36 protein-coding genes and 1 pseudogene are annotated in these 54,655 nt (G+C 71.4%); 27 read left to right on the top strand and 10 right to left on the bottom strand.

The window, feature by feature from the left end:
- Positions 1-19 precede the first annotated feature (19 nt).
- Positions 20-253 carry a hypothetical protein gene (locus D7X12_RS05130; RefSeq protein WP_120624146.1) on the top strand — a complete coding sequence of 78 codons (234 nt, stop codon included), beginning with the start codon at positions 20-22 and terminating at the stop codon, positions 251-253.
- 6 nt (positions 254-259) lie between these two features.
- Here the strand turns inward: D7X12_RS05130 and D7X12_RS05125 are convergent, their stop codons facing one another.
- Positions 260-724, bottom strand: coding sequence for a nuclear transport factor 2 family protein (locus D7X12_RS05125; RefSeq protein WP_120624145.1), 465 nt, complete (start codon positions 722-724; stop codon positions 260-262).
- The gene (locus D7X12_RS05120; protein ID WP_120624144.1) at positions 711-9,386 is read right to left on the bottom strand and encodes a non-ribosomal peptide synthetase/type I polyketide synthase; all 8,676 of its coding nucleotides are present in this window, start codon (positions 9,384-9,386) and stop codon (positions 711-713) included. The genes D7X12_RS05125 and D7X12_RS05120 overlap by 14 nt, the downstream gene beginning before the upstream one ends.
- Before the next feature lie 126 nt (positions 9,387-9,512).
- Here D7X12_RS05120 and D7X12_RS05115 point away from each other — a divergent pair, with 126 nt between their 5' ends.
- A complete protein-coding gene (locus D7X12_RS05115; protein WP_120624143.1) occupies positions 9,513-10,049 on the top strand; it encodes a metal-dependent hydrolase in 537 nt (178 codons plus the stop codon).
- A gap of 3 nt (positions 10,050-10,052) precedes the next feature.
- Here D7X12_RS05115 and D7X12_RS05110 read toward each other — a convergent pair whose 3' ends face one another.
- Positions 10,053-10,856 (bottom strand): glutaminyl-peptide cyclotransferase, encoded by an 804-nt coding sequence (locus D7X12_RS05110; protein ID WP_120624142.1) that lies wholly within the window; start codon positions 10,854-10,856, stop codon positions 10,053-10,055.
- Positions 10,857-10,898: 42 nt separating this feature from the next.
- On the bottom strand, positions 10,899-11,351 hold the full coding sequence (locus tag D7X12_RS05105) for a response regulator (protein ID WP_120624141.1): 453 nt from the start codon (positions 11,349-11,351) through the stop codon (positions 10,899-10,901).
- Positions 11,352-11,786: 435 nt separating this feature from the next.
- Between D7X12_RS05105 and D7X12_RS05100 the strand changes: the two genes are divergently transcribed.
- Positions 11,787-13,334, top strand: a complete 1,548-nt coding sequence (locus tag D7X12_RS05100; protein WP_120624140.1) for a Do family serine endopeptidase — start codon at positions 11,787-11,789, stop codon at positions 13,332-13,334.
- A 307-nt stretch (positions 13,335-13,641) separates the two neighbouring features.
- Positions 13,642-17,559, top strand: a complete 3,918-nt coding sequence (locus tag D7X12_RS05095) for a serine/threonine-protein kinase (protein ID WP_244224355.1) — start codon at positions 13,642-13,644, stop codon at positions 17,557-17,559.
- Positions 17,560-17,568: 9 nt separating this feature from the next.
- Here D7X12_RS05095 and D7X12_RS05090 read toward each other — a convergent pair whose 3' ends face one another.
- Both D7X12_RS05090 and D7X12_RS05085 read right to left on the bottom strand, forming a co-directional pair.
- A complete protein-coding gene (locus D7X12_RS05090) occupies positions 17,569-19,374 on the bottom strand; it encodes an OPT/YSL family transporter (protein WP_120624139.1) in 1,806 nt (601 codons plus the stop codon).
- Positions 19,371-21,635: a serine histidine kinase EspA gene (locus D7X12_RS05085; protein WP_120624148.1), complete on the bottom strand. Its 2,265-nt coding sequence runs from the start codon at positions 21,633-21,635 to the stop codon at positions 19,371-19,373. Before D7X12_RS05085 ends, D7X12_RS05090 begins: the two co-directional genes overlap by 4 nt.
- 261 nt (positions 21,636-21,896) lie before the next feature.
- On the opposite strand from D7X12_RS05085, the gene D7X12_RS05080 reads away from it, so the two are divergent.
- The 10 genes from D7X12_RS05080 (at position 21,897) to D7X12_RS05035 (ending at position 37,004) form a co-directional block, all read left to right on the top strand.
- Complete coding sequence (locus D7X12_RS05080; RefSeq protein ID WP_120624138.1) at positions 21,897-23,285, top strand: serine/threonine-protein kinase; 1,389 nt, start codon at positions 21,897-21,899, stop codon at positions 23,283-23,285.
- Between the two features lie 354 nt (positions 23,286-23,639).
- Complete coding sequence (locus tag D7X12_RS05075; protein ID WP_439329351.1) at positions 23,640-24,536, top strand: hypothetical protein; 897 nt, start codon at positions 23,640-23,642, stop codon at positions 24,534-24,536.
- Between the two features lie 270 nt (positions 24,537-24,806).
- Positions 24,807-25,808 (top strand): sensor histidine kinase, encoded by a 1,002-nt coding sequence (locus D7X12_RS05070; RefSeq protein ID WP_120624136.1) that lies wholly within the window; start codon positions 24,807-24,809, stop codon positions 25,806-25,808.
- A gap of 25 nt (positions 25,809-25,833) precedes the next feature.
- Entirely contained in the window at positions 25,834-26,682 is an 849-nt protein-coding gene (locus tag D7X12_RS05065) for a sterol desaturase family protein (protein ID WP_120624135.1), read from the top strand.
- Between the two features lie 151 nt (positions 26,683-26,833).
- Complete coding sequence (locus D7X12_RS05060) at positions 26,834-28,357, top strand: FAD/NAD(P)-binding protein (RefSeq protein WP_244224353.1); 1,524 nt, start codon at positions 26,834-26,836, stop codon at positions 28,355-28,357.
- Between the two features lie 132 nt (positions 28,358-28,489).
- Positions 28,490-29,776, top strand: a complete 1,287-nt coding sequence (locus D7X12_RS05055; protein ID WP_120624133.1) for a hypothetical protein — start codon at positions 28,490-28,492, stop codon at positions 29,774-29,776.
- A 241-nt stretch (positions 29,777-30,017) separates the two neighbouring features.
- Positions 30,018-32,834: an alpha/beta hydrolase gene (locus D7X12_RS05050; protein ID WP_120624132.1), complete on the top strand. Its 2,817-nt coding sequence runs from the start codon at positions 30,018-30,020 to the stop codon at positions 32,832-32,834.
- Positions 32,806-33,327, top strand: coding sequence for a hypothetical protein (locus D7X12_RS05045; protein ID WP_147443531.1), 522 nt, complete (start codon positions 32,806-32,808; stop codon positions 33,325-33,327). Before D7X12_RS05050 ends, D7X12_RS05045 begins: the two co-directional genes overlap by 29 nt.
- A gap of 143 nt (positions 33,328-33,470) precedes the next feature.
- Positions 33,471-35,702: a hypothetical protein gene (locus D7X12_RS05040; protein WP_120624130.1), complete on the top strand. Its 2,232-nt coding sequence runs from the start codon at positions 33,471-33,473 to the stop codon at positions 35,700-35,702.
- A gap of 150 nt (positions 35,703-35,852) precedes the next feature.
- Positions 35,853-37,004 (top strand): bestrophin family protein, encoded by a 1,152-nt coding sequence (locus tag D7X12_RS05035; protein ID WP_120624129.1) that lies wholly within the window; start codon positions 35,853-35,855, stop codon positions 37,002-37,004.
- 8 nt (positions 37,005-37,012) lie between these two features.
- Here D7X12_RS05035 and D7X12_RS05030 read toward each other — a convergent pair whose 3' ends face one another.
- Complete coding sequence (locus D7X12_RS05030; RefSeq protein WP_120624128.1) at positions 37,013-37,801, bottom strand: 2-keto-4-pentenoate hydratase; 789 nt, start codon at positions 37,799-37,801, stop codon at positions 37,013-37,015.
- Positions 37,802-37,994: 193 nt separating this feature from the next.
- Between D7X12_RS05030 and D7X12_RS05025 the strand changes: the two genes are divergently transcribed.
- From D7X12_RS05025 to D7X12_RS04985, 9 genes are read left to right on the top strand one after another with little or no spacing between them, the layout of a single operon-like run.
- The gene (locus D7X12_RS05025; protein WP_120624127.1) at positions 37,995-39,437 is read left to right on the top strand and encodes an aldehyde dehydrogenase; all 1,443 of its coding nucleotides are present in this window, start codon (positions 37,995-37,997) and stop codon (positions 39,435-39,437) included.
- Between the two features lie 16 nt (positions 39,438-39,453).
- Positions 39,454-39,882, top strand: coding sequence for a RidA family protein (locus D7X12_RS05020; RefSeq protein ID WP_120608581.1), 429 nt, complete (start codon positions 39,454-39,456; stop codon positions 39,880-39,882).
- Between the two features lies 1 nt (position 39,883).
- Positions 39,884-40,408: a 3-hydroxyanthranilate 3,4-dioxygenase gene (gene nbaC / locus D7X12_RS05015; protein ID WP_120624126.1), complete on the top strand. Its 525-nt coding sequence runs from the start codon at positions 39,884-39,886 to the stop codon at positions 40,406-40,408.
- A complete protein-coding gene (locus tag D7X12_RS05010; RefSeq protein ID WP_120624125.1) occupies positions 40,405-41,421 on the top strand; it encodes an amidohydrolase family protein in 1,017 nt (338 codons plus the stop codon). Before nbaC ends, D7X12_RS05010 begins: the two co-directional genes overlap by 4 nt.
- On the top strand, positions 41,418-42,695 hold the full coding sequence (gene kynU / locus D7X12_RS05005; protein WP_120624124.1) for a kynureninase: 1,278 nt from the start codon (positions 41,418-41,420) through the stop codon (positions 42,693-42,695). Before D7X12_RS05010 ends, kynU begins: the two co-directional genes overlap by 4 nt.
- The gene (locus D7X12_RS05000; protein ID WP_120624123.1) at positions 42,682-44,079 is read left to right on the top strand and encodes an FAD-dependent oxidoreductase; all 1,398 of its coding nucleotides are present in this window, start codon (positions 42,682-42,684) and stop codon (positions 44,077-44,079) included. Before kynU ends, D7X12_RS05000 begins: the two co-directional genes overlap by 14 nt.
- Entirely contained in the window at positions 44,057-44,794 is a 738-nt protein-coding gene (locus tag D7X12_RS04995) for an SDR family oxidoreductase (RefSeq protein WP_120624122.1), read from the top strand. Before D7X12_RS05000 ends, D7X12_RS04995 begins: the two co-directional genes overlap by 23 nt.
- 32 nt (positions 44,795-44,826) lie before the next feature.
- Positions 44,827-45,306 carry a hypothetical protein gene (locus D7X12_RS04990; protein ID WP_120624121.1) on the top strand — a complete coding sequence of 160 codons (480 nt, stop codon included), beginning with the start codon at positions 44,827-44,829 and terminating at the stop codon, positions 45,304-45,306.
- Positions 45,303-45,881, top strand: a complete 579-nt coding sequence (locus D7X12_RS04985; RefSeq protein WP_120624120.1) for a hypothetical protein — start codon at positions 45,303-45,305, stop codon at positions 45,879-45,881. Before D7X12_RS04990 ends, D7X12_RS04985 begins: the two co-directional genes overlap by 4 nt.
- Positions 45,882-45,943: 62 nt before the next feature.
- Here D7X12_RS04985 and D7X12_RS04980 read toward each other — a convergent pair whose 3' ends face one another.
- Entirely contained in the window at positions 45,944-46,294 is a 351-nt protein-coding gene (locus D7X12_RS04980) for a hypothetical protein (protein WP_120624119.1), read from the bottom strand.
- Between the two features lie 203 nt (positions 46,295-46,497).
- Between D7X12_RS04980 and D7X12_RS04975 the strand changes: the two genes are divergently transcribed.
- Both D7X12_RS04975 and D7X12_RS04970 read left to right on the top strand, forming a co-directional pair.
- Entirely contained in the window at positions 46,498-49,698 is a 3,201-nt protein-coding gene (locus D7X12_RS04975) for a TonB-dependent receptor domain-containing protein (protein ID WP_120624118.1), read from the top strand.
- A 45-nt stretch (positions 49,699-49,743) separates the two neighbouring features.
- Entirely contained in the window at positions 49,744-50,493 is a 750-nt protein-coding gene (locus D7X12_RS04970; RefSeq protein WP_244224352.1) for a hypothetical protein, read from the top strand.
- Here D7X12_RS04970 and D7X12_RS04965 read toward each other — a convergent pair.
- Complete coding sequence (locus D7X12_RS04965) at positions 50,465-51,178, bottom strand: HAD family hydrolase (RefSeq protein ID WP_120624147.1); 714 nt, start codon at positions 51,176-51,178, stop codon at positions 50,465-50,467. The two genes, D7X12_RS04970 and D7X12_RS04965, sit on opposite strands and share 29 nt — an antisense overlap.
- Before the next feature lie 247 nt (positions 51,179-51,425).
- On the opposite strand from D7X12_RS04965, the gene D7X12_RS04960 reads away from it, so the two are divergent.
- Positions 51,426-53,066: a sigma 54-interacting transcriptional regulator gene (locus D7X12_RS04960; RefSeq protein ID WP_120624116.1), complete on the top strand. Its 1,641-nt coding sequence runs from the start codon at positions 51,426-51,428 to the stop codon at positions 53,064-53,066.
- A gap of 138 nt (positions 53,067-53,204) precedes the next feature.
- Entirely contained in the window at positions 53,205-53,561 is a 357-nt protein-coding gene (locus D7X12_RS04955; protein ID WP_120624115.1) for a hypothetical protein, read from the top strand.
- Between the two features lie 16 nt (positions 53,562-53,577).
- Here D7X12_RS04955 and D7X12_RS04950 read toward each other — a convergent pair.
- Positions 53,578-54,655 (bottom strand): annotated as a pseudogene (locus D7X12_RS04950) (serine/threonine protein kinase); the annotation flags it as partial.

The following is a 54,655-nucleotide window of genomic DNA, read 5'->3' as shown; positions in this document are numbered from 1 at the left end:
GGGTTGGGAAGCAGGAGGGATGGACGTGAAGGATGCCACCGTGCAGGCGGCGCTGCGCCAGGCCTGCGAGGACGCCGGGCTGCCGGAGTCCCTTCGGGGGTGCGTGTACCCGCTGCTGCGGGACCCGGAGGGCGACTGGCCCTCGTGCTGTGGTGGAGGCTGCATGCCGTGCTCCTCCACGCTGGCGGACGTGGCGGTGCGCACGCTGGAGCTGCTGGGCACGCCGCGACGCTCGCCCGTGCCACCGGGTTGAGCACGCCTACGGCGCCCCGTGGTCGACCAACACCTCCACGCGTGGCAGCGACCAGTGCATCTGGACCATGCGCCAGGCGGTTCCCCGGCGCTCGAATGCGCAGGTCACGCGGATCCCGGTGAAGGTGGTGGGCTTGCCGTCCGCCGTCACCGTGAGGTCCATCGCGGGCACCGTGAGACACGCCATCGTGGAGGGCGGCGCGCCCCCGTGCCAGCGCGGCTCGGAGCGCAGCGTCACGCGGAGGTCGCGCAGGTGTTCGAACTGTCTGTGGAAGGAGTGCTCGACCTGCGCCCAGCCGACGAAGTGGAGGTTGGAGTGGGTGCCCACCACGACGATGTCCTCGTCATGCCAGAACAGCTCTCCCAGGGCCTCCAGGCTCCTGCGTTCGTAGGCGTCGATGAACGCGGCGAAGCGCTGCCCCAGCTCCACCTTCCAGTCGCCTCCGTCCTTCGCACGCTCATCCGAACTCATCGCGCCGCGCTCCCTTCCCTGCCGTCAGGCAGTCCTCGATGATCCGCGCCACCTCCGTCACGAAGGGCGGCTCCATGACGGAGAAGTGATTGCCGGGCACCTCGTGGAACTGGAAGCTGCCGGTCGTCAGCGCCCGCCACCACGCCTCCGCATGCACGTCCAGGACCGTGTCCCGCTCCTGGCCCCGCAGATACACCAGGGGGACCGCGTGTCGTCCCGGCAGGTACGAGGCGAGGGCCTCATTGGTGGCGAGCACCACATCGCGCAGCCGCGGGTCGGTCTCCATCGCGGCCCGCAGGCCTTCCGCCACGAGCGGCGAGATGCGCCGGAAGGCGTCGATCAATTGGAGCACATCCCCCACGGTCTTGATTCCCAGCCGGCGTGAGTCGTCCACCGTCACCGTGTCGATCTGGATGACGCCCGCCACGCGATGTCCCCGCTCCAGCAGGACGGCCCCCATCTCATAGGCGACCACGCCTCCCGACGAGTGCCCTCCCAGCCAGTAGGGCCCCTGGGGTTGGAACTCCAGCAGCTCGTCCACGTACCGGCGCGCCATCGACGGCACGTCCCGGTAGAGCACCTCTCCAGGCTCCAACCCCGACGCGCGGAACGCATGGACGGGCCTGGAAGGCCCCAGCTGTCGCGTCAGCGGCAGGTACGTGTAGACCGTTCCGCCAATGGGCTGCACGAGGAAGAGGGGCGTCTGATCAGGCCGCCCGTCCTGGAGCTGCATCCGCAGCGCGGGAGGCTTCCGCGGGGGCCGGCCCAGCTGCTCCAGCGCGTCCTGGACGGCCTGCACGAACGTCCCCAGGGTCGGGTGCTCCAACACCGCGTGCAGCGACAGGCGCACGGAGAGCCGCGCCTTCAGCTCGCGGTTGAGCTGCACGACCAGGAGGGAGGTTCCCCCCGACCCGAAGAAGTGGCTGTCGGGCGTCAGCACATCCACCCCGAGCAGCTCCTTCCAGAGGTCTTCCACCAACACCCGCACCTCCTCGCTCCCGAGGTCCCGGCGCTCCGTCGCGGGCCGGGGCACGGGCTCCCGCGAGGCCCGGGACGGCTGCTCCTCCAGGGAGTAGCGCTGGCGCTCGAAGGGGTACGTCGGCAGTGGGACCCGCCGCCTCGGCGCCTCATCCCGCATCGCGCTCCAGTCCACGGGGACACCCGCGGTCCAGAGCTGTCCCACGGCGCCGAGCAGGGCCTGCTCATCGGTCTCGGGAGGATCCCGCCGGCCCTGCGACACCCCGAGCGTGGACAGGACCTGGCGCTCCTGGCCCACCTGGGGATGCAGCAGGGTCAGCGTGGAGAGGGTCCTTCCCGGGCCGACCTCCACGAAGATCCGCTCGCGGTCTTCCAGCAGCAGCTCCAGCCCGGAGGAGAACCGGACGGTCTGCCGCAGGTGCCGTGCCCAGTATCCGGGGTCGCGCGCGTCGTCCGCGCCCAGCCAGGTTCCCGTGACGTTGGAGACGATGGGAATCACCGGGGCCCTGGGGTCCATCGTCGCGGCCAGCGCCGTGAGCGGCTTCATCACCGGCTCCACGAGCACGGAATGGAACCCGCCGGGGAGCGGCAGTCGCTTCGACCGCACACCCCTCGCATCCAGCCGCGCCGCGAAGGTGTCCAGTGCATCCAGCGTCCCCGACACCACGCACTGTGCCGGCCCGTTCACGGCGGCCAGCGACAGTCCGGCAGCGAGCGCCTGCGCGAGCACGCCGGGCGACATCGGAACAGCCAGCATCCCGGAAGGTGGCAAGGCGTCGCAGAGCCGGCCACGCAGGCCGACCAGGGCCACCGCCTCTTCCAGCGACAGGACGCCGGCCAGACACGCGGCGGTGTACTCGCCCAGGCTGTGCCCCATCAGGGCCGCTGGACGGATGCCCCAGGAGCCCAACAGCCGCGACAGCGCGTACTCCGTGGAGAAGATGGCGGCCATGCCCAGTGAGGGGGCTCGGAGGGCCTCTTCCGCGTGCGCCCGTCCCGCCTCCTCCGCGAACAGCGCGCCGCGCAACTCACGCTCCAGGTCCCGGCCGAAGAGCGCGAGGCATTGATCCAGGGCCTCGCGGTACACCGGCGCGCGCCTGTACCACGCCACGCCCATGCCCACCTCCTGCGTGCCCCCGCCAGGGAACAGGAAGACCACCTCCGGGGCACGGGGCGCCACGCGCCGCGCGGGAACGCGCAACCGGAGCTTCACGGTGGCCTCCGCGAGGTCCTGGCACACGACGGCCCGGCGGTACTCGAAGGCCGCCCTCCCCTCCTGCAGCGTGTACGCGAGATCCGCCAGGGCCTGGGGCGGGTGTTGCTCCAGGTGGTCCGCGAGCCGCTCGGTCGCCGTCTCCAGCGCATCCTCGCTCCGGGCCGACACCACCAGCACCGTCGCTTCCTCTCGCGCTTCGGAGGCCGCTGGCGCGGGTGGCGCTTCTTCGACGACCACGTGGGCATTGGTTCCCCCAATGCCAAACGCGCTGACGCCAGCGAGGCGCGGGAGCCCCGCGGGCGGTGTCCACGGGCGCCCTTCCCGGCTCACCACGAAGGGCCCGCGCTCCAGCCCCAGCTCCGGATGCGCGTGTTCGAAGTGGACGGTCCCGGGCAGGAACCGGTGTTTCAAGGCCAGCGTCGCCTTGATGAGCCCCGCCACTCCGGCCGCTGAATCCAGGTGGCCCACGTTGCTCTTGAGCGACCCCAGGACACAGGGAGGCGCCGTGTCTCCACGGTCTCCGAAGGCCAGCCGCAGCGCCTGGAGTTCCAGCGGATCCCCCAGCGGCGTCGCCGTCCCGTGGGCTTCGACGAAGGTGATGTGTCGCGGATCCACTCCGGCGGCCGCGTGCGCCTGGTGGATGACTTCACGCTGTCCTTCCACGCTCGGGGCGGTGAAGCCGACCTTGTCGCTTCCGTCGTTGTTGATGGCCGAGCCCCGGATGACAGCGTGGATGGAGTCCCCGTCGCGCAGCGCGTGCTCCAGGCGCTTCAACACCACGAGGCCCACGCCGCTGGAGGGCACCGTGCCCTGCCCCTTCACGTCGAAGGGACGGCAATGCCCATCCGGAGACGCGATGCCGCCTTCCTCGTAGAGATAGCCGGAGGGGCGGGAGGCGAAGAGGGAGACACCGCCCGCCAGCGCCAGCTCGCACTCGCCCAAGCGCAGGCTCTGGCAGGCCTGGTGGACCGCTACCAGCGACGTGGAGCAGGCCGTCTGCACCGTGAGCGCGGGCCCGCGCAGGCCCAGTTGATACGCCGTCACCGTGGCGAGGAACTGCCACGGATTGCCCAGGATGGACCGATACGAATCGGAGGCCACGGCGGACATGGTGCGGGAGTGAGGAACGACCTGATCCAGCCAGTAGCGAGGCAGCCCTGCCCCCGCGAAGACGCCTGCCCTCCCAGGCAACCGCTTCGGGTCGTAGCCCGCGGCTTCAAGTGCCTCCCAGGCGCACTCCAGGAACACGCGGAGCTGCGGATCCATCAGCCGGGCATCCTGGGGGCTGTAGCCGAAGAAGCCCGCGTCGAAGGACTCCGTCTCTTCGAGGAGCCCCACCGCGTGCACGTAGGCGGGATCCTCCAGGAGCCGGGGCTCCACGCCCGCCGCCAGCAGCTCCTCCGGGCTGAACCGCGACAGGCCTTCGCGGCCCTCCACCAGCAGCGTCCACAGGGAGGGGACGTCGGGCGCGCCCGGGAACCGGCCCGCCATGCCGATGATGGCGATGCGGTCGGGACGCTCGGAGTTCCTGCTCCGGGGTGCGCTCGGCATCCGGGCCGGCTGCTCCACCGACGCGTCGTCCAACCGCCGCGCCAGGGATTCGATGGTGGGGAACTGGAACAGCGTGGCCATGCTCAAGCGGATCCCCAGCTCCGACTCAAGCGCCGACTGAACGCGCGCGAGCAGCAGGGAGTTCCCTCCCGCCTCGAAGAAGCCCTCCTGCCGGCCCACCCGCTCCACGCCGAGGAGCCGGCACCAGATCCGCTCCACCCCCTTCTCGCGCTCCGTGCCAGGCGGTGCTTCAGGGGCCTGTGCTCGTGAAGGAGGCGGAGGAAGAGCGCGCCGGTCGAGCTTCCCGGTGGCGCCCAGCGGGAACGCCTCCAGCACCACCCACTCCCTTGGGACCATGTGGGGTGGAAGCGTGTCGACCAGCAAGTCCTTGAGTCCGCGCGACAGCCGTGGATCCGCCGCGTTGGCATCCCGGGGGATGACGTAGGCCACGAGGTGCCGCTCTCCCGCGAGCCATTGAGGTTCGACCACGGCATCCCGGACATCCGGATGCGCCCTCAGCACGGCCTCGATCTCTCCCAGCTCGATGCGAAAGCCGCGCAGCTTGAGCTGTCGATCCGCGCGTCCGTGGAACTCCAGACTCCCATCCGGGCGATGGCTGGCGACATCCCCGCTCTTGTAGAGCCGTGCCCCCGGCTCCGCGCTGAACGGATGGGGAACGAACCGCTCCGCATCAAGCTCGGGACGGCGCAGGTAGCCGCGCGCCAATCCCATCCCACCGATGTAGAGCGTTCCCCGCACGCCCACGGGAACCGGCTCCAGGGCCTCATCCAGGACGTAGACCTCGTAGCCCGGCAGCGGCTTCCCGATGGACGGCGTCCCTCCGCCCGCCACGCAGTCCGCCAGGGTCGCGAAGACGGTGGTCTCCGTGGGGCCATAGCCATTGATGAGGCGCCGGCCCGGAGCCCAGGTGTCCACGAGCCGCTCCGGCACCTCCTCGCCCCCGAGCACGATGAGCCTCAAGTCCGGGAGCGCCCGAAGGGCCATGGAGCCCAGCGCCGCGGGCGTGAACATCGCGACGTGGATGCGCTGTGACTCCAGGAAGTCCGCGAGCTCCTCGCCGGCTGTCACCTCCGCCTGCGCGAGCAGGTACAGCGTGGCGCCGGAGAACAGCGTCGGGAAGATCTCCGCGACGGAGAAGTCGAACCCGAACCGCGAGAACTGCAACACGCGGTCGCCCGGCGCGAAGCCAAAGCGAGACGCCACGGTCTCGCAGAGGTGGACCGCGCCCCGGTGTTCCAGCAGCACGCCCTTGGGCTGGCCCGTCGAACCGGAGGTGTAGATGACATACGCCAGGTCGCTCCCGGTGACGGGGATGCGTGGGTCCTCCACGGAGGCGGCCGCGAGCGCGTCCCGCACCTGCTCCAGCACGACCACCCGCACGCCCGTATCGGTCACGAGCGGATGCGTCGCCTCCTGCGCGAGGATGAGCGTCAACCCCGCGTCGCGCGCCGTGAACTCCAGCCGTGCCTGCGGATAGGTCGGATCCAGGGGCACGTAGGCCGCGCCTGTCTTCAGCGTCGCCAGCAGGCTGACGATCAGCTCGAAGGAGCGCTGGAGGCACAGGCCCACGAAGTCCCCGGGCCCGACGCCCAGCGAACGCAGGTGGTGGGCCCGCCGGTTCGCCTCCGCGTTCAGCGTCCGGTAGCTCATGGACTGGCCCTGGAAGATCAGCGCGGGCGCATCAGGGGTGCGCGCGGCTTGCGCCTCGAACGGGTGGTGCAGACAGGCAGCGCCGGCCCCGTCCTCCACCGGCCCCTGGGCCCACGTGAGCAGCCTCGCCTTCTCCTGCTCCGAAAGCAGCGGCAGCGTCTGCACAGGCGCCTCTGGATTCCGCACGGCCTCGCGGAGCACCGCCACGAAGTGCTCGGCGAGTTGGGAGATCATCCCGGGGTCGAACAGGTCGAGCGCGTACTCCAGCCGCGCGGACATGCCCTCCGGCCGCTCATCCAGTTCAAGGGAGAGGTCCAGCTTCGACGTCCCCGTGTCGACGTCGTGCGGCTCCACCCTCCACCCCGAGCCCGGCACCGAGATGGGCGGCTCCAGCGTGCACGACACCTGGAGGAGCGGATTGGCGCCGGGAAGGCGCGCCGGGTTCACCGCCTCCACGATGCGCAGGAGCGGCGCGTCCTGGTGTTCGAGCGCCTCCAGACACGCCTTCCTCACGCGCGCCAGCAGCGCCCGGAAGCTCAGCCCTTCGGAGAACCGCAGCCGCAGGGGCAACAGGTTCACGAAGTGCCCGGAGATGGCGCGCAGCTCCTCACGGCTCCGTCCCGAGAAGGCCGCGCCGATGACGAAGTCGTCGCTCCCCGAATAGCGATGCAGCAGCGCTCCGAACGCCGACAGCAACGTCATGAAGAGCGTCGAGTCCTCCCGGCGCCCCAACGTCTTCACCGCGTCCAGCAGCTCCCGGGGGATCCGCACCACGTGCTTGCCACCCTGGAAGCTCTGGACCGGAGGGCGGGGACGCTGCGTGGGGAGCGCCAGGAATGGAGCCCCCGCGAGCGACTGCTTCCAGTACGCGAGGTGCGGCGCGATGGCTTCCTGGTAGCGCGGACCCTGCTGCCAGACAGCGGCGTCTCCGTACTGGAGCGGCAGGGGCGCCAGCACGGGGAGCCCGCCCACGAGGGCCGCCTGGTAGAACCGGTGCAACTCCTGGAGGAACGTCGCCATCGTGAAGCCATCCACGGTCAGGTGATGCATCACCAGCGCAAGGCGACACTCCGAAGCGCTCAGTTGCAGCAACGTCGCCCGCAGCAACGGCCCCTGCTCCAGGTCGAAGGGCCTGCGCGCTTCCTGCGTGGCCACCTGCAACGCCTTCGCGCTCCGAAGCCCCTCGGGAATCGCTCGCAGGTCCACGCGCCGCAGGTGGAACGGCACGCCAGGGCGCACCCGTTGGACAGGCCCTCCCGGCGTGATTTCAAACGTCGTGCGAAGGACTTCATGCCGGGCGATGAGGGATTGGAAGGCCTGCTCCAAGGCCTCTGCATGAAGGACGCCCGGCAGGTACAGCGTGAAGGGCTCGTTGTAGAAGGCGCTCCGGGGCGCCACCTGGCTCAAGAGCCAGAGCTGCGTCTGCGCGTCGGACAGCGGCAGGGGCCGGCTGCGCTCCACGGGGACCACCGGGGGCAGGTCCACGCCCCGGGCTTCATCCCTCGCATGTTCCACGAGTCGCGCCAGCTCCACGATGTTCGGGCTGTCGAAGAGCGCCCGCACCGGGAGCCGGACGGACAGGGCTCGTTCGAGCCGCTCGATGAGCCGGATCGCGAGCAGCGAGTCCCCTCCCGACTCCATGAAGCGGTCCTGCGTCCCGGCCTGGGCCGTCCCCAACACCTCCGACCAGATGCGCGCGACGTCCTGCTCCAACGTCGTGCGCGGCGCCTCACCCTCCCCCGAGCCGAAGCGCGGAGCCGGCAGCTGATGCACGTCCACCTTGCCACTGGGATTGAGCGGCAAGCGGTCCAGGACGATGACCGCATGGGGGAGCATGAAGTCCGGGAGCTTCGAGCGCAGGGACTCCCGAAGCTCCGCCGGATCCGGTGACGCCCCCTCGCGAGGAGCGACATAGGCGACGAGTCGCTTGTCTCCCCGTGACACCTCATGCACCCGCACGACCGCGTCGCCCACCTGGGCCAGGGAGCGCAGGACGCTCTCAATCTCCCCCAGCTCCACCCGGGCGCCGCGGATCTTCACCTGATGATCCATCCGCCCCAGGAACTCCAGGTTGCCATCCTCCAGCCACCGCGCGCGGTCCCCGGTTCGATACAGCCGTGCGCCCGGCGAACCGGGGAAGGGATCCGGAACGAACCGCTCGCCCGTGAGGTCGGGGCGGTTCAGGTAGCCCCGCGCGAGCCCCTCTCCTCCCAGGTACAGCGCTCCCGCCTCACCCACGGGGAGGAGCGCCAGCGCTTCATCCAGCACATACACCTGGAGGTTCGCGAGCGGCCTGCCGATGGGGACGTTGCTGCCCGGAGCAGGCACCGCGCGGAGCTCATGGGCCGTCGCGGAGGTGGTGCACTCGGTGGGGCCATAGCTGTTGAGCAGGCGTTGGGGCTTCCCGTGCGCCATCACGTGGCCCACCCACTTGGGGTCCAGCACGTCGCCCCCGACCATCAGCACGCGGAGCGCGCCGAACGCGTCCGGGATGGCCTCCGCCAGTTGATGGAACAGCGACGTGCTCAGGACCGCGGCCGACACCGCGTCGCTCCGGAGCTTCGCCGCGAGGAGCGGAGGCGACAGCAGGGTCTCCCGTGAGACGAGACACAGCGAGGCCCCGTTCAGCAGCGCGCCCCAGACCTCCAGCGTCGAGGCATCGAACGAGAAGGACGCGGCCTGGAGGACGCGGTCCTCACGCCGGAACCCCATGAAGCCCTCGTCGAGCACCAGCCGGGCCACGCCCGCATGGGGAATGCACACGCCCTTGGGCCGGCCGGTGGAGCCCGACGTGAACAACACATACGCCAGCGAGTCGGGCCCCGCGCCTCCCTTCACGTTCAGCGCGTCGTCTTCTCCGGAAGGCGCGTCCGGCAGGGAGGGTTCAATGACGTCCCCCTGGAAGCGCAGCGCCTGGAGGTCGCCGTGCCGGCCCACCAGCACTCGCAGACCCGCATCCTCCATCATCCACGCGAGCCGCTCCGCCGGATGACTGGGATCCAAAGGCAGATAGGCACCCCCTGCCTTCAGGATGCCCAACAGCCCCACGAGGGTTTCCGGGGTGCGGTCGGTGAGGATGCCCACCGGCTGCTCCAGCCCCACACCCCGCGCCTGGAGCCGCCTGGCCAACCGGTTCGCGCGCCGGTTGAGCAGGTCATAGCTAAGCACTCCTCCGTCGAAACGCACGGCAATGGCACTCGGAGTGTCGCGGACGTGGGCTTCGAAATAATCGCAGATGGATTTCATGAAGAGTGAGCCCCCACTTTTTCAACGCGGAGGGCGGAGAACCTTCACCCATGGCATGCCCCTCCCCTGGGACAGGTGACGTCCGTGCGTGGACGCCGTACCCTTGCGCATCCCCATGAGTCCCCCATGAGCCCCATCGTCCACGCCGAACTGTCCTGGCTGCTGGCGCAAGGCCTGCGTGAACGGCGCGACCGCATCCTTGTCACCTGCGCGGGGCTCGCACCGGACCTGGATGGATTGTCATTGCTCGCGGGAGAAGAGTTCTATTCGCGCTACCACCACGTCATCTTTCACGGCTACGTGGGGGCGCTCGTCACGATGGCCGTCTGTACCGCGCTGGCACGACAGCGCGCGGCCGTGGCGCTGCTGTCGGTGGCGGCATTCCACGGACACCTGCTGTGTGACCTGGTCGGCAGCGGCCCCGGGTGGCCCATCCACTACTTCTGGCCGCGGAGCCTGGCGGAGTGGTCCTGGTCCGGGCAGTGGGACCTGGCCTCCTGGCAGAACAGCCTCATCGGGCTGGCCGCGACGCTGGCATGTCTGGCCTGTGCCCTGCCCTTCCACCGGACCGTGCTGGAAGTGCTGTCACCCCGCTGGGACGCGGAGGTCACCCGCACGGTGCGGCGGCGCTTCTTGCGACAGCGCGCACCGGACGCCTCCTGAAGCCTACGGGGTCGCGGGCTCCAGCTTCACCTCGAAGAGGTCCGGCCACAGCTTGCCGGTGAAGAACAGCCGGCCGGTGCCGGGCTCCTTCGCGATGCCGTTGAGCACCGCGCTGTTGTTCTGGATGCGGCCGCGCACCGCCCGCACCAGCTCCGACGCGTCGATGACGGCCAGCACGCGGCCCGTCGCGTAGTCGATCTTCAGCACGCGGTCGGAGTACCAGACGTTGGCGTAGACGCCGTCCTCCGCGCACTCCAGTTCGTTGAGCCGCTCCTGCGGCGTGCCCTCCAACGTCACCTGCACCTGGGACTTCACGCGGAAGTCCTTCGGGTCGTGGAAGCGCAGCGTGGCCGTGCCGTCGCTCCTCACGAGCTGCCCCTGCCAGAAGCACAGGCCCCAGCCCTCGCCCGCGTAGGCCACCTGCTTCTCCCGCGCGGGCGGCGTGCCGTTCCACACGTACAGCGTCTCGTCCTGCCAGGTGAGCTGGTACAGCCGCGTGCCGTCGCTGGCGAGCCCTTCCGGGAACACGTCCGGCAGGGGCTGGACCCACAGCGGCGCGGCCTGCTCCAGGGAGATGCGCCGCAGGTCGCCCACTCCACCGGTGCTCTCGTAGAGCTGGCCCTGGTGGAACTGGAGGCCCTGCGTGAAGGCGGTCGGGTCGTGCGGATACGTGTGGACGATGCGCGCCACCAGTCGCTGCGGCACGACCTCCGGGGGCCCGGCGTCCGGGTCCAGCGCCTGGCGTTGCGTGGGCGCGCACCCCAGGCACAGCAGGGACAACGACAGGGACCAGGGGATGCGGCGCATGGGTTTCCTTGCGAGGGCGACGGCTTCGCGAGCAGCGCCACCTTAGCGCGCCAGCGCGGCCTCCACCTCGCCGCGCAGCTCCTCCAGTTCGAACGGCTTGTTAAGGACACAGGCGGCTCCCAGGCGCAGGGCGTCCCGGTGCAGCTGCGCGTCGCCAAAGGCGGTGATGAGGATGACGGGCGTGGTCCACTGCTCGCGGCGCAGGCGGGCGAGCACCTCCAGCCCCGTGAAGCCCGGCATGCGCACGTCGGTGATGATGAGGTCGGGCGCGCGCGACTCTTCCGCGGTCAGCCCTTCAATGAGGATGCGCACCAGGCCGGGTCCGTCCTCCGCCTCCACCACCTCACAGCCCCGCCGCACCAGCATCTTGCGGATGAGCGTGCGCATCTCCGGCTGATCATCCGCGAGGAGGATGCGAGGCGCCCGCCCTGGCTGGGGCCTGGGGTTCTTCCAGGCCGCGCCACGCGCGCTCCCTTCTGATTGCTCGTGCACCATGGGAGTGACCTCCGGGGGACAGGGTGCGCCGGGCACCCGGGTGGTAGGACTGGAGGCGCCTGGAGCATCCGCCGTGCCACCGGCGCCCCTCTGGATCTGGCGGAAGTGCTCCCTGGGACATGGGGCACGTTGCCCCCGGGCGAAATGCCCCGGCTGGGGCACTTTGCCCCGCGCGCGAGGGGCCGCTGGGGCGTGGCTCCCCTGGAGGCACGGGTGGAGGGGTCCTGGCCCGCGGGCTGCAATGGAGTCCGGGTGTCGAATCGGATGCGGGGCTTCCTCCTCGGAGCTCCCTTCCTGGCAGCTGGGCCGCTGGCGACCTCCCGGTGTCGTCGGTGGAACGGGACCGCTGCCTCCTTCCCAGGGTGCCCACCGCATCCGGTTCGACGCTTTTTCGCCCGGAACGTCGTTTCCGGCCGCACACAAGGAGAACGCACGATGGTTCGCATGCTTCCGTCCCGCCGCCGCCTTGCCGGAGCGCTCGCACTCACGCCCCTGATGGTCCTGGGGGCCTGCAAGCCCGCGCCGGACGCGGCCCCCGCCGCCCGCCCCACGCTGCCCCTGAGAACGCCGCAGACACCGAAGGCCGAGCAGGCGGCGCAGCCCAACACCACGCCCTCCGGCGCCAGGGTGGAGCCCGCGGTCTACTCCGCCGCGCCGGGCACTCCGGGCGCCATCATGTCGCTGGCGCCGCTGGTGGACACGGTGAAGGGCGCGGTGGTGAACGTGGAGGTGCAGGCGCGGGCCCGTCCCGCGATGGGCATGCGCGGCCTGCCTCCGGGGCTCGCGGAGCGCTTCGGCCTTCCGGGCGGACAGAACCCCTTCGGTGAGGGGGGCGGCGCGCCGTCCAAGCAGGGGGTGGGTTCGGGCTTCGTCATCGACCCCGCGGGCCTGGTGCTCACCAACAACCATGTCGTCGAGGGCGCGGACCTGGTCCGCGTGAAGCTGGAGGACGGGCGCGCGTTCGACGCGGAGGTGCTGGGCCGCGACGCGCTCACGGACGTGGCGTTGATCCAGCTCAAGGGCGTGTCCGGCGCGCTGCCCTACGTGAAGCTGGGGGACTCCGACGGCCTGCGCGTGGGCGACCCGGTGATGGCCATTGGCAACCCGTTCGGGCTCGCGTCCAGCGTGAGCGCGGGCATCCTCTCCGCCCGGGCGCGCGACATCCACGCGGGCCCCTATGACGACTTCCTGCAGACGGACGCCGCCATCAACCCGGGCAACTCCGGCGGCCCGCTCTTCAACATGAAGGGCGAGGTGGTGGGGATGAACACGGCCATCATCGGCGGCGCCACGGGCATCGGCTTCGCAGTGCCGGCCAACCTCATCCAGGCGCTGCTGCCGCAGCTCCAGGAGACCGGCGTGGTGCGCCGGGGCTGGGTGGGGCTGGCGGTGCAGGACCTCACGCCGGAGCTGGCGAAGGCGCTGCGCGTGGAGGCCGCGAAGGGCGCGGTGGTGGCCAGCGTCAGCGCGGGCGGCCCGGGCGACAAGGCGGGCCTGCGCGAGGAGGACGTCATCACGTCGGTGGGCGAGCGCGCGGTGGAGTCCGCCGGGTCGCTGACGCGCGCGGTGGCGCTGCTCAAGCCGGGCAGCGAGGTGAAGGTGAGCGTCGTGCGCGGAGGAAAGGCGATGGAGGTGCCCGTGAAGCTGGGCACCCGGCCCACGCAGCGGGGCGAGGAGGAGATGACGCCCCGGGACTCGACGCCCGCGCCGCTGTCCAAGCGGCTGGGCCTGCGGCTGTCCGAGGCGCAGGACGGCAGCGGCGGCGCGCAGGTGGTGGCGGTGGAGTCCGGCAGCGCCGCGGAGCGCGCGGGGCTTTCGCCCGGCATGGTGCTCACGCAGGTGGGCGACATGAAGGTGTCCGGCGTCGCCGACGCCGCCCAGGCGCTGACCGCCGCCGAGCCGGGGACGGCGCTGCTGCTGCGCGCGCGGGTGCCCGGTCAGGACGGCGCGCTGATGCGTGCCATTGAAGTGCCGGCGCGGTAGGGCGCTCGCCGTTTGCTCGGGGCTGGCAGGGAGTCCTGACCTTCGCGGCGCGACGCGGTGCGAAATGACGCGGCGGGTGCAGCTGCGACCCGCTGCACTCCGGACGGCTCGTGCTGTCGGGTGTCGCGCGTTTTCCGGAGGTAGGGCGCCCGGGCGGCCCCGGGTTCGGAAATCGAAGGCGCGCTGGCGTAGAGTATTGCCCGTGCCGCGCTGCCTCACATGCGGGCGACGTTGGGAAGGCACTCACACGCCGTGCCCGCCCGGCGTACCGCCGTCCACCGCCCTGCCGTCCGATGTCTCGAACCTGTTGCCCGAGGTTCCGGGCTACCGGTGCGAGCAGGTCATCGCGCGCGGTGGCTTCGGCGTCCTCCTGGCCGCGCACAAGCGCGCGGGCGACGGCACCGAGGGCGAACGCGTCGCGTTGAAGCTGGCCCGTCCCGGCGTCGCGCTCGCGGAGGCCCAGCTCACCCGCGAGGCCGCGGCGCTGCGCACCATCGGGCCGCCCACCGTGCCCACGTTGTATGAGACGGGCACGTTGCCGGGCGGTCAGCGCTTCGTCGCGATGGAGTTCGTGCCCCTGCCCACCCTGGCGGACTGGCTCGCCCAGGCGTCCGGGCCGCTGTCGCCCCAGGAGTTCGGCCCGCGCGCCAACGCGCTCCTGGAGGCGGTGGCCCACGTGCACGCGCACGGGCTGGTGCACTGCGACCTCAAGCCCGAGCACGTCTTCCTGGACGACGCGCAGGGCCGGGCCCGCGTCTTCGACTTCGGCCTGGTGCAGCGTCCCGCGCCCGGCGAGCCCGCCGAGGACGGCACGCCCGGCGACACCACCTCCTTCGCCGGCACCGCCGAGTACATGGCGCCCGAGCAGTGCGCGGGCCACGCGGCGCTCGACGCGCGCACGGACGTGTACGCGCTGGGCGTCATCCTCTACGAGCTCATCACCGGCCGGCCGCCGTTCTTCGGCGCGCTCACGGAGGTGCTCCAGGCGCACCTGTCGCTGCGGCCGCCGCCGCCTTCGGAGTACGCCCCGGTGGCGCCGTCGGTGGAGGAGGTCGTGCTGCGGTGTCTGGCCAAGGAGCCCGCGCGCCGTCCCCGCGACGCGGCCGCCGTGGCCCAGGCGCTGCGCGCGGCGCTGGAGCACGCGGGGCAGGCCGCGGTGCAGCCCGCGCCCCGCCTCACCGTCCTGCCTGACCCGCGCCCCGCCCAGACGCGCCGCTCGGTGGCGGTGCTGTTCCTCGCCTCGCGCGCGAACCCGGTGGCGGTGCAGAAGGCGCTCGCCGCGTACGGAGGCCACATGGCCTTCACCGACGGCGCGCGCTTCGCGGGCGTGTTCGATCCGGACGTGGGAGAGAACCCCGTGCGCCGCGCCCTGCGCGCCGCGGAAGGATTGGCCGACCGGGGACTCGCGCCGGCCGCGCTGGTGGACGTGGCCACCGTCACGGTGCAGCGCCGGCTGGATGGCGCGCCCCGCTACCTGAGCGCCATCTTCGCGCGCGAGGACCGCTATCCCAGCGTCCCGGAGACGCGCGGCCTGATGCTGTCGCCCGCCGCGGCGGAGGCCGTGCCGGAGGTGCCGTGCCTGCCGGTGCCGGGACGCTCCAGCCTGATGCGCCCCGCGCCTTCGGGTGCCGCGCCCCGGCCGGATGTCACCGTGTTGCAGCTGGGCAGCGCGGTGCTGCTGGGCCGCGATGCGGAGCTGGAGAACCTGCTGGAGAGCGCCCGGGGCGCGGTGTCGGAAGCGGCGCCCACCGTCGTCACCGTGAAGGGCGACCGGGGCCATGGCAAGAGCCACCTGGCCGCCACGCTCGCGCTGCGCCTGCGGGCCGCGCTGCCCCACGCCCGCGTCTACTCCATGCGCGCCCGCGAGCCCGTGCAGGGCGACCCGGAAGGCACGCTGCGCACGCTGCTGCGCGTCGCGCTGCACGGCTTCGACCACGACGACACGGACACGCAGGAGGATGGCCGCACCGCCATCCTCGACCGGCTGGGGAACCGGCTGGGCATGGAGCTGTGGCCGGGCGTGGCCGCGACGCTCGGGTGGTACGCGCCCGGCGGGCCGGAGCTGCACAGCTGGGCCGCGGCCCCGGGCGCGCTGCGCTCGCTGGCCCTGCGCGCCACGGGTGAGCTGCTGGCGGCGAGCGCCCGCGAGCGACCCCTGTGCCTCGTCGTGGACGACGCGCACTTCGCGGAGGAGACGGCGCTGGACGCGCTGGAGTACGCGGCCCTCGCGGAGACGCGCGTGCCCTTGTGGGTCTGCGTGCTCGTGCGCCCGGGCTTCGAGCAGAGCCGCCCGTCCTGGGGCGCCCGCGCCGCGCGGCAGCTGGAGCTGCCCCTGTCCGGCCTCACGTCGGGCGACGCGCAGGCGCTGTGCCGCGCGCTGCTCAAGCCGGTGGAGAACGTGCCCGCGCAGGCGGTGGAGCGCATCGTCGAGCGCGCGCAGCGCGTGCCCCTGTTCCTCGTGGAGCTGGTGCGCGGCCTCAAGCGCCAGGGGCTCGTGCGCCAGCGCTCGCCCGGCGGCAACTGGTACCTCGTCACCGACGAACTGGACCGCGTCCCGGAGCTGCGGCTGGTGGAGTGGCTCGCGGATCGCGAACTGGGCGCGCTGCCCCCGGCGCTCGCCGCGCACGCCCGCCTGTGCGCGCTGCTGGGCGCGGCCTTCACCGCCACCGCCGCGGACGGCGTGGTGCGCGAGCTGGAGCGCGACGGCGCCGCGGCGCAGTTCCCGCTGGACGTGGGCCACGCGACGCGGCGGCTGCTGGACTCGGGGCTGCTCGTGGAGCACCGGCTGGAGGGCCTGAGCTTCCGCAACGAGCTGGTGCGCGAGGCCGTGGTCGCGGGCCTGCCCGCCGAGGAGAAGGCGCGCATCCACCGCGCCGCCTACCGCCACTACCTGAGCCCGGCGGGTTCGCAGGAGCGCCAGCGGCTGGCCCGACTGGCGCTGCACGCGGCGGCGGCCGGTCTGCGCGACGAGGCGGCGGCGCTCACCATCGACCTGGCGGAGTCCGCGCGGGGCCGTCACGCCTTCCTCGACGCGGAGGCCATGTACACGCGGGCCCTGGAGCTGTTGGAGCCCGAGGACGAGCTGCGCTGCCTCACCGCGCTGAGAGGCCGGGGCCTGATGCGCTACCGCATCGGCCGGTACGAGGACTCGCTCACGGACTTCGCCATCGCGAGGGACCGGGCGCAGGGCGTGGGCGATTCGCGCGCGGTGGTGGAGCTGCTGCTCGACGAGGCCATGGCGCTCGACTGGGTGAACGACTACGCGCGCAGCGAGGAGCGGGCCCAGGAGGCGCAGCACCTGTCGGAGACGGTGACGTCGCCGTACGTGCAGGCGCGGCTGCTGCTGGCGCTGGGCCGCGCGCAGTTCCGCAAGGGTGAGTGGCTGGACGCGCTGATGCCGCTGGAGGCCGCCGCGGAGCGCGCCCGGAAGCTGGGAGACGCGGGCTACGAGACGCTGGTGGTGGCGCTGCTGCTGATGGCCGTCATCCTCCCCAACCTGGGCGACATCGACGGCGCCGAGCGCGTGATGGACGAGGTCATCAGCGCATGCACGGAGCGCGGAGACCGGTTCCACCTGGGTTCGGCCATCAACAACCGCCGCAACCTGTGGGTGGCGCGGAGGGATTTGACGCACGCGCTGAAGGACCAGGAGCGCTTCATGCAACTGGGGCGCGAGCTGGGCGTCGTGGGCTGGGAGTACTTCGCCGAGCACAACATGGGCGAGCTGTACTACCAGGCCGGCGACGTGGAGGCCGCGGCGCCGCACATCGCCCGCGCCATCGTGCTGGAGCGCCGGCACCCGGAGGTGGCGCACCGCCCGTGGGCCCTCTTGCTCCAGGCCCGCGCCATGGCGTGGACGGGGCGGCATGACCGGGCGCGGGAGCTGCTCGCGCAGGTGCGGCAGACGATGGCGAACAGCCGGCACGGCGTGAACCTGAGCCCGTCGGAGGAGGTGCTCTTCTCCATGGTGGAACTGACCGCCCGCGACGCGACGGCGGAGGAGTGGCACGCGCTGCGCGAGCGCTCCGCGCAGGTGTCCGTGGAGCAGGAGCCGCTCGAGGTGCTGGAGATGATGGGCCTCGCGGCGTGGCGCCGGGGCGACTTCGCCGAGGCGATGCTCGCCCTGGGCGAGGCGCTGGCGCGCGCGGCGCACGTGCCCAACTTGATGGAAGACCGCATCCGCCGCTCGCTGGAGCGCGTGCGCGACCTCACGCCCGCCGCGTAGCAGCCCGCGCTACACCGACCGCTGGAGCGCTGTCGTCGCGGCGATGATGAGCCCCATCAGCGACTCGCCCACCAGCGCGCCCGACCCCACCGCGGGCACATGGTCGTTGGTGACCTTCGCAGACCACCGCCGTGCGAGCGCCGCCAGCCCCGCGCCCAGGAACAGCGTCACCGCGTAGAAGGCCGGCGTGATGAAGCCGATGCCCATCGCCACCGGCGACGGCAGCCACCGCGCGGCCTTGCCCCGCGATGCCAGCGTCAACACCGCGCCCACCAGACACCCCACCAGCGCGCCCACGCCCGCGTGCGGCGGCAGCCCGGCCAGCCCGCGCACGGACACCTCCGCCACCGCGCGGAACTGCGCCGCCGCGGGCACCGGCAGCGAGGCCGAGCCCAGCCCATACGCCTCCACCAGCAGCAGGTAGGCCGGCACCGTCACCACCGCGCCCACCACGACGCCCACCAACTGCGCGGCGAGCTGCCGCGGCACCGAAGCCCCCAACAGGTGCCCGGCCTTGAGCGACCACAGGCTCACGCCCGTCTGCGCCGCCGCGCCCGCCACCACCGAACCCGCCGCCACGTTGGGCGCCAGCGCCCCGGGATGCACGCCGCCGAAGACGACCTGCGTGAGGTTGCCCACCTGGGTCACCGGCGAAACATCCGTCTGCCCCGCCCCCCGGGCGCACACCGCGCACAGGGGCACCAGCAGCACGAGCGCCAACACCATGGACGGCACGCTCAAGTCGAACAGCACCCCACCCAGCCCCACCGCCAGCACGCACGCGACCGCCGCCACGCCCAGCGTCCACCGGGGCATCCCGCTCCGGTTCGCGCCCACCGAACGCAAATCCCTCGCCGCGCTCAGGAAGTCCCGCGCCTGCGCGCCGAGCGACACCACCGCCGCGCCCACCATCAACCCCACGCCGGGCCAGGTCAGCCACGCGGACAGCGACTCGTAGCCCGCCCCTGTCACGACGCCCACGCGGAGCAGCACGGGCGCGAGCACGCCCCAGGCCACGCCCGCGCCCAGCAGCATGCTCAGCGCGAGCTGCAACCCCGTCATCATCCCCACCGCCAACAACATGGGGCTCACGCCCACGCCCCACGTCAGCGATGCCAGCGGCGCACCGCCCACGCTGCCCGGCAGGCCCACCATCGCGGGCAGCGCCGCACGCGCGTCCCGCAGCCACGTCACGCCCATGGCCAGCAGGCCCACGCCCACCATGGTCCGGCCCCGCCCCGCGGGCGTGTCCCGCGCTTCCGTGGGCGTGGCCGCGTGCAGCGTGGAGATGAGCTCCGCGGTCGCGATGCCCGTGGGGAACGGCAGCGCCTCCTGCTCCAGGAGGCGCCGACGCAGGAGCCCCGCCACCAGCACGCCCATCGTGCCCAGCACCAACCCCCAGGCCGCGATGCCCCAACCCGGCACCGACACGCCCAAGAGCGCCAGCGCCGGCAGCGCGCCCAGCAGGCCCGCCGCCGCGGGCATCGCGCCCACCGACGACGCGGCCGTCTGCGTGAGGTTGTTCTCCAGCGGCGTGTACGGCACGCCCCGCCTGCGCCCGTAGGCCGCCAGGCCACTGAACCCCAGCACCGTCGCGGTGATGGAGCCGCTGTCCCACCAGCCCGTCTTCATCCCCATGTAGAGGTTGGTGACGGCCAGCAGCGCGCCGATGAGCAGCCCCATCCCCAGCGACCGCGCCGTCCACTCGCGGCCCTCGGACGCCGGAGCGCCTGGCGGCGTCACCACGGGCCCCGGGCTCCCCGGCCCCACCGCGGCCTCGGGAGGAGCCGCGGGGTGACCGGCGGGGGAGCTCATCGACCGGCCTCCGCCGAGCGCCCTACCAATTCCCGCAGCTGCGTCAGGTCCAGGGGCTTGCTCAGCTTGAGGTTGGGCACGTCACGCAGGAAGGACACCGTGCGCGGCGTGAAGGCCCCGCCCGTCATGAACACCATGCGCCCGGCCTGCTCCGGCACGGAGCGCCCCAGCTCGAAGTACAGGTCCATGCCCGTCATCCCCGGCATCATCACGTCGCAGAGGATGAGGTCGAAGCGGCCGCCCTCGTTCACGAGCCGCAGCGCCGCCTGCGCGCTGTTGGCCGTGGCCACCTCGTGCTCCGTCGCCAGCGAGCGCTGCAGGGCCACCGTCACGTTGGGCTCGTCATCCACCACCAGGATGCGCGCCCGCGCCCCCGGCTGCGCCGTCGCCGACAGGCGCGGGTAGATGTCCGCCTCGTGCTGCGCCGAACGCAGCACCACGCGGAAGGTGCTGCCCTGCCCCGGCGTGCTCTCCGCGTGGATGGAGCCGCCCATGGATTCGATGATGCCGTGGCAGATGGACAGCCCCAGCCCCGTGCCCACGCCCACCGCCTTGGTGGTGAAGAACGGGTCGAAGATGCGCCCCAGCACCTCGGGCGTCATGCCCACGCCGGTGTCGCGCACCTCCACCACCACCCGGCCGGGCTCGCCATGGCGGATGATGGCGCGGATCTCGTGCTCCGTGACGGAGGTGGGGTCCTCCGGAATGGCCTGCGCCGCGTTGAGCAGCAGGTTGAGGAACACCTGGCACAGCCGCGCCTCGCTCGCCTCCACCGCGGGCACCGGTTCAAATTCTGTAACAAGCCGCGCGCGGTGACGGATGACGTTGTCCGCCATCTTGCATGCCAGCTCCACGGAGCGCCGGACGTCCACCGGCATCGGCCGCGACTCCTGCTCGCCGCGCGCGAAGACCTTCAAGTCCCGCACGATGGTGGCGATGCGCTCCGCGCCCTCGGTCGTCTCGCGCACGAGCTGCTGGATGGCCGCCACCGGCTCCGCGGGCGCGCCCTGCGTCTCCAGCTTGTCCAGCCCCTCCCGGATGAGGTGCAGGTTCACCAGCATGTAGGCCAGCGGGTTGTTGATTTCATGCGCCACGCCCGCGCCCAGCGTGCCCACGCTGGCCAGCCGGTCCGCCACCACCAGCCGCGCCTGGAGCTGCCGGCGCTCGGAGAGGTCGCGGTGCACCATGATGTTGGCGATGATGCGCCCTTCGGCGTCGCGCAGCGGCACCACCACCGACTCGCAGACGCACGCCATGCCGTCGTCGCGCCGGAACTCCAGCTCTCCGGACCAGCGCCCGTGCACCTCCAGCGCGGTGAGGATGGCGCCCGTCAGCCGGTCCGGCTCGCCCGGGTGCAGCACGCTGAAGAGCGTCTGTCCCATGGCCTCCTTGCGGCTGCGGCCGAACATCCGCTCCGCGCTGGTGTTCCAGTCGATGACACCGCCCGCCAGGTCCGTGATGACGACGCCGTCGGAGATGCTCTCGAAGATGAGCGCCTGCCGGTGCAGCTCCTGCTCCGCCTGCTTGCGCGCGGTGATGTCCATCACCGTGCCCGTCACCCGCGCGGGCTGCCCCGACGCGTCGAGCAGCACGTCGCCCTTGCACGAAATCCAGCGGTAGCCGCTGCCCGCGGGCTCGATGCGGTACTCCACGTCCACCTGCGAGCGCTGCTGGAGCGCCGTGGCCAGCCCCGCGCGAAGCCTGGGCAGGTCCGCCGGGTGCACCACCTCCTCCAGGTCCATGGCGCGGCCGGACAGCTTGCCCACGGCGAGCCCGAGGAGCCGGTCCACGTGCTCGCTCCACGTCACCTGCCCGCTCTTCGCGTTCCAGTCCCAGATGCCCACGCGCGCCGCGGACAGCGCCTGGCGCAGCTGCTCCTCGCGCTGCTCCAGCACCTCGCGCCGGGAGAAGCGGAACACCGTGACGGTGCCCACCTGGAGCCGGTCGCCCTCCTGAAGCTCCGCGGTGGACACGGGCAGGCCGTTGAGGAACGTGCCGTTGGTGGATTCCAGGTCGGTGACGTGACAGGTGCCGTCGGCGGCGCGGCGGATGCGCGCGTGCTTGCGCGACACGCCGTGGTCGTCGATGCGCACCTCCGCCTCGGAGCCCCGGCCGATGACGTGCTCGCCCGGCTCCAGCCGGTACGCCTTGCCGATGGCCGCTGGCGTCGTGGTGCTGATGAGGATGAGGCACGCCCCGGTCGAGGACGGGGCCGTCACCGACTGGCCCGCGCAGGTCGTGAGCTCGTCCAACAACGTCATCATGTATGCCAGCCCCCTGGCGTTCCCCTGCGCTCGGGCCGGCAACATCCTCGCCGCCTGTCGTGCATGACGCCGCGCTCCGTGAGGGCCTGTAGCCTCGGCCCGGTTCGCAACCATACCCCAACGGCCTCCAATGAACGCCCCTTCCACCCGGAGGGTGGGAGGGCTGACTCCTGGTGAACGGGCAAACGAGCAGGCAGGGGAGCATCCGGGGGGGCCCCCCCGCGACCCACCCGGTGGATGGTAGGGTGCGGCCCATTCATGGCGGCGGACTCCGAGAGCACCTTCCGCATCCAGGCGCGCGCAGCAGCGAACGCCACGGACAAGGGGCTCGATACACCCATCCGTTCCGAGCGCGGCCCGGGCACGCTCGCGGGCGAGTACGTTCTCAAGTCGATGCTGGCCGCTGGCGGCCACGGCAGCGTCTATGAGGCGGAGCACCGCATCCTGGGGCGGCTGGCCGCGGTGAAGGTGCTGCACGCGCACCTGGCCGACCAGGGGGAGATGCTCCAGCGCTTCGTGCGCGAGGCGCGCGTGGTGAATCAGATCCACCACCCCAACATCGTGGACGTGTACGACTTCGGCCTGATGCCGGACGGCAGCCCCTACTACGTCATGGAGCTGCTGTCGGGGCGCACCCTGAGCCAGGTGGTGCAGGAGCGCGGGCGGCTGTCCGCGTCCCGCGCGCTCGCGTACCTGGAGCCCATCTGCGGCGCGCTGGAGGCAGCGCACCGCGCGGGCGTCGTCCACCGCGACCTGAAGTCCAGCAACATCCTCGTCGTGGAGGAGGGGGAGAAGCCCCGGCTGAAGCTGCTCGACTTCGGCATCGCCAAGCTCATCCAGCAGGAGCCCGGCCAGGAGGGGCTCACCACCGCCGGCCAGCGCCTGGGCACCGCGCACGCCATGGCGCCGGAGCAGTTCCGCGGAGGCCGCATCGGGCCGCCCACGGACGTGTACGCGCTGGGCGTCCTCTTGCACCAGCTGCTCACCGGCCGCTACCCGTTCCAGTCCGAGGACCGGCTGGAGCTGGAGCGGATGCACCTGGAGGCCCCGCCCCCACGCCCCAGCGTCCGCGCCCCGGTGTCACCCGGCATGGACGCGGTGGTGCTGCGCTGCCTGGACAAGGACGCCAGCCGCCGCTACCCCAGCGTGAGCGCCTTCCTCACCGCGCTGCGCGAGGCCGCCGAAGAGCCCGGGCAGGTGGAGGGCCAGACGCGCGACGTGCTCGCCGTCCACGCGGAGGTGGTGCTGCCCGCCACCGACCAGGACGACGACACCGTCTACGCCGCGCTCGCCGTGGTGCTGGACACGCTGGAGCAGGGCCTGCGCACGAACGGCTTCCTCCTGGCGCTCCAGACCGGCACCGCGCTGCTGGGCGTGCGGCCCCTCTCCTCCGACACCGCCCCCGCCGCCACGCTGGAGGCCCTGCGCGACCTGCACGCGGAAGCCCAGCGGCTGGCGGAGGCCGCCCACGCCCGCGTCCACCTCTGCATCCATCAGGGTGAGGCGGAGACACGCGGCGAGGCCGACGAGGCCGAGGTGGTAGGCGGCCCGGTGACGCATGTGGCAACCTGGAACGTAAGAGACCCGGGTGGCTTCGCCGTCACCCGCCCCGCCTCGTTGTTGCTCGACAGCCCTCCCCCGCATTGAGTTGTCTTTCCCGCTGTGCCTTCCCCTCCCCCCGCGTCCGCACTCCCGCATTCCCTGTAAGTCCAAGCCCTTCACAGGCCTACCTCGCCTTGCGAAAAAATTGGACTCACATCATAATTTTTTGAAGGTGACGTATTTCTTTCTGATCGTGAATCCGTCACGATTCCCCTGTCTGACAGTTCCGGCACCTTTCTAGGTAAATCCCGGGACTACCTGACATTCTGGAGGTCGGTCGTCCGACTTCCCTTGAGCGGGAGCCCCTACATGCGCCTCACCCCTGCTTTTCAGCCTGGAAGTGGATGCAGCAAGTGGTGGAACCGGAGTGCGTCACGCCCACCCCTGAGGGCGGTGTTGCTGACGGGGGCGTTGTTGGCCCTGGTGGGTTGCGGTGGCGCGGCCCCGGAAGAGGCTGACGCCGAGGCTGATGCTCCCGGCGCGACGCTGGTGGCGGTGGATCAGGCGCAGCGGGCGGACAACGGGCTGTCCACGAACGGGCTGTCCACGAATGGCCTGTCCACGAACGGGCTGTCCACGAATGGCCTGTCCACGAACGGGCTGTCCACGAACGGCTTCAACGACTGGTTCAACACGAACTCCGCCACGGCGCCCACGCTGATGGCGTACATCGTGAAGTGCGCGGTGCCCGCCGGGCAGACGCGCACCTTCCTGCACACGGCCACCGGGACGAACTACACGTGGCAGGGCAACCTGGGGCTCGCGCCGAACTGGGCGGGCGGACAGCCCGCGACGGAGGCGGAGCAGCAGGCGGTGAGCGCGTGCCTCGCGGCGCACGCGAACAAGTTCGGCCTGCACGTCTCGCTGTCGGTGCTGGGCCGCACCTCCGCGGGCACGCCGCTGCCCTACTCCGCGCAGGAGCTGTCGACGTTCAGCGTCCGGGAGGCGTGCTTCTTCGGCAACCTCTTCACGGCCGAGGGCGTCTTCGCGGCCCGGGACCGCGACTTCTCCGCGGCGGAGAGCACGACGCGCGCGTGTGGCCTGACGCTGAAGGCGGACTCCTGCGCGCCCATCACCAACGTGGGCAGCTGCTCGCAGTTCTGCACCAAGGCGGACCCCAGCCAGCCCTACTTCACGCAGTGCACGTACAACGGGAAGACCTACCCGGCCCTCACCACGCGTGTGCAGCCCCAGGAGCTGTACCGCTGCGGCGACGGCACCTGCCAGTTCACCGAGCACTGCGGCACCGGCCTCACCGCGGACAGCTGCCAGGCCGACTGCGGCACCTGCGGCTGATGCATCCCTGAGTCCTCTTGCAGGCACCGGGCACCCACGGCCTTCCCCCGGAGGTCCGTGCCCGAGCATCCGGGCGTGCGGCGTTTCCCACCGCGCGCCCGAATTCCGATCCCGCTGAAGCCCCTGGCGCCAGGGCTCGCACCGAGCGTTGGCGAATCAACAGCGGCGCGACTCCGCGCACCTTGCCCGTCGGGGGGGAGCGGTGTTGGATGCCCTTCGCGCCCCCGCCACGAGGAGCGGTGACGGGCGCGGGTGGTGGAGCGGGCCGCGATGACGTTACGAGCGAAAGTCGAGCGGTTGACGGCGCTGACGCGTCGGCGAGGCATGCTGCGTGAGGCGTTCGCCGGGCTCGACGGAAGGCCCGGCTCCGGCATCCACGGCGGCTTCCGTCCCGGACGGGGCGCGCCCCACGCGGACAACCTCCTGCTGGAAGAGACGGTGCGCGAGCGGACCGCGGCGCTGGAGGCGGCGAACGCGAAGCTGTCCAGCAGCCTGGAGCAGCTGCACGCCACGCAGGCCCAGCTGCTCTTCGCCGACCGGCTCATCGCGCTGGGGCGCATCGCGGCGGGCGTGGGCCATGAAATCAACAACCCGCTGGCCTTCATCCTGAGCAACCTGGAGTACATCCACCAGGAGCTGCAGCAGAAGGAGCGGCTGTCGGAGCAGGACCGGCAGGAGATTCTGGAGGCGCTGGCGGAGACGCGCGACGGCGCGGAGCGCATCCGGCTCATCGTGAGGGATTTGCAGACGCTGTCGCGCGCGGAGGACGTGGGCAGCGGCCCCGCGGAGCTGGCCTCGGTGGTGCGCACGGCGGCGAAGATGGCCATGCACGAATTGCGGCACCGCGCGCGCCTGGTGGTGGAGTGCGACGGCGTGCCGCCGGTGCAGGGCAACGGCTCCCGGCTGGGCCAGGTGTTCCTCAACCTGCTGCTCAACGCGGCGCAGTCCATCCCGCCGGGCAACGCGGAGGGCAACGAGGTGCGCGTGGTGGCCCGCCCCGGAGAGCCCGGACACGTGCTGGTGGAGGTGCGCGACACCGGCTGCGGCATCGCGCCCGAGCACCGCGAGCGCATCTTCGACCCCTTCTTCACCACCAAGCCGCTGGGCGTGGGCACCGGCCTGGGGCTCGCGGTGTGCCACGGCATCGTCACCTCGCTGGGCGGGACGCTGACGATGGAGAGTTCCCCCGGCCAGGGCAGCATCTTCCGCGTCTGCCTGCCGGTGGCGGGCGCCTTCGTGCAGTCCCCGCGCGCGCAGGCCGACTGGACCTGACGGAGCACCTGAAGGAGCCCCTGGCATGCCGTGGAACCCCTCCCTCCCGGTGCTGGCCCTGACGGTCCTCGTCATCTCCGGGACGGTGAAGCTCTTGACCGTGGCCCTGGGCTGGGTGGCGTGGCGCACGCGGGTGGCGGAGCGCCTGCGGGTGTACCGGCGGGAGTGGGCGCAAGGACAGCTGCGCAGCGAGGCGTGGGCCGCGGCGGGCGTGGTGCTGACGGACGCGGTGCTCATCACAGGACTGCGCTACTACACCGGGCCCCTGCTGGCGCCGTTCCGCCTGTCCACGGCGCTCTGGACGTACGCGTGGATGTTCGTGGGCTTCGAGGTCTGGTTCTACGCGACGCACCGGCTCTTGCACCTGCCGCGCTTCTACCGCTTCCATGCGCAGCACCACGTGGCGCGGGTGACGGAGCCGCTCACCGCGCTGTCGTTCTCCGTGGTGGAGCGGCTGGTGCTGATGGGCGGAGGGCTGGGCCTGCACCTCGCGGCGCTCCACCTGATGCCGGGCACGCAGGTCGGAATCCTGGCCTACATGGTGACCAACTACGTCCTCAACGCGCTGGGGCACGGCAACACGGAGTGGCTGCCCCAGCGCTTCGTGGCGTCCCGGTGGGGCCGCGTCTTCTTCACCCCCACGTTCCACGCGATGCACCACGCGCGCTACCAGGGGCACTACGGCCTCTTCACGGTCGTGTTGGACCGGTGGCTGGGCACCGCGTTCGAAGACTACCCGCGCGTGCACGCCCGGGCCCGCGACGGCGAGGGCCTCACGCGCATGGGTGAGCGGCTGACCGTGGCGCCCGAGCCCGCTCCCGTCCCGGCCCTTGCCACCGCTCAAGCCGGGCCTGGGGTGTCCCGGACGCCGTGAAGTCCCCGGCGCCCCCGACTCCAAGTCCTACGGCGGGCACGGGGGCGTGCATGCGTCGGCTGACGAGCAGGAGTGCAGGTCGCTCGTACCCGGAAGGGATGGCATCCGCAGGGCCCGGCCCTACAATCGTGCGGTGCACTCCCAGCAGGATGTGATCATCATCGGTGCGGGTGCCAGCGGGACGCTGCTGGCGGCCTGTCTCTTGCGCGGCGCCCGTTCGCCCCTGCGCGTCACCCTGGTGGAGAGGGGAGCGCGCGTTGGACGCGGGGTCGCGTACTCCACCACCAGCGCACGCCACCTGCTCAACGTGCCGGCCGGCCGCATGAGCGCATGGGTGGAGGACCCAGAGCACTTCCTGCGCTGGCTGCGCGCCACGGCGCCGGACACGCTCCCGTCCGCGTTCGCCGAGCGCCGCCGCTATGGCCAGTACCTGGAGGCCGTGCTGAAGGAGGCTGCGGAGCGGGCGGCCCCGGGCGTCCAACTCCAGACACTGCACGACGACGTGACGGCGGCGGTGGACACGGCCGACGGCGTGAAGCTGTCGCTCGCGAGCGGCGGGAGCCTGGAGGCGCGCGGCGTGGTGCTGGCGCTGGGCAACGCGCTGCCCGCGGACCTGCGCGTCCCCGACGGCGGGCTGTACGCGAGCCCCCGCTACCACCGCTCGCCGTGGGCGCCGGGAGCGCTCGAGGGCATCGGGCCCGAGGAGGCGGTGCTGCTCATCGGCACGGGCCTCACCATGGTGGACACGGTGCTGTCGCTGGGCGAGCGCGGCCACCGGGGACAGGTGCATGCGCTGTCCCGGCATGGCCTGCTGCCGCACGTGCACCGCGCGTCCGGAGCAAAGGCCCCCGCCGCCGCGGAGCCGCTGCGGATCCGCGAACTGTTGCGCTCGGTGCGCCGGGAGATGGACCGCTGCCGCGACGCGGAGACGGCGACGAGCGCCGCGTCCCCGACCGACGAGGGCGCGGTGCCCTTCAGCACGCTGCGCATCCGCGACGTGCTGCGCGCGATGCGCCAGGAGGTCGACGCGCAGGTGGCCGCGGGCGCGGACTGGCGCGCGGCGGTGGATGCGCTGCGGCCGGTGACGACGCTGCTGTGGCAGCGCTTCACGGACGCGGAGCGCCAGCGCTTCCTGCGCCACCTGCGCGCGCACTGGGAGGTGCACCGCCACCGCATGGCGCCGGAGATTGGCGAGACGCTGGACGTCTGGCGACGCGAAGGGCGGCTGGTGCTCCACGCCGGCCGCGTGCTCGGCTTCGAGCTGGAGCCAGAGGCGGTGGCGGTCCGCCTGCGTCCCCGGGGCCAGCGCGAGGCCCAGGTGCTGCGCGTGGGCCACATCATCAACTGCACCGGTCCGGAGTCGAGCCTCTCGCCCCGCAGCCAGCCGCTCCTGCGCGGCCTGCTGGAGGCGGGACAGGCCCGCGCGGATTCGCTCGGCATGGGGCTGTCCACGGCCGGGGACGGCGCGGTGCTGGACGCGCGCGGCAAGCCCTCCGCGCACCTCTTCACCCTGGGCCCGCCGCGCCGGGGCGACCTCTGGGAGACCACCGCCGTGCCGGAGATCCGCGCCCAGGCGAGGGACCTGGCGGACCACCTGCTGCGCCACCTGGGCACCGTGCGGGCCGCGGCCGAAGCCTCGCCCGCCGTGTCCTCCCAGTCCTCCCCCGCCCGGTAGCGGACCTGACAGGCGCCATGACCTGGAGCCCGGGCTCCCACGCTGGACGGGCAGTGGGGCTCCGTCGCCGGAGGGTGTGGGGCCTGGGGTTTCGTGCGACATTTCGAGCCCCCCTCCCGGAGTCACCTCCTGATGGCCCTGAAGCGCCCCGTCCGCACCCTCATGGGAGGCGTGTTCCTCATCCTCCTCGCGGGCCTCGGGGCGCTCGCGTACCGGCACCTGCGCACCGACGCGCTCGAAGCGCGCCTCACGCGCGAGGTGAACACGCTGACCCACGCGGAGCACCCGCGTCCGTCGCACGTCACCCCGCCGCGGCCCGGCACCTTTGGCACCGCCGTGGCGTCGCTGCTGCCCGCCCTGCTGCGACAGACGGGCAGCCGGCCTCCTCTCTCAGAGGCGGACGCCGCGCGCTGCGAGGCCGTGACGGAGGGGCGCTCGCTCGTGACGGACCTGCCCGCCGCGTGCCTTGAGGCGCTGGAGCAGGGCCGGCCCCTGATGCGGCAGGTGCTCGCCGCCACCCACGCGGAGTCGGGCGGGCTGCCGGAGGAGCTGCGGCCGCTGTCCGGGCCGGACGTGGCGGGACGCGACGCGGTGGGCAAGGCCCTGCGCCAGGTGGTGGAGCTGGCGGCGCTGGAGACGCGGCTGCTCGTGGCCCGAGGTGAGCCGGACGCTGGGGTGGACACCTGCGTGGACGCGCTCGCGCTCAGCCGGGAGCTGGCCCTGGGGGGAGGACTCGCCGGACAGCGGCTGTCCGCGCACGGCTACGCGCGGACCTGGAGGGCCTGCGCGGACGCGCTCGACGCGGCCTCCGTGTCCCGCAAGCGCAAGGCGGCCACGCAGCTCACCCGCCTGCACGAAGGCTTCCCGCCCGTGTCCCTCACGCTGCACGAGGAGTCCGTCGCCGCGCAGCTCATCACCTTCCGCGACCTGCTCTCCGAAGACGCCCGGGCCGCGCTGCCCCCCGAGTGGCTGGACGCGCCCGCGCTTCCGGGCGCCCTGTCCCGGCGGCGCCAGTGGCGGCAGTGGGTGACGGACGCGGACCGCCTGCGCGCCGTGGTGGATCAACCGCAGGAGTCGCGCCGCCGCGCGCTGGAGGCCCTGGTGGCCTGGCAGCGCTCGGAGCGCTTGCGCCAGGACGACGCCCCGTGGATGCGCCAGGTCTCCGAGGACGTGGACCTGCTCGACCTGCGCGCGCTGCGCTCCGAGGCCCTCATCGCCCTGGCGGAGGTCGACGCGGCCCGGGCGGAGAAGGGCCAGTGGCCTCGGGCACTCGCGACGAAGACGTCCTCGCTCGTGCTGGAGCCGGTGGACACGTCCCAGGCCGTCCTCCGCTCGTGCGTGCGGGGCCTCACCCCCGAGGCCCTCCGCATCACCGCGGACACCCAGGACGACCCCGGACAGGCCCGCGAACAGCCCTGAGTCCGCGCCGCCATAATATTACAGCTTTGCGCTGAATGTGGCTTTTGCGTGGATGACTAGGAATTGCGGCGTTACCCGCTACAATCCCCACTCCGCCCCGACACGTCTCTCTTCGTCCCTCTCCCCCCAGCGGACTCCTCCCGTCCTCGCGAAGACATCGCGAGTGCCGCGGAGGCGTGGCCACTCCATGAATGGGACCGGCGGCGTTCGCAGCCGGTTCCTTCCCCGCATCGGAGGTTCCGTGAAGCGTCTCGCATGGCCCTTCGTGCTGCTCACCGCGTTCTCGACCGCGGCGCTGGGCAGCACGAATCCACAAGGCAGTCCCCCCAACCTCATCCCTTCCGCCACCGCGGTCTTCACGCCCGTGAACGACCGGGGGCAGCCCATCGACGTCCTGCCCGCGGGTGACTCGCTCACCGTCGGCGCGCAGGGGCTGGCGCCCGACACCGTCTACGAGCTGCGCTTCGCGCTGGACGCGACGAGCATCCCCTCGCTGAACGAGGCCGTCGGCTTCGCCCGCGCGACGACGGACGCCAAGGGCGCGCTCGCGCCGCACATCCTCTGGTTCCAGTCCGGCGTCGTGGGCTGCCCGGAGCGCGCGGCCCCGCCCCAGTCGCCGTACCGCTTCCCCAGCTTCGAGCGCGCCGAGGCCGCGCTCGCCGGCCGCACGCTGCTCGTCACCGCGCAGCCCGTGGCGGCGGACAAGACGGGGACGATTCCCCCCATGAAGCTCCCCGTGGGCGCGCCGGTCGCCGCGTTCAACCTCCCCATCAATGTGGGCGCCACCCCGCGCGTCTACCCGTCCACCGCGGACGGCTGTCTGCTCAACGCCCATGAGACGGGCCGGGGCGACCTGTACGTGACGGGCTCCGGCTTCCGGGGCAACGAGACGGTGGAGGTCTCCATCGTCCCCAACCAGCGCGCATGGCGCGACGGCGACGCCTTCGCGGACGTGTCGGGTGACAACTTCGCCGCGGCCCCGAAGAAGGTCGTCACCGACGCCTCCGGTCGCTTCACGATTCCGGCGTGGAGCGCCACGTTCCAGCGCCGGGGTGTCTACGACATCATCGCGCGCCGTCCCCTGTTCAACCCGCCCGCGGGCCAGTTGAGCGCCAGCGACGTCGTGTCCTACGGCATCGACACCGGCGTCGTGCTCTACCTCATCTACCCGGTGGGTGGCCCCACGATGGACCTCGCCGGCCGGCCGCTGAGCAGCTTCCCCTACTTCCAGTTCGCGGACTCGTTCGCGGACACCAACGACCCGGTGTGGGGCGCGGTGGATCCCACCTATGTGCCCGCCAGCCACCCCGGCGGCACCTGGGCGGCCTACTACGTGGTGAACCACCGCTCCGTGCTCGGCTGGAACCTGAACACCAGCCTCACGGACGTGTCGGGCGGCATTGAAATCCAGCAGGTGAAGTCGGGGTGCGTGAACGGCACCGACGTCGTCATCTGGCACCCGCCGCTCGTGAAGGGCTCGTACGACGTCGTCGTGGACTTCGGCTCCACCGTGGCCAGCACGCCCGGCGCCTACGCCACCGACGGCAACTACAACGACACCGTCGACTTCCTGGATGGCGCCAACCAGATTGGCTTCCAGGTGGCGCAGGACCCCTACGCGCTGGGCACCTTCCCCATCGGGCAGGACAGCTACTCCATCGACAACTACTTCCCCACCATGGGCGCCGCCGCCAACGTGGACCTGCGCGCCGTCGTGCGCTACCCGGCCGTCGCCGCGGGCGTGGGCACCGCCGTCGCCGCGGGCACCTTCCCCGTCTTCGTCATCCAGCACGGCAACCACCGCATCTGCTACAACGCGCAGAACCACGCCACCTGCACCAACCGCGTGCCCAATCACATGGGCTACATGCGGCTGCTCGACACGCTGGCGAGCAACGGCGTCATCGCGATCTCCATCGACGCGTATGATTTGTCCGGAGCGGTGCCGCAGTGGATCCCCGAGCGCGGCCAGCTCATCCTCAAGCACCTGGAGCTGTGGTCGCACCTCAACAACGCGGCCACGTACCCCACCTACCCGAACTTCTTCGCCGGCCGCTTCAACGGCAAGCTGGACATGACGAAGATCTCCGTGTCGGGCCACTCGCGCGGCGGTGAGGCGTCGGTGTCCGCGTACATGCAGAACACCGCGTTCAACATCAACTCCGTGTCCTCCATCGCGCCGGTGGACGGTCAGCTCTACACGCTGCCCGCGGGCGTGCCCTACTTCGTCATCCTGCCCGCGGCGGACGGCGACGTGACGTCGCTCGCCGGCGCGAAGATCTACGACCGGGCGCTGGGGACCAAGAGCTCCATCGACGTGTATGGCGCCAGCCACAACCTCTTCAACACGGTGTGGGCGGTGGACGGCGATGATTCGCCCGCCACGCGCAACGACTACATCACCGCGGCGAACCAGCAGCGCATCGGTGAGTCGTACCTGTCCGCGTTCGCGCGCATCTACCTGAAGAACGAGACGGTCTACGCGGACATGATGCGCGGCCAGCTCACGTTCCCGTCCACCGCGGGCTTCAAGATCTACCCGACGCACCACGAGAACACGCACACGCGGCTCAACAGCGGCTCCGCCGTCGGCTTCACGCCGTCCGGACCCATCACGCTGGCCACCGCGAGCAACCCCGCGCCGCACAGCACCAGCGTCATGCGCGCCACCTGGACGGGCAACACCGCCACCGCCACGTTCACCATCCCGGTGGCCCAGCGCGACGCGTCCGCCTACGAGGTGCTGTCCTTCCGCGTGGCCCAGACGACGGCCGCGTCCAACCCCGTCAGCGGCACCCAGGACTTCCGGGTGGAGCTGGCCACCGGAGCGACCGTCAAGGCCACCTCCGCCTCGCTGTTCGACGTCATCCCCAAGCCGTACGTGCGGCCGGGCAACATCGTCCTGCACACGGTGCTCACCACCGTGCGCATCCCCCTGCACACCTTCATCATGAACAACAACGGGGTGACGCTGACCAACATCGACACCGTGCGCCTGCGCTTCACCAGCCCCAACACTGGAGACATCTATGTCGACGACGTCGAATTCTCCCGCTAGCCGTCTCTTCCTCGTGGCGGCGGCCTGCCTGGCGCTGACGGGCTGCGCGGAGGAGTCCAAGGGCACCGCTCCGGCTCCCGCTCCCGCTCCGGCCGCCCAGACCCCCGCGCCCATCCGCGCGGAGCCGGCGTCTCCGGACGCGGCCCGTCCGGTGGAGGTGCTCCGGGTGTCCGCGCGCAAGGTGCGCGGGGACGCGGAGCTGACCCGGATGGCCGGGCCGGCGCTGCTCGCCCGCGCGGCGGATCCGGTGGCCATCGAGGTGCAGACCCAGGAGCCGCTGGGCTCGCTGGAGCGCTCGTCCTCGCCGGAGATCTACCTCAACGGCGAGCGCGTGGGAGACACCTGGGCGGTGCCGCCCGACCGGCTCTTCGTCTTCCTGCCGGACACCGCGTCGTTCAAGGACACGACCGAGGTGACGGTGGCCTGGCTGGGCAACGAGGCGCAGACGCGCTCCACGCGTCCGGCCACGCTGACCCGCCAGATGCTGCCCTGAGCCTGAGGCAGGACTGACTCCGGGCGCGGGCGCTCTCCTCCTGGGGGAGGGGGCCCGCGCCCTCTTCACGTCCGACCTCCAACGTGGGGGCGGCCATGTACGATGGGGCCCATCCGTGTTCGCAAAAGGGGGAGGACTCCGTCATGGCCTGGAAGCTGGTGCTGCTGGACGAAGTGTCGAAGGTGCTGCCGGACGCGCCGCTCAAGGGCTCCGACATCCGCGTGGACCTGCCGGGCGCGAGCTACGCGCTGCCCGCCGGTGAGAAGCTGGGGCCCCTGACGTTCGCGTTCGACGTGTCGGCCCGGGGCTTCATTGAAGGCTACGACGCCCCGGCGGACGTGGACGCGGCGGGCGTGGTGGGCAGCGAGCCCGGCGACCCGGCGACGCAGCTGGCCCCGCCGCTCGTCTTCGGAGGCGACCAGGCCTGGCTCAAGTACGCGGTGGAGGCGCGCGTGAAGGCGGAGGTCGGCTTCCCGCTGCCCTACGTGGCGCTCGCGGCCAACGGGGACGTGCGCGTGCTGCTGGCGGACTACCACCGGCACCCCCAGGACACGAACGCGCGCGCCGCGCTGAAGGCGAACGCGGGCGCGCTCCGGCTGCCCCTGCTCACGGCGTCGCTGGACGCGCTGGGCGTGGGCGAGGCCTTCTCCTTCCAGGCGCGCGGCGAGCTGTCCGTCACCGCGACCCTGGACTGGACGGACGTCTACACCACCAACCTCCAGGCGCTGACGAAGCTCCTGTCCGCCAGCTCCCTCCTCGCCTTCGACGCGAAGGTGGGCGCCACCGTGTCCGCGAAGGTGAAGGTGGTGGACGACTACGCCGTCATCTTCTCCCGCCCCGAAGCGGGCCGCGTGCGCGTGCAGGTGAAGAAGGCCGTGGCGCGCGAGGCGGGCGTGACGGCGGACCTCCACGTGGAGGCGAACCTCACCGACCCGGCCAGCGTCGTCGCCCAGGTGGAGCGCGTGCTCGAAGGGCTGCTGTCGGTGCCGCTCGCCGAATTCGAAGCGCTGCTGACGAAGCTGGAGGCGCACACCCTGTCGGCCGCCGAGACGAAGGTGCTGCGCATCGTGTTGGACCGGCTGGGCTTCGAGGAGCTGGAGTCCAACACCACGGCGCTGCGCCAGGCGTGGGAGAAGCTGCGCGGGGATGCCCGCACGCGCGTCCAGGAGCTCGCGGAGGCGAAGTTCTCCGCGGGCTTCCGCTACGAATACCTGCGCCTGCGCGAGCAGACGACGCTGCTGTCCACCGTGTGCACCGACGCCCAGGCCCGCGTGCTGCACCCGCTGCTGGTGGGGGGCAACATGGCCAGCGCGATGCAGCGGATGCAGGCGGACGGCATGGTGCTGGAGCAGTGCCTCCTGAAGGAGCTCACCCAGGAGTCGCAGGCGTGGGGCTTCGCCCTGAAGCTGGGGAAGTGGTCGCTGGGCGGCAACGACGAGCGCCAGCTCACCCAGGTGGTGCAGCGCAACAGCCTGGAGAAGGAAGCGCCCCAGCGCATCTCCTTCCTGGGCGTGCGCAGCTACACGCGCTCGCTGCTCACGCCGGACGCGTTCTGGACCGCGGACTTCAAGGCGGACATGGGCGAGTTCCGCAAGTCGCCCACCGTGGCGGACTTCGACCTGGGCCTGTACCTGCTCTTGCGCCACGACGCGCGCAAGCGCAGCCAGGACGAGCTGCGCCAGGCCGTGGACGAGGCCATCATCTGGGGCGCGCTGGATGACGCCGAGGAGGACGAGGTGCTCCGCCGCATCCGCGAGGCCGCGGGCGGCAAGGCCGTGGAGACGCGGGTGGAGCTGAAGCTGGACAACCGGACGCTGCGCGACGTCATCCAACACGCGGCGGATCCCGACGCGCCGTCCGTCTTCGCCCGCGCGCTGGCCCGGGCGCTGCCCTGGTACTCCGTGCCGTGCCGGGACCGGCCCACCGTGCGGGAGTCGGTCTACGCGCCGCTGTGGCGCGCGTACCTGGACCAGAACTGGTCCGCGGCCGACGCGGCGAAGACGGTGGCCGCTCACCTCAAGACGAACCCGCTCGTCGGCCTCTTCGCGCACACGGAAGGGCTGCTGGGCAACGGCATGCTCACGTTCGCTGAAATCATCCAGAAGAACCCGGGCACGGTGGCCAGGTGGCGCGACCTGCGCGCGGGCCTGCTGGACCTGCGCAACAACGAGCAGCGCTCCCCGTCCGTCTTCGCGGGCGCGTTCAAGGCCCTGTCGCAGTCCTGGGCGCAGTCCTTCCACCTGAAGGCCTCCGGCGCGTTCTTCCTGGAGCTGGCGGCGCGCGGCGGCAATGGCCTCGCGTCCGTGGAGCGCACCTTCACCGTGACGGTGCCGGACACCGGCGCGAGCATCGTCTTCTCCAAGTCGCGCGCCTGACGGCCGGCCGTCCGTTGGGTTCCGCACGCTCCCCTGGCGTGCGGACCCCGGTGGAGGCCGCCCAGGTGACGCGCCACATTGCCGCGACGACAGCGGGGCACTACATCCCAGCCCGCACCGGGCGCTCTCCCGGCGGTGAGGGCTCGCGCGATGATCGTCGGTCGGATGTTGTCCTGGCGCATCGTCTTTCGCTACACGGGGCGGCCCGTCGCGCTGCACGTCATCGCCGCGCTCGCCATCGCGCTCGGCTACGAGGTGATGGGCTGGAAGTGGCTGTCGGTGCCCGCGCTGCCGGTGACGGTGCTCGCCGCGGCGCTGGGCGTGCTGCTCGCCTTCCGCAACAACTCCGCCTACGAGCGCTGGTGGGAGGCGCGCACCCTCTGGGGCGGGCTGGTGAACTCCTCGCGCACGCTGGCCCGGCAGGTCATCACCTTCCTGCCCGCGCCCCGCGCGCACCGCAGCGACGGCACCGTGGAGACGCCCTCCGCCGCGTCCCGGCTGGTCAAGATGGCGGTGGAGCCGGAGGGGCCCGCGCTGGCGCCCGCCTGGTCCCAGGTGGGCGACGGCGCGGTGCGCGACCAGTTCGGCAAGGCACGCGACCTGCGCAAGCCGGAAGCCCGGCGCGCGAACCTGGCCACCTTCCTCCACCCGCCCGAAGCGGGCCACCCCCGGGGCATCATCACCGGCGTGTACGAGGGCATCACCCAGGACGCAAGAGAGCTCATCTACGCGCAGATCGGCTTCGTGAACGCGCTGAGATGCCACCTGCGCCGGCAGGACCCCTTCCCGGAAATCGTGACGTTCTTCCGGCCGTCGGTGGTGGAGGCGCTGCGCGAGGAGCAGAACGTGCCCGCCGCCATCCTCCTGTGGATGTCCACGCGCATGCGCCGCGTCTACAGCGACATCGAGCACGGGGAGAAGGTCTACCTGCGCGTGGCCATGGACGAGACGCTCACGGACCTGACCAACCACCTGGGCGCGTGCGAGCGCATCAAGAACACGCCCCTGCCCCGCCAATACGACATCCTCCCGCACGCCATGGTGCGCGCCTACCTCACCATGCTGCCCCTGGGCGTCGTCGCGGACCTGGGCGTGCTCACGCCCCTGGTGACGGCCATCATCGCGTTCCTCTTCATCGCCATGGACGCGGTGGGCCGCGACGTGGAGGACCCCTTCGAGGACGGCGTCAGCGACACGCCCATGACGGCCCTGTGCCGCACCATTGAAATCAACCTGCGGCAGATGCTGGGCGAGGCGGAGCTGCCCCCGCCCCTGCAACCCAAGGACGGCCTGCTGTACTGAAGGCCGCCCTACTCCGCCGCGGTGACCTCCACCGTGCCCAGCCCATCCACGGTGAGCTTCACGTGGTCGCCCGGCTTCATGAGGTAGGCGGCGGTGGCCGCGCCCGACAGCACCAGGCTCCCCGCGGGCAGCACCCGGCCTGTCTCCGCGAGCAGCGCGCACAGCTGGATGAGGGACACCACCGGGTCACCGGAGATGGCGTCCGAGCGCGCCTCGCCCTCCACCTTCCCGTTCACCTCCATGCGCATCTGGAGCTTCGTGAGGTCCAGGTCACGCGGGCCTCGCTCGGTGGTGCCCGGCACGAACAGCGACGACGACGCGTTGTCCGCCACCACGTCCGGCAGGCTGAAGTACTTGAAGCCCACGAAGCGCGAGTCCAGCACCTCCATGGCCGCGAACACCGCCGAGCACGCGTCCAGCACCTCGTCGCGCGTCACCGTGCCCTTCAGCTCCCGCGACGTGCGGAAGGCGATCTCCGGCTCGATGCGCGGGTGGATGCCCGCGCCCACGCGCACCACGCCCCCTGGCGGCACCCACATCCGGTCCGTGAGCACGCCGAAGATGGGGGAGCCCAGGTTCATCTGCTGGCGCTTCGCCTCGGAGGTGAAGCCCATCTTCAGCCCCACCTGCCGCTCACCGTGGGCTTCGCGCAGCCGGATGCCCTCCGCCTGCACCCGGTAGCCGTCCGCCACGGTCAGGGCCGGGTGCGCGTGCGAGAGCGGGGGGATTTCGCGCCGCTCGCGCCGCGCCGCGTCCAGGGTCTGCGCCAGGGCCATCACGTCCGCTGTCGAGGTCATCTCTTGCCGGATCCTTTCTCTGCCCAACCTGTAATTCCACCGGCAGGGTTCACGGGCGGAATGGGCGCGGCAGCATCCAGGAGGCAGAACGGCCGCGCAAGCGAGCGCAACCCGACGTCCGCCGCTCGGAATCCTGGAGGCGGCCAAGGGGCGCGGCATACATTGCCCCGTGTCTCCCCAGGAGGGCGCTGCCATGGAACGAGTCCTCAACTACATCGGTGGCGAGCTGGTGCCCCCCACGGGCGGCCAGTGGCTGGAAAAGCCGGAGCCGGCCACGGGCGCCCTGTATGCGCTGGTACCGGACTCGCGCGAAGCGGACGTGCAGGCCGCCGTGGAAGCAGCGGGCCGGGCCTTCCCTGCCTGGGCGGCGCTGCCGGCGACGGAGCGCTCGCGGATGCTGCGGCGTATCGCGGGGCTCATCCATGAGCGGCTGGACGCGTTCGCGCGGGCGGAGTCCATCGACACGGGCAAGCCGCTGGCCGTGGCGCGCACGGTGGACATCCCGCGCAGCGTGCTGAACTTCGAGTTCTTCGCGGACGCGGCGACGCAGTTCTCCACGGAGGCGCACCCCATGGACGGGGTGGCGCTCAACTACACGCTGCGCTCGCCGCTGGGCGTGGTGGGCTGCATCTCGCCGTGGAACCTGCCGCTGTACCTGCTCACGTGGAAGATCGCCCCCGCGCTGGCGGCGGGCAACTGCGTGGTGGCGAAGCCGTCGGAAGTGACGCCGATGACGGCCTACCTCCTGTCGCAGGTGTGCCGCGACGCGGGGCTGCCGCCGGGCGTGCTCAACCTGGTGCACGGCCTGGGGCCGCACGTGGGCGGGCCGCTCACGCGTCACCCGGACGTGAGCGCCATCTCCTTCACCGGCAGCACGCGCACCGGCGCGGAGATTGCCCGCGTGGCGGCGCCCGCCTTCAAGAAGCTGTCGCTGGAGATGGGCGGGAAGAACCCCAACGTCGTCTTCGCGGACTGCGACTTCGAGGACGCGCTGGCCACCACGGTGCGCTCGTCCTTCTCCAACCAGGGGCAGATCTGCCTGTGCGGCCCGCGCATCTTCGTGCAGCGGCCCCTCTACGCGCGCTTCAAGGAGGCGCTGGTCGCGCGCACGCGGGCCCTCAAGGTGGGTGACCCGCTGGAGGCCGGCACCGACCAGGGCGCGCTGGTGTCGCGCGAGCACTTCGAGAAGGTGCTGGGCTACCTCGCGCTCGCGAAGCAGGAGGGCGGCCACATGCTCACCGGCGGCCAGCGCGCGAAGGTGCCGGGCCGCTGCGAGAACGGCTGGTTCGTGGAGCCCACGCTCGTGGAGGGGCTGTCCCCCTCGTGCCGCACCAACCAGGAAGAAATCTTCGGCCCGGTCGCCACGCTGATGCCCTTCGACGACGAGGAGGAGGTGCTCTCGTGGGCCAACTCCACGCGCTACGGCCTCGCGGCCAGCGTGTGGACGAAGGACCTCACGCGCGCGCACCGCTTCGCGTCCCGGCTGCACAGCGGCATCGTCTGGGTGAACACCTGGATGCTGCGCGATCTGCGCACGCCGTTTGGCGGGGTGAAGGAGTCCGGCGTGGGCCGCGAGGGCGGCTGGGACGCGCTGCGCTTCTTCACCGAGCCCAAGAACGTCTGCATCAAGCTTTGACCCCGGGAGCGACACAGTGAGCGCTGGTGAGCGGATCGACTCGAAGAAGGCCCCGGAGCCGGTGGGGCTCTACCCGCACGCGCGCCGCGTGGGGAACCTCCTGTTCCTCTCCGGCGTGGGACCGCGCGAGCGCGGCAGCAAGGCCATCCCCGGCGTGGAGTTGGACGCGCAGGGGAACATCGTCTCGTACGACATCGAGACGCAGTGCCACTCCGTGTTCCGCAACGTGCGCTACATCCTGGAGGACGCGGGCTCGTCCTGGGACCGGCTGGTGGACGTGACCGTGTACCTCACGGACATGAAGAAGGACTTCCCCACCTACAACCGGCTGTGGGCGGAGTACTTCAAGGACAACCCGCCGTGCCGCACCACGCTGGAGATCAACCGGCTGCCCACGCCGATTGCCATTGAACTCAAGTGCATCGCCACCATTGGAGACACGTGACATGGGACGACTGACCCCCATCAACTTCAAGAAGTGGATCGACGAGCACCGCCCGCTGCTCAAGCCGCCCGTCGGCAACCAGCAGGTGTGGGCGGACCGCGACTTCATGGTCACCGTCGTGGGCGGCCCCAACGCGCGCACGGACTTCCACGTCAACGAGGGCGAGGAGTTCTTCTACCAGTTGGAGGGAGACATCACCCTGCGCGTCATCGACGAGGGGCAGGTGCAGGACATCCCCATCCGCGAGGGGGAGATCTTCCTCTTGCCCCCCAAGGTGCCGCACTCGCCGCAGCGCCCCGCGGGCACGGTGGGGCTGGTGCTGGAGCGCCGCCGCCAGCCTCAGGAATTGGATTCCTTCCTGTGGCTGTGCCCGAAGTGCGGCGAGAAGCTCTATGAGGAGTCGCTGCACGTCACCAACCTGGTGACGCAGCTGCCGCCCGTCTTCGAGCACTTCTACGGCGACCCGGAGCACTGCACCTGCAAGCAGTGCGGCACGAAGGTGACACGGGGTGGTGCGCCCAAGTGAAGGTCGACATCCACACGCACCTCCTCCCCCCGGAGATGCCCCGCTTCGCCGAGCGCTTCGGCTACGGCGGCTTCATCACGCTGGACCACCACGCCCCCTGCCGCGCGCGGATGCTGCGGGATGACGGGAAGTTCTTCCGCGAAATCGAGAGCAACTGCTGGGACCCGAAGCAGCGCGTCGTGGAGTGCGACGCGCACGGCGTCCAGGTGCAGGTGCTGTCCACGGTGCCGGTGCTGTTCAGCTACTGGGCGAAGCCCGAGCACGGCCTGGAGGTGGCGCGCTTCCTCAACGACCACCTGGCCTCCGCGGTGGCCACGGCGCCCAGGCGCTTCGTGGGGCTGGGCACGGTGCCGCTCCAATCCACCGACCTCGCGGTCAAGGAATTGGAGCGCTGCGTGCGCACGCTGGGGTTCGCGGGCGTGCAGATTGGCAGCCACGTCAATGATTTGAACCTCTCCGACCCGGCCCTCTTCCCCTTCTTCCAGGCGGCGAGCGACCTGGGCGCCGCCGTCTTCGTGCACCCGTGGGACATGATGGGTGAGGCGAAGATGGCGAAGTACTGGCTGCCGTGGCTGGTGGGGATGCCGGCGGAGGTGTCGCTGGCCATCTGCTCGCTCATCTTCGGCGGGGTGATGGAGCGGCTGCCGAAGCTGCGGCTCGCGTTCGCGCACGGCGGCGGCGCGTTCCCCGGGACGATTGGCCGCATCCAGCACGGCTTCGAGGTGCGCCCGGACCTGGTGGCGGTGGACAACCCGGTGGCGCCGCGCGACTACCTGGGGCGCTTCTGGGTGGACTCGCTGGTGCATGACACGGAGGCGCTGCGCGCCATCGTGAAGTTGTTCGGCGCGGACAAGGTGGCGCTGGGCAGTGACTATCCCTTCCCGCTGGGCGAGGACCGGCCCGGCACGCTCATCGAATCCCTGACGGACCTGGAGCCAGCGGTGCGCGACCGGCTGCTCTCTCAGAATGCCCTGGAGTGGCTGGGGCGCACGCGCGAGGACTTCGCACCATGACGCCCCCTGTCTACGAGAGCAGCGACGCCTTCGTGCTCGGCCTGGATGCCCAGGACCCGCTGCGCCCCTTCCGCGACGAGTTCCTCCACGTCGCGAGCGCCTCTGGCGCCCCGGCCGTCTACCTGGCGGGCAACTCGCTGGGCATCCAGCCGCGCAAGGCGCGCAAGTACGTGCAGATGGAGATGGAGGACTGGGAGCGGCTGGGCGTGGAGGGCCACGTGCACGGCCGCCACCCGTGGCTGCCCTACCACGAGCTGCTCACCGACCAGGTGGCGCGGGTCGTGGGCGCGCAGCCGCTGGAAGTCGTGGTGATGAACACCCTGTCGGTGAACCTGCACCTGATGATGGTGTCGTTCTACCGACCCACGCGCGAGCGCTTCAAGATCCTGATTGAGGGCGGCGCCTTCCCGTCGGACCAGTACGCGGTGGCGTCGCAGGCGCGCTTCCACGGGTACGACCCGAAGGAGGCCATCATCCGGCTGGAGCCGCGCGAGGGCGAGGACACGCTGCGCCCCGAGGACATCCTCGAAGCGGTGGAGCGGCACGGCAAGGAGGTGGCGCTGGTGATGATGGGCAGCGTGAACTACCTCACCGGGCAGGCCTTTGATTTGCGCGCCATCACCCGCGTGGCGCACGCGCAGGGCTGCAAGGTGGGCTTCGACCTGGCGCACGGCGCGGGCAACCTGAAGCTGTCCCTGCACGACGACGGGCCGGACTTCGCGGTGTGGTGTTCGTACAAGTACCTCAACGGCGGGCCGGGCAGCCTGGGCGGCGTGTTCGTGCACGAGCGGCACGCGCGCTCGCCGGAGCTGCCGCGCTTCGAGGGCTGGTGGGGCCACAACAAGGCCACGCGCTTCGAGATGGGCCCCACGTTCGACCCGCTGCCGGGCGCGGAGGGCTGGCAGCTGTCCAACCCGCCCATCTTCCAGTTGGCGGCGCTGCGCGCGTCGCTGGAGCTGTTCGACAAGGCCACCATGGAGGCGCTGCGCGCGAAGAGCGAGAAGCTCACCGGGTTCATGGAGTTCCTGCTGGACCGGCTGCCCGCGGGCTTCGTCACCATCACCACGCCCAGGGACCCGAAGCAGCGCGGGGCGCAGCTGTCCCTGCGCTTCAAGGGCGAGCCCCGGCGCCTGCTGCAGCGGCTGTCCACGGCGGGAATCATCTGCGACTTCCGTGAGCCGGACATCATCCGCGCCGCGCCCGCGCCCCTCTACAACACCTACCTGGACGTCTTCCGCTTCGTGAAGGCGCTGGAGGCCCATGCCCTCGAATGAGTCGAAGCCGACGCTGACGGTGGTGGGAGCCGGGCTCGTGGGCTCGCTCCTGTCGCTGTACCTGGCCCGCCGGGGCCACACGGTGGAGGTGCTGGAGCGCCGTCCGGACATGCGCCGCGAGACGCTGGACGCGGGGCGCTCCATCAACCTGGCCATCTCCACGCGGGGCCTGCACGCGCTGCGGCAGGTGGGGCTGGAGGAGGAGGCGCTGAAGCACGCCATCCCCATGCGCGGCCGGGCCATCCACCCGGTGCAGGGGGCGCTGGCCTACCAGCCCTACGGCAAGGACGACTCGCAGCACATCAACTCGCTGTCGCGCGGCTGGTTGAACCGGTTCCTGATGACGCAGGCGGAAGAGACGGGCCGCGTGCGGATCCGCTTCCGCCAGCGCGTCACGCACGCGGACACGGCGGCGGGGACGCTGACGGTGGTGGACGAGGCCACGGGCGAGACGCGCCAGGTGCGGGACACGGTGGTGTTCGGCACGGACGGCTCCGGATCCGCGGTGCGGCAGGAGTTCCAGACGCACCCGGACTTCCACGTGACGCAGGAGACGCTGGGGCACGGCTACAAGGAGCTGACGATTCCGCCGGGCGAGGGTGGGCGCTTCCAGATGGAGAAGCACGCGCTGCACATCTGGCCGCGCGGCACGTTCATGCTCATCGCGCTGCCCAACGAGGACGGCAGCTTCACCTGCACGCTGTTCCTGCCGTGGGAGGGGCCGGTGAGCTTCGCGTCGCTCCAGACGCCCCAGGCGCTGGAGGCGTTCTTCCAGGAGCAGTTCCCGGACGCGCGGGCGCTCATCCCGAACCTGGTGGAGGAGTTCTTCTCCCGGCCCACCGGGCACATGGTGACGGTGAAGTGCGCGCCGTGGCGCGTGGGCGGGCGCACGCTGCTCCTGGGTGACGCGGCGCACGCGGTGGTGCCCTTCTACGGCCAGGGGATGAACTGCGGCTTCGAGGACTGCGTGGTGCTGGACTCGCTGCTGGAGTCTCGGCCGGACTGGGAGGAGGCCTTCGCCGCGTTCGAGGGGCTGCGCAAGACGAACGCGGACGCCATCGCGGACATGGCGGTGGAGAACTTCATCGAGATGCGCGACAGCACGGCGGATCCGCGCTTCCTGTTGGAGAAGGGCGTGGAGAAGGTGTTGCTCAACGCCTTCCCCGGCGAGTTCGTCAGCCGCTACACGCTGGTGAGCTTCAGCCGCGTGCCCTACCGGTTGGCGTACCAGGTGGGCACCATCGCGGGCGGCATCGTGACGGAGCTGGCGCAGGGGCTGAAGCGTCCGGAGGACGTGGACCTGGACGCGGCGGCGCGACTCATCCGGGGACGGCTGACCCCTTTCATGAAGGAGCACGCGGATGGATTTCGGGCTGAAGGGTAGGCGGGCGCTGGTGACGGGAGCGTCCTCCGGGCTGGGGCGCGCCATCGCGGAGACGCTGCTGAAGGAGCGCGCGACGGTGGCCATCTCCTCGCGCGGCGGGGACAAGCTCCAGAAGGCCGCGAAGGAGCTGGGCGCGGCGCTGGCGGTGCCGTGTGATTTGACGCAAGGAGGGACGGCGCGCGAGTTGGTGCGCGAGGTGACGCAGAAGCTGGGCGGCCTGGACGTGCTGGTGGTGAACGCCGGAGGGCCTCCGTCCGGCGGCTTCGAGGCCATCACCGGAGAGCAATGGCAGACGGGCTTCCAGAGCCTCTGGCTGTCCACGGTGGATGCGATTCAGGCGGCGCTGCCGGGCATGAAGGCGCAGGGCTGGGGCCGCATCGTGCTGGTGACGTCCACGGCCGCGCGCGAGGCGATGAACAACCTCACGGTGTCCAACGGCCTGCGCGCGGGCCTGCTGGGGCTGGTGAAGAGCCTGAGCAATGAAGTGGGGCCGTATGGCATCACGGTGAACGCGGCGCTGCCGGGCTACCACGCGACGGACCGGATGAAGGACCTGGGGCTGTCCGACGAGAAGGTGGCGCCGAACATCCCCGCGCGCCGGCTGGGCAGGCCGGAGGAGTTCGCCGCGCTGGTGACGTTCCTCGCGTCGGAGCCGGCCGCGTATATCAATGGACAGTCCATCGCCTGTGACGGTGGAGCCCTGCGCGGGTTCTGAGGTGTCGTGGGTGGCTTCCCGGGGGGGAAGCCATGGACGCGACGGTACGGGCGGTAGGCCTGGGGTTGCTGTGCTGGATGACAGGGTGTGCGACAGGGACGGGCACGGTGGTGGAGGGCAGCCTCCAGCCGCGCCACTTCCGGTTCGTCACCGTGGTGGAGAAGACCGAACCTGGAGCTGGCGGTTGGCAGGCTGCCTGCGTCCGGGTGCCACTCCGGCGCGATACCGGTGAGGTCTTCCTGTGCGAGCTTGGCATCGGAATGCCCATTGAGAACGGAGACATAGGGCCGATTCCCGTGCCACTTGCCCAACGCATCTCAGCGGATTGCGCGAACCTGGCGGCCCAGACGGTGTTCAGTGCAGCCACACCTGTGACTGCATTGGGCCTTGCCTGTGAGGACTTCAGGAACACCTTCACGCTTGCGCTCTCCAAGGCCATCATCGGCTCACGAGTGAGCAAGACGTGCCGAAGCGGGACCACTCCCGTCGAGCCCAGGTTCCAGCAGCCATGACACCCTCCGCCGAAGAGTTGCTCGCCATCGCGCGGCGTTACTGGCGCGAAGACAAGCTCTACGACTTCCGGCTTGACCACAGCCCTGAGTTCGACCGGCTCGAAGCACTCTGGAATGAGAAGCTCAAGGAGATCGACCGCTGGTGGGCCCTGCTCGGGGATCTCAGGAAGGAACTTCCCGGCTACTCCATCGGGGATGGTACGGCGCCGGTAAATGGCTGTTACGGCGCGCTCGTCTATCCTCCGCGAGAGAAGGCTCTACAACGTCCCCAGATTTGTTGGGTGGTCGTCGGCTACCTCAGCATCCTGGCTCCCGTCTACACGGTGTACTGCGTCCGACGGGAGTTCCTGGGCAAGCAATTCCGTGGCGCCAAGGCGTTCCTGGGTCCTGCACCGCTGGAACTGCGGGACATCGCCGAGGTCGTCGCCCAGCGCATCGAGGCGAACTACGGGGCCACCGCACTTCCCCTCGAAATCGCCCAGACTCCCGTGCCCCTCTACGTCCACTTCATGGAGCCCCCCCGCACCACGCTCTTCCACGCCCTCTTCTCTTCCGAACCCGAGAACGTTGCCTGACAGCCCAGAGGTGCGACGGAGGCCCGCTTCCAACATCACGGGCCCCCGCACGCGGGAGCTTCTCAGCCGTCCTTGACGACGTCGCCCACGCGCGACTCCGCCATCGCGGTGACGCTGGCCGTCGTGAACTTCGGCGCGAAGTGCGTGAGCAGCGTCTCCAGGAAGCGCCCGTGGTACGCGGCGTAGGCCTCCGTCGTGATGGCCTTGCCCTTCACCGCGATGATGGTGAACACCACGCCAGCCCCCGGCACCGTCGTGGGGCGGAACCAGGCCTGGTTCTCCAGCGGCGCCGCCGCGGCCGTCACGTCGCCCTCGGCGTCGTAGCGCCAGCCCGCCACCTTCTTGGAATCCACCGCGCCCTTGATTCCGTCAATCAAGCCCTGCGGGTCCGTCGTCGTCACGAAGATCGCCATGAGTGCGTGCTCCTTGGATAGGTGTCCGAAACCTTCAACCCGCTCCCCCCAAACTTCCAGTTCCTGGAAGCGGGCCCCGTCCACCCGTTCGACGCAGTGGGTCGGGACTTCTCCGAACTAACAGAGAAGGCTGACTGATTGTAGCTGGTGGATTTCTCAGGTTTTGCGACAAAGTGCGCCGCCTTCGCCGGGAGGGGCATCTCGTGTCCAGACGTCACCGTGTCATCCGTGGGCTGTGGCTCGCGGCGCTGTTGTGGGGAACCGGGGCCATGGCCCAGGGCAACTCGGTCATCACCGGGACGCTCCAGAGCGCTGAAGACAAGCGCCCGCTGGAGGATGTCGTCGTCACCGCCACCTCGCCCCAGTTGCAGGGTGAGCGCACGGTCGTCACCGACAAGAGCGGTCTGTACCGCATCCCCCAGCTGCCGCCCGGCACGTACACGCTGCGCATGGAAGGCCAGGGCTTCCACCCCTTCACGCGCACGGACATCCTGCTGCGCAACGACCGCACCATCCGCTTCAACGCGGAGCTGGTGCCGGACGCGATGAACATCAACGTGGAAGTGGTGGGCACGCCGCCCAGCGTGGACGTGGGCTCCAGCGCCGCGGGCGTCACCGTGGACCAGGACTTCATCCGCAACATCGCCGTCATCCGCCCCGGCACCAAGGGCTCCGCGTCCCGCTCGTTTGAAGGCCTGGCGGAGCTGGCCCCCGGCGCCACCGAGGACCGCTACGGCGTGAGCATCAGCGGCAGCTCCTCCCCGGAGAGCCAGTACGTCGTGGACGGCCTGTCCGTGAACGACCCGGGCGTGGGCACGCTGGGCACGCCCCTGTCGGTGGAGTTCGTCAAGGAGGTCAACATCATCACCGGCGGCTACATGCCCGAGTACGGCCGCTCCACCGGCGGCGTGCTCAACGTCCTCACCAAGTCCGGCTCCAACGAGTTCCACGGCTCCGTGTTCGCCAACATGGCGCCCGGCGCCCTGCAGACCTCCGGCCGCGAGGTGCTCCGCGAGGGCAGCGTCATCTCCGCGCAGGGCAGCGCCCACAACCTGGGCGACTTCGGCTTCGACCTGGGCGGCCCCATCCTCCAGGACAAGCTCTGGTTCTACGTGGGCGTCGCGCCGTCCTTCAATCGCATCCAGGTGGACCGCCAGCTGTCCACCTTCGAAATCTGCACGGAGAAGGACGACAACGGCTGCTCCGCCGTGGGCGCGCGCCGCAAGGACCTCACCACCGGCTTCTCCCGGGCGACGCCCATCGAGGGCACCCAGGTGAGCCGCTTCGCCGACGAGCGCAGCCTGCAGTACCTGGGCAAGCTCACCTACAACTTCAACCCCGACCACAGCCTCGCGGTCTCCGTCTTCGGCACGCCACGCTCCTCCGGTGGCACCAACAAGTACGCCTTCAGCGACGACGGCGAGCCGGAGGTGTGCTCCAGCCTGTCCTGCACCGGCTTCGTGCAGGGCGCCTATGAGGCCATCGCCACGCGGCGTGAGAACAGCGCGCTGGACCTGGTGGCGAAGCAGTCCTCGTCCTTCTTCGAGAAGAAGCTGCTCGTGGACGCGACGCTCGGCTGGCACCACCAGGCCGACTCCACCCTCCCCTCGGACGGCTCCGGCCTGAGCTCCGGGGAGGGCCTGTCCGCGCGCTCCAACGTCCTGTGGCGCCGCAACCGCAACCCCGGCCCCCACACCATCAACGAGTTCGAGACCCTGCCGAACGCCGATGCCTGCGGCACCACGCCCGCCGAGCAGGCCCTGCGCTGCCCCGTCACCGCGTATACGACCGGCGGCCCCGGCACCATCAGCATCCAGCGCCTGGACCGCGTGCAGGGCAAGGTGATGGGCACCTACCTGCTGGAGGCCCTGGGGCACCACATCTTCAAGGTCGGCGCGGACATCGAGCGCATGAGCTTCTACAACAACCGCGCGCGCACCGGCCTCGCGCCCCTGCAGGAGTGCACCGGCGGCGACTGCTTCACCAGCCCCAACCAGTACGGCTACCTGGAGGCCCCGGACCGGCCGGTGTTCCTCGCGAGCAAGGAGGGCACCTCCACGTCCACCACCGTGGGCGGCTTCATCCAGGACAGCTGGTCCGTGCTCGACAAGGTCACCATCAACGCGGGCCTGCGCTACGACGTGCAGACGCTGTACGGCCTGGACGGCGAAGTCGGCCTGCACCTGCCCAACCAGTGGTCCCCGCGCCTGGGCGTCATCTACGACCCGACGCAGGCGGGCCGCGCCAAGCTGTTCGCCAACTACGCGCGCTTCTTCGAGAACGTCCCCCTGGACATGGCGGACCTGTCCTTCCCGCAGCAGCAGCTCCTGTCCGCGACCTACAACACGCCCCCGTGCACCCCGTCGCGCGAGGGCTCGCTGCTCACCGAATGCGACCTGGAGGCAAACCGCCGGGCCATTGGCAGCCGCGAGAGCCCCAACCAGCTCTGGGACGCGCAGGGCGGTGATCGCGTGCCGGTGGACCCCAAGATTCGCGCCCAGTCCGCGGACGAGTTCGTGCTGGGCGGCGAGTATGAATTGCTGGTCGCGAGCCGCGTGGGCGTCACGTACACCCGGCGCTACCTCAACGACGTCATCGAGGACATGAGCCGCGACGACGGCAGCACCTTCTTCCTGGGCAACCCGGGCAAGGGCTACTCGGAGGACTTCCCGCTGGCGAAGCGCGAGTACGACGCGGTGAACGTCTACTTCCAGCGGGCCTTCACCGACGGGTGGCTCGCCCAGGCCAGCTACACCTGGTCCAACCTGCGCGGGAACTACTCCGGCCTGTTCCGCGCGGACACCGGGCAGCTGTCCCCCAACCTCACGCGCGACTTCGACCTGCTGACGCTCACCGTCAACCGCGAGGGCCAGCTCCCCGGCGACCGCACGCACTCCTTCAAGGCGTTTGGCGCGAAGGAGTTCGTCATCGGGCCGCGCACCAGCGTCAACGTGGGCGGCAACTACCGGGCGCGCTCGGGCGCCCCCATCAACTACCTGGGCGCCAACCCGCGCCGCAGCGGTTCGGAGACGTTCATCCTGCCGCGCGGCAGCGCCGGCCGGCTGCCCTGGGTGCACGGCGTGGACGGCCACGTGGGCCTCAACCAGCGGCTGGTGAAGGACTCCGTGCTCACGGTGTCGCTGGACGTCTTCAACCTCTTCAACTTCCAGCAGTACACGGAAGTGGACCAGACCTTCACCACCTCGCGCGTGTTCGCCATCGAGCAGGGCGGAACGCCGGCCAACCTGAGCGCGTGCCTGGATGCACTCAGCAAGGACTGCAAGGTCATCTCCACGACCACGAACGAGCGCATCACCCAGCAGGAAATCAACCCCAACTTCAAGCGGCCCATCGCCTACCAGGCACCGCGCGCCATCCGTCTGGGCGCGAAGCTGAGCTTCTAGGCCCCGGCCCGCACCCAGAGGACACCCACGATGAAACTTCGATGGATGGCAATCAGTGGAGGCCTGGCGGCCGCGGTCGTCACCGCCGGGGCGTGTGGCAGCGAACCGGAGCCCGTGTGCGTGGTGGCGCGCGCCGTGTCGGACAACTCCACCGGCTCGTTCGCCACGACGTACCAGCTCAAGCAGGGACAGAACCCGGACCGGGCCTGCGCCCGGCTCAAGCCGGAGGCCCTCGGCCTGCAGAAGTACTTCAGCCAGGCCCCGGAGGCCCCCGACACGGTGGGCGTGCGCAGCACGCGGCTGGGCCAGTTGTTGAGGGACTTCGCGAAGCGGCTTCCGGCGGGGGCCGCGGACACGGCCACGGCGGTGGGGCCCTTCACGTCGGAGACGCCGGCGGAGGACCACTTCTGCACGGTGCAGGAGCTGTCGCCCACGCGGCTGGTGGTGCCCGAAGCCACCGCGCCCGACGGCGGCGTGCTGCCCGCGCAGGACTTCGGCTACACGTGGAGCAACCTGCGCATCTACAACACGCCGGAGATTCCAGGCACGCAGTTCACGTCGGACCTCACCTACACGGAGAACGGCTGCACCGCCGAGTACAGCGTGAAGGGCATCTGGCCGGTGGTGTCGTGCCGGGGCGCGGACGCCGGGCTGGACGAGACGCGGTGCGACCCCTACGCGGACCTGGACGCCGGACGGCTGCGCGGCTCCGGCATCAACCCGCTGTTCCCCGTGAAGTGCGACCCGGACACGCTCATCTGCGTGCTCACGGGTGAGGTGCCGTCGGCGCCGTGAAGCCCGGGCTTCCGGGGCGCAGCGCGGCGGGCAGGTCCCGGAAGTCCTTCACCAGCCAGTCCGGCTGTTCGCGCACCAGGACGTCGTGCGGGAACGAGGTGGCGACGGCGACACACGCCGCGCCCGCGGCCCGCGCGGCCCTCAGGCCCGCCACCGCGTCCTCGAACACCACGCACCCCGACGGCGCCACGCCCAGCGCGGAGGCCGCCTTCAGGTACACCTCCGGGTGCGGCTTGCCCTGGACGACATCCGTGGACGTCACGCGCACGGGGAACAGGTCCTCCAGCCCCACGCGCTCCAGGGCCAGCTCCGCGTTGTCCGCCAGCGCGCTCGTACCCAGCGCCCAGGGCACGCCGGCCTCCCGCAGGGAGCGCAGGTAGGCGCCCACGCCCGGGACGGCGGACACCGGCTCGCTCACGAGCACCCGGTGGAAGGCCATCTCCCGGTCGTACGTCAGCGCCTCCACCTCCTCGTCGCTCAGCAGCGCGCCGAACCACGCGCGCAGCGTCTCCCCCGCCCGCCGCCCGTTGGTGGCGAGCAGCTCCTCCCGCGTGGGCACGTAGCCCCGCTCCCGGGCGAACGCCTCCCAGACGCGGTAGTGCAGCTCGGTCGTGTCGATGACCACGCCGTCCAGGTCGAAGAGGACGGCGTCGAAGGGAGCGATGTTCGAGGTCGATGAAGACATGGAGGCTCGCGCTTTCTCGAAGATCCACACGGCAAAGTTTCACACGGCAGGTACTTCAACCCTATTCACGGGGCAGGCCCGGGGCGCGGCATTCGCCCCCACGGGAGACGCCCGGCGTGCGGGCAGCCGGGCGGATGGCCCACGGGCACCCCCCCTGAAAAGCGCTGTTCCGAGTGAAGTGGGGGTCGCGGGGCCTGCCTGGCCGGTCCAGTACCGGCCGGCCCGTTGTAGGCTTCCCCGGAGGTCCATGCCGCCCCCCAAGAACCCCGCCGAATTCTCCACGACCGCCGTCCGCACGCACGGCTCGGCCCCGCAGGCCGCCCACCCCGTGCCCGCGCTGACGCTCATCGGGCACGCCCAGCCCCAGCGCATCGGGGAGCGGCTGTTGCTCACCGGGCTGCTGTCGGCCGAGCGCTCCGTTTCGCTGTCGCGCAACGCCCCGGACTTCAGCCGTCCCGGCGGCGTGCTGTCACTGCCGCTGGGGGATCCGTTCCTCAGCCGCACCCCGGTGCGCTTCGAGCCCGGGCCGCGCGGCGGGGTGCGCCTGCTCGTGCCGGAGGACGGGACGCCGGTGCTGGTGGGCGGCGAGCCGGTGAAGGGCGGGCGCGAGTTCCCCGCCGAGGCCCTGGTGGCGGGCGTGCCGCTGGTGCTCGCCGGGCGGGTGGCGCTGCTGCTGCACCGGGCCTCGTCCCGCGCCCCCGCGCCCGCCGCGGGAGACCTCGCGGCGCTGGGCATGGTGGGGGACAGCGAGGGCATCCTCCGCGTGCGCGAGGACGTGCTGCGCGTCGCCGACCTCCAGGTGCCCGTGCTGGTGCGGGGCGAGACGGGCACGGGCAAGGAGCTGGTGGCCCGGGCGCTCCACGCGCAGGGCCCCCGCCGCGCCGGCCCCTTCGTCAGCGTCAACCTGGGCGCCCTGTCCAGGGACCTCATCGCCGCGGAGCTGTTCGGCGCCCTGCGCGGCGCGTTCACCGGCGCCACGCGCGACCGCGAGGGCTTCTTCCGCGCCGCTCACGGCGGCACCCTCTTCCTGGACGAGGTGGCGGAGGCGCCCCCGGAGGTCCAGGCGGCGCTGTTGCGCGTGCTGGAGACGGGCGAGGTGTATCCGGTGGGCGGGCACGCGCCCGTGCGCGTCGACGTGCGGCTCGTCACCGCCACGGACGCGGACCTGGAGGCGCGCATCCGCGACGGCCGCTTCAAGGCCCCGCTGCTGCACCGGCTGGCGGGCTTTGAAATCGCGGTGCCGCCGCTGCGCGAGCGGCGCGAGGACATCGCGTCGCTGTTCCTCCACTTCGCCCGCCAGGAGCTGGAGAGCACCGGCGAGGCCGGGCGCCTGACGTCCGAGGACGCGCGCGCCGACCCGTGGCTCCCCGCCGCGCTCGCCGTGCGTCTGGTGCGCTTCGCGTGGCCCGGCAACGTGCGCCAGCTGCGCAACGTGGCGCGGCAGCTCGTCATCGGCAGCCGGGGCCTGCCCGGGCTGCGCGTGGACGCCCGGCTGGAGCAGACGCTGGACGCGGACGCCCTGCCCCTGCCCGGCCAGCCCCTGGCCCTGGAGGCGCCCTCCCCTTCCGACAGCGCCCCCGAGGCCGCGCGCGTGTCCGTGCGGCGCAAGCCCGCGGACGTGAGCGAGCAGGAGGTGCTGGAGGCCCTGCGCGCGTGCGCGTGGGACCTCAAGGCCACCGCGGACTGGCTGGGCATCCCGCGCTCCTCCGTGTACGTGCTCATCGACAAGAGCTCGCTCTTGCGCACCGCGCGCGACCTGAGCCCGGAGGAGATCACCCGCTGCTTCCATGAGTGCGAGGGGGACCTGGACCGGATGGTGCAGAAGCTGGAGGTCTCCCGCCGCGCGCTCCAGCGCCGCGTGCGCGAGCTGGGGCTGGAGGGCACCTGAGCTGACACGTCAGGCGCGGGCCGTGACACGCCACGGACGTGTCCGGGCCTCCGCGACAGGGGGACTCCGACTGGAATCTTCCGAGCGTGGCCGCAAAAGCCTGCGCGCTGGTACGTGGGCTGCAATGCTGGGGGGCCTATGCCCAACAACATCACCGTCGACCTTTCCACGACCCCCGTCAGCTACGACCCCGGCCCCGAAGTGAAGCATGGGGACACGGTGGTCTTCTCCATGGGCAGCCTCCCCATCGCTTTCAACGCCACCGTGACGTTCACCCACGGGAGCTGCCTCACCACGTCGGGCCCGTACCAGTTGGGCGGCGGCACCATCGCCGCGACGGCGCCGCTGACCGTCTCCAACTCGGCGGAGAAGCGGCCCTACCCCTTCGACGTGGTCATCACCGGCGACCCGAAGGAGCGCAAGGTCGGACCGGGAGAGCATGACCGCAAGAACGGCGGCATCGACGTGACGAGCGACCCGCCGGAACGCCGGTAGTCCCGCGGGGCCCCCTTCAGGGCCCCTGTGCCTCGGCCGCGCGCTCCAGCACCGGAGCGCGCGGTCCGGCGCGAAGTCGCAACAGCTCCTCCCGCACCGCGCGCGCCCGTGCCCACCGGGGACGGGCCGCCACCACCGCCTCCACCAGCTCCAGCCCGCGCGTCACCCCGGCCGTCGCGTCCTCGCCTTCGCCCTGCCGCCACCGGGCCCACGCGCCGTGGAAGTCCGCCGCCGCGAGCCGGTACTCCAGCCTCGAATCCCTCTGGAGCGCCTCCTCGAAGGCCTGCGCCGCGCGCGTGAAGTCGCCTGCCGCCGCGCCGTGGCCACGCGCCATCCAGCGGGCCCGCACGCTCCCGGCCTCCGCCAGGTAGCGCCACGCATTGCCCAGGCGCGGGTTGAGCTGGCGCGCCCGGTTCAATGCCGCTTCCGCCCGCGACAGGTCCTGGCCAGGGTCCTTCCCCCGCGACAGCGTCCACGTCGCCTGGTGCACCCACGCCTTGCCCAGGTTCGCGAGGAAGTCCGCGTCGTCCGGCAGCCATTGCAGTGCCTGCGCGTAGTGCTCCACCGCGGCGCGCAGCGCGGCGCTGGGGTCCTGCCCCTTCGCGAGCTGGAGCTCGGCGCGGAACACCTCCCACTCGCCCAGGTTGTTGAAGGCGAAGCCCTGCGTGGGCGCCAGCGTGCGGGCCTGTTCGAAGGACGCTTTCGCCTGCGCCAGCAGCGCGTCCGTGTCGCCGCCTTCTTCCGCGCGCAGCTCCGCCTGCCAGAACAGCGCGGAGCCCAGGGCGTTGTGCAGCGCGGGCTGCTTCGCGTTGAGGGCCAGCCCCTGCCGGTACAGCGCCAGGGCCCGCTCCAGGTCCACGCTCACGTCCTCGCCCCGGACGTGGTGGGCGCGCGCGAGCTGCTCGGCCACCTCCGCGCCGTTGAAGCACGCGCTGAAGTTGTCCGGGTTGAGGGACAGGGCGCGGTTGAGCGCGCTGTTCGCCTTGCGCAGGTCCCCCGCCGCGTCGGGCGCGTTCGCCGCGTCCGCCCGCTTGCGGTACGCCACGCCCAGGTTGATCCACGTGTACGGCTCCTGCTCGCTCAGCCGCAGCGCC

It is taken from the genome of Corallococcus sicarius, from assembly GCF_003611735.1.
Lineage (GTDB): Bacteria > Myxococcota > Myxococcia > Myxococcales > Myxococcaceae > Corallococcus > Corallococcus sicarius.
The sequence above is the reverse complement of the archived record's forward strand: the minus strand, read 5'-3'. Positions and strand labels throughout refer to the sequence as shown.

Excerpts from the sequence above, each read along its gene's own strand:
- D7X12_RS05130 (WP_120624146.1), top strand. The coding sequence starts at position 20 with ATGGACGTGAAGGATGCCACCGTGCAGGCGGCGCTGCGCCAGGCCTGC.
- D7X12_RS05125 (WP_120624145.1), bottom strand. The coding sequence starts at position 724 with ATGAGTTCGGATGAGCGTGCGAAGGACGGAGGCGACTGGAAGGTGGAG.
- D7X12_RS05120 (WP_120624144.1), bottom strand. The coding sequence starts at position 9,386 with ATGAAATCCATCTGCGATTATTTCGAAGCCCACGTCCGCGACACTCCG.
- D7X12_RS05115 (WP_120624143.1), top strand. The coding sequence starts at position 9,513 with ATGAGCCCCATCGTCCACGCCGAACTGTCCTGGCTGCTGGCGCAAGGC.
- D7X12_RS05110 (WP_120624142.1), bottom strand. The coding sequence starts at position 10,856 with ATGCGCCGCATCCCCTGGTCCCTGTCGTTGTCCCTGCTGTGCCTGGGG.
- D7X12_RS05105 (WP_120624141.1), bottom strand. The coding sequence starts at position 11,351 with ATGGTGCACGAGCAATCAGAAGGGAGCGCGCGTGGCGCGGCCTGGAAG.
- D7X12_RS05100 (WP_120624140.1), top strand. The coding sequence starts at position 11,787 with ATGGTTCGCATGCTTCCGTCCCGCCGCCGCCTTGCCGGAGCGCTCGCA.
- D7X12_RS05090 (WP_120624139.1), bottom strand. The coding sequence starts at position 19,374 with ATGAGCTCCCCCGCCGGTCACCCCGCGGCTCCTCCCGAGGCCGCGGTG.
- D7X12_RS05085 (WP_120624148.1), bottom strand. The coding sequence starts at position 21,635 with ATGACGTTGTTGGACGAGCTCACGACCTGCGCGGGCCAGTCGGTGACG.
- D7X12_RS05080 (WP_120624138.1), top strand. The coding sequence starts at position 21,897 with ATGGCGGCGGACTCCGAGAGCACCTTCCGCATCCAGGCGCGCGCAGCA.
- D7X12_RS05070 (WP_120624136.1), top strand. The coding sequence starts at position 24,807 with ATGACGTTACGAGCGAAAGTCGAGCGGTTGACGGCGCTGACGCGTCGG.
- D7X12_RS05065 (WP_120624135.1), top strand. The coding sequence starts at position 25,834 with ATGCCGTGGAACCCCTCCCTCCCGGTGCTGGCCCTGACGGTCCTCGTC.
- D7X12_RS05055 (WP_120624133.1), top strand. The coding sequence starts at position 28,490 with ATGGCCCTGAAGCGCCCCGTCCGCACCCTCATGGGAGGCGTGTTCCTC.
- D7X12_RS05045 (WP_147443531.1), top strand. The coding sequence starts at position 32,806 with ATGTCGACGACGTCGAATTCTCCCGCTAGCCGTCTCTTCCTCGTGGCG.
- D7X12_RS05040 (WP_120624130.1), top strand. The coding sequence starts at position 33,471 with ATGGCCTGGAAGCTGGTGCTGCTGGACGAAGTGTCGAAGGTGCTGCCG.
- D7X12_RS05035 (WP_120624129.1), top strand. The coding sequence starts at position 35,853 with ATGATCGTCGGTCGGATGTTGTCCTGGCGCATCGTCTTTCGCTACACG.
- D7X12_RS05030 (WP_120624128.1), bottom strand. The coding sequence starts at position 37,801 with ATGACCTCGACAGCGGACGTGATGGCCCTGGCGCAGACCCTGGACGCG.
- D7X12_RS05025 (WP_120624127.1), top strand. The coding sequence starts at position 37,995 with ATGGAACGAGTCCTCAACTACATCGGTGGCGAGCTGGTGCCCCCCACG.
- nbaC (WP_120624126.1), top strand. The coding sequence starts at position 39,884 with ATGGGACGACTGACCCCCATCAACTTCAAGAAGTGGATCGACGAGCAC.
- kynU (WP_120624124.1), top strand. The coding sequence starts at position 41,418 with ATGACGCCCCCTGTCTACGAGAGCAGCGACGCCTTCGTGCTCGGCCTG.
- D7X12_RS05000 (WP_120624123.1), top strand. The coding sequence starts at position 42,682 with ATGCCCTCGAATGAGTCGAAGCCGACGCTGACGGTGGTGGGAGCCGGG.
- D7X12_RS04995 (WP_120624122.1), top strand. The coding sequence starts at position 44,057 with ATGGATTTCGGGCTGAAGGGTAGGCGGGCGCTGGTGACGGGAGCGTCC.
- D7X12_RS04990 (WP_120624121.1), top strand. The coding sequence starts at position 44,827 with ATGGACGCGACGGTACGGGCGGTAGGCCTGGGGTTGCTGTGCTGGATG.
- D7X12_RS04985 (WP_120624120.1), top strand. The coding sequence starts at position 45,303 with ATGACACCCTCCGCCGAAGAGTTGCTCGCCATCGCGCGGCGTTACTGG.
- D7X12_RS04980 (WP_120624119.1), bottom strand. The coding sequence starts at position 46,294 with ATGGCGATCTTCGTGACGACGACGGACCCGCAGGGCTTGATTGACGGA.
- D7X12_RS04970 (WP_244224352.1), top strand. The coding sequence starts at position 49,744 with ATGGCAATCAGTGGAGGCCTGGCGGCCGCGGTCGTCACCGCCGGGGCG.
- D7X12_RS04965 (WP_120624147.1), bottom strand. The coding sequence starts at position 51,178 with ATGTCTTCATCGACCTCGAACATCGCTCCCTTCGACGCCGTCCTCTTC.
- D7X12_RS04960 (WP_120624116.1), top strand. The coding sequence starts at position 51,426 with ATGCCGCCCCCCAAGAACCCCGCCGAATTCTCCACGACCGCCGTCCGC.
- D7X12_RS04955 (WP_120624115.1), top strand. The coding sequence starts at position 53,205 with ATGCCCAACAACATCACCGTCGACCTTTCCACGACCCCCGTCAGCTAC.